Annotated in this window: 54 protein-coding genes and 2 tRNA genes (1 of these 56 running past the window's edge); 36 read left to right on the top strand and 20 right to left on the bottom strand. The window is 61.8% G+C overall.

All coding sequences use genetic code 11. The features are described from left to right. The first annotated feature begins 120 nt into the window (after positions 1-120). The 11 genes from CKW40_RS01865 to CKW40_RS01915 all read left to right on the top strand — a co-directional run bounded on the left by CKW40_RS01865 (position 121) and on the right by CKW40_RS01915 (position 8,694). On the top strand, positions 121-306 hold the full coding sequence (locus CKW40_RS01865) for a Flp family type IVb pilin (protein WP_095198493.1): 186 nt from the start codon (positions 121-123) through the stop codon (positions 304-306). A 119-nt stretch (positions 307-425) separates the two neighbouring features. Beyond that, positions 426-611 (top strand): Flp family type IVb pilin, encoded by a 186-nt coding sequence (locus CKW40_RS01870; RefSeq protein ID WP_095198494.1) that lies wholly within the window; start codon positions 426-428, stop codon positions 609-611. A gap of 139 nt (positions 612-750) precedes the next feature. Beyond that, positions 751-1,827, top strand: coding sequence for a Flp pilus assembly protein CpaB (gene cpaB / locus CKW40_RS01875; protein WP_095198233.1), 1,077 nt, complete (start codon positions 751-753; stop codon positions 1,825-1,827). A 75-nt stretch (positions 1,828-1,902) separates the two neighbouring features. Beyond that, complete coding sequence (locus CKW40_RS01880; RefSeq protein WP_095198234.1) at positions 1,903-3,348, top strand: secretin GspD/PilQ domain-containing protein; 1,446 nt, start codon at positions 1,903-1,905, stop codon at positions 3,346-3,348. A 4-nt stretch (positions 3,349-3,352) separates the two neighbouring features. Beyond that, positions 3,353-3,643 (top strand): hypothetical protein, encoded by a 291-nt coding sequence (locus CKW40_RS01885; RefSeq protein WP_244571051.1) that lies wholly within the window; start codon positions 3,353-3,355, stop codon positions 3,641-3,643. Positions 3,644-3,720: 77 nt separating this feature from the next. Then, positions 3,721-5,223, top strand: a complete 1,503-nt coding sequence (locus CKW40_RS01890; protein WP_095198236.1) for a TadE/TadG family type IV pilus assembly protein — start codon at positions 3,721-3,723, stop codon at positions 5,221-5,223. Positions 5,224-5,228: 5 nt separating this feature from the next. Then, positions 5,229-5,750, top strand: a complete 522-nt coding sequence (locus CKW40_RS01895) for a TadE/TadG family type IV pilus assembly protein (protein WP_095198237.1) — start codon at positions 5,229-5,231, stop codon at positions 5,748-5,750. After that, positions 5,750-6,388, top strand: coding sequence for a TadE/TadG family type IV pilus assembly protein (locus CKW40_RS01900; protein ID WP_244571053.1), 639 nt, complete (start codon positions 5,750-5,752; stop codon positions 6,386-6,388). The genes CKW40_RS01895 and CKW40_RS01900 overlap by 1 nt, the downstream gene beginning before the upstream one ends. After that, entirely contained in the window at positions 6,385-7,548 is a 1,164-nt protein-coding gene (locus tag CKW40_RS01905) for a CpaE/TadZ family protein (RefSeq protein ID WP_095198238.1), read from the top strand. Before CKW40_RS01900 ends, CKW40_RS01905 begins: the two co-directional genes overlap by 4 nt. Continuing rightward, a complete protein-coding gene (locus CKW40_RS01910; RefSeq protein WP_095198239.1) occupies positions 7,532-8,122 on the top strand; it encodes a L,D-transpeptidase in 591 nt (196 codons plus the stop codon). The genes CKW40_RS01905 and CKW40_RS01910 overlap by 17 nt, the downstream gene beginning before the upstream one ends. Next, positions 8,119-8,694, top strand: a complete 576-nt coding sequence (locus tag CKW40_RS01915; protein WP_095198240.1) for a hypothetical protein — start codon at positions 8,119-8,121, stop codon at positions 8,692-8,694. Before CKW40_RS01910 ends, CKW40_RS01915 begins: the two co-directional genes overlap by 4 nt. Before the next feature lie 62 nt (positions 8,695-8,756). Here the strand turns inward: CKW40_RS01915 and CKW40_RS01920 are convergent, their stop codons facing one another. Continuing rightward, positions 8,757-9,293: a hypothetical protein gene (locus CKW40_RS01920; RefSeq protein WP_095198241.1), complete on the bottom strand. Its 537-nt coding sequence runs from the start codon at positions 9,291-9,293 to the stop codon at positions 8,757-8,759. Positions 9,294-9,738: 445 nt separating this feature from the next. Here CKW40_RS01920 and CKW40_RS01925 point away from each other — a divergent pair, with 445 nt between their 5' ends. The 4 genes from CKW40_RS01925 to CKW40_RS01940 are packed head-to-tail and all read left to right on the top strand — an operon-like array spanning position 9,739 to position 15,326. Beyond that, complete coding sequence (locus CKW40_RS01925) at positions 9,739-11,187, top strand: TolC family protein (RefSeq protein ID WP_095198242.1); 1,449 nt, start codon at positions 9,739-9,741, stop codon at positions 11,185-11,187. Between the two features lie 40 nt (positions 11,188-11,227). Next, the gene (locus CKW40_RS01930) at positions 11,228-13,360 is read left to right on the top strand and encodes a type I secretion system permease/ATPase (RefSeq protein WP_095198243.1); all 2,133 of its coding nucleotides are present in this window, start codon (positions 11,228-11,230) and stop codon (positions 13,358-13,360) included. A 45-nt stretch (positions 13,361-13,405) separates the two neighbouring features. Next, positions 13,406-14,695 (top strand): HlyD family type I secretion periplasmic adaptor subunit, encoded by a 1,290-nt coding sequence (locus tag CKW40_RS01935; protein WP_095198244.1) that lies wholly within the window; start codon positions 13,406-13,408, stop codon positions 14,693-14,695. After that, entirely contained in the window at positions 14,685-15,326 is a 642-nt protein-coding gene (locus CKW40_RS01940; protein ID WP_095198245.1) for a ribbon-helix-helix domain-containing protein, read from the top strand. Before CKW40_RS01935 ends, CKW40_RS01940 begins: the two co-directional genes overlap by 11 nt. A gap of 183 nt (positions 15,327-15,509) precedes the next feature. Here the strand turns inward: CKW40_RS01940 and CKW40_RS01945 are convergent, their stop codons facing one another. After that, a complete protein-coding gene (locus CKW40_RS01945) occupies positions 15,510-16,454 on the bottom strand; it encodes a transglutaminase-like cysteine peptidase (RefSeq protein WP_095198246.1) in 945 nt (314 codons plus the stop codon). Between the two features lie 322 nt (positions 16,455-16,776). Between CKW40_RS01945 and CKW40_RS01950 the strand changes: the two genes are divergently transcribed. The 6 genes from CKW40_RS01950 (at position 16,777) to CKW40_RS01970 (ending at position 26,306) form a co-directional block, all read left to right on the top strand. Then, positions 16,777-22,836 (top strand): beta strand repeat-containing protein, encoded by a 6,060-nt coding sequence (locus CKW40_RS01950; RefSeq protein ID WP_095198247.1) that lies wholly within the window; start codon positions 16,777-16,779, stop codon positions 22,834-22,836. Between the two features lie 26 nt (positions 22,837-22,862). Further along, on the top strand, positions 22,863-23,231 hold the full coding sequence (locus CKW40_RS01955) for a hypothetical protein (protein ID WP_095198248.1): 369 nt from the start codon (positions 22,863-22,865) through the stop codon (positions 23,229-23,231). A gap of 48 nt (positions 23,232-23,279) precedes the next feature. Further along, on the top strand, positions 23,280-23,417 hold the full coding sequence (locus CKW40_RS43635; protein ID WP_179297795.1) for a hypothetical protein: 138 nt from the start codon (positions 23,280-23,282) through the stop codon (positions 23,415-23,417). 55 nt (positions 23,418-23,472) lie between these two features. Then, entirely contained in the window at positions 23,473-24,672 is a 1,200-nt protein-coding gene (locus tag CKW40_RS01960; RefSeq protein ID WP_095198249.1) for a type 1 periplasmic-binding domain-containing protein, read from the top strand. Between the two features lie 42 nt (positions 24,673-24,714). Further along, positions 24,715-25,413 carry a thermonuclease family protein gene (locus tag CKW40_RS01965; protein ID WP_095198250.1) on the top strand — a complete coding sequence of 233 codons (699 nt, stop codon included), beginning with the start codon at positions 24,715-24,717 and terminating at the stop codon, positions 25,411-25,413. Positions 25,414-25,553: 140 nt separating this feature from the next. Beyond that, a complete protein-coding gene (locus CKW40_RS01970; protein WP_244571054.1) occupies positions 25,554-26,306 on the top strand; it encodes a GGDEF domain-containing protein in 753 nt (250 codons plus the stop codon). 786 nt (positions 26,307-27,092) lie between these two features. On the opposite strand, the gene CKW40_RS01980 is transcribed toward CKW40_RS01970, so the two are convergent. After that, a tRNA-Thr gene (locus CKW40_RS01980) sits at positions 27,093-27,167 on the bottom strand. 162 nt (positions 27,168-27,329) lie between these two features. On the opposite strand from CKW40_RS01980, the gene CKW40_RS01985 reads away from it, so the two are divergent. The 9 genes from CKW40_RS01985 (at position 27,330) to yacG (ending at position 32,927) form a co-directional block, all read left to right on the top strand. Next, positions 27,330-27,506 carry a hypothetical protein gene (locus tag CKW40_RS01985; protein WP_095198496.1) on the top strand — a complete coding sequence of 59 codons (177 nt, stop codon included), beginning with the start codon at positions 27,330-27,332 and terminating at the stop codon, positions 27,504-27,506. A 129-nt stretch (positions 27,507-27,635) separates the two neighbouring features. Next, positions 27,636-28,928, top strand: a complete 1,293-nt coding sequence (gene murA, locus CKW40_RS01990) for a UDP-N-acetylglucosamine 1-carboxyvinyltransferase (RefSeq protein WP_095198253.1) — start codon at positions 27,636-27,638, stop codon at positions 28,926-28,928. Between the two features lie 168 nt (positions 28,929-29,096). Beyond that, a complete protein-coding gene (locus CKW40_RS01995; RefSeq protein WP_095198254.1) occupies positions 29,097-29,528 on the top strand; it encodes a DUF2948 family protein in 432 nt (143 codons plus the stop codon). A gap of 6 nt (positions 29,529-29,534) precedes the next feature. After that, positions 29,535-30,827, top strand: a complete 1,293-nt coding sequence (hisD, locus tag CKW40_RS02000; protein ID WP_095198255.1) for a histidinol dehydrogenase — start codon at positions 29,535-29,537, stop codon at positions 30,825-30,827. A 6-nt stretch (positions 30,828-30,833) separates the two neighbouring features. After that, positions 30,834-31,319 carry a UPF0262 family protein gene (locus CKW40_RS02005; RefSeq protein ID WP_095198256.1) on the top strand — a complete coding sequence of 162 codons (486 nt, stop codon included), beginning with the start codon at positions 30,834-30,836 and terminating at the stop codon, positions 31,317-31,319. Continuing rightward, positions 31,307-31,777, top strand: coding sequence for an arsenate-mycothiol transferase ArsC (locus tag CKW40_RS02010; RefSeq protein WP_095198257.1), 471 nt, complete (start codon positions 31,307-31,309; stop codon positions 31,775-31,777). Before CKW40_RS02005 ends, CKW40_RS02010 begins: the two co-directional genes overlap by 13 nt. Before the next feature lie 87 nt (positions 31,778-31,864). Continuing rightward, positions 31,865-32,083 (top strand): translation initiation factor IF-1, encoded by a 219-nt coding sequence (gene infA / locus CKW40_RS02015; protein ID WP_006200926.1) that lies wholly within the window; start codon positions 31,865-31,867, stop codon positions 32,081-32,083. A gap of 23 nt (positions 32,084-32,106) precedes the next feature. Then, a complete protein-coding gene (locus CKW40_RS02020; protein WP_095198258.1) occupies positions 32,107-32,733 on the top strand; it encodes a Maf-like protein in 627 nt (208 codons plus the stop codon). Continuing rightward, positions 32,730-32,927, top strand: a complete 198-nt coding sequence (gene yacG, locus CKW40_RS02025) for a DNA gyrase inhibitor YacG (RefSeq protein ID WP_095198259.1) — start codon at positions 32,730-32,732, stop codon at positions 32,925-32,927. The genes CKW40_RS02020 and yacG overlap by 4 nt, the downstream gene beginning before the upstream one ends. Positions 32,928-32,942: 15 nt before the next feature. Here the strand turns inward: yacG and CKW40_RS02030 are convergent, their stop codons facing one another. The 6 genes from CKW40_RS02030 to CKW40_RS02055 all read right to left on the bottom strand — a co-directional run bounded on the left by CKW40_RS02030 (position 32,943) and on the right by CKW40_RS02055 (position 41,930). Next, a complete protein-coding gene (locus CKW40_RS02030; protein WP_095198260.1) occupies positions 32,943-34,313 on the bottom strand; it encodes an alpha-glucosidase/alpha-galactosidase in 1,371 nt (456 codons plus the stop codon). 20 nt (positions 34,314-34,333) lie between these two features. Then, positions 34,334-36,001, bottom strand: coding sequence for an ABC transporter ATP-binding protein (locus tag CKW40_RS02035; protein WP_095198497.1), 1,668 nt, complete (start codon positions 35,999-36,001; stop codon positions 34,334-34,336). Positions 36,002-36,011: 10 nt separating this feature from the next. Then, a complete protein-coding gene (locus CKW40_RS02040) occupies positions 36,012-37,151 on the bottom strand; it encodes an ABC transporter permease (RefSeq protein ID WP_095198261.1) in 1,140 nt (379 codons plus the stop codon). Beyond that, entirely contained in the window at positions 37,152-38,159 is a 1,008-nt protein-coding gene (locus CKW40_RS02045; RefSeq protein ID WP_095198262.1) for an ABC transporter permease, read from the bottom strand. It abuts the gene before it with no gap. Positions 38,160-38,274: 115 nt separating this feature from the next. Beyond that, on the bottom strand, positions 38,275-40,356 hold the full coding sequence (locus tag CKW40_RS02050; RefSeq protein WP_095198263.1) for an ABC transporter substrate-binding protein: 2,082 nt from the start codon (positions 40,354-40,356) through the stop codon (positions 38,275-38,277). A gap of 107 nt (positions 40,357-40,463) precedes the next feature. After that, positions 40,464-41,930 carry an alpha-glucosidase/alpha-galactosidase gene (locus tag CKW40_RS02055; protein WP_095198264.1) on the bottom strand — a complete coding sequence of 489 codons (1,467 nt, stop codon included), beginning with the start codon at positions 41,928-41,930 and terminating at the stop codon, positions 40,464-40,466. A 213-nt stretch (positions 41,931-42,143) separates the two neighbouring features. Between CKW40_RS02055 and CKW40_RS02060 the strand changes: the two genes are divergently transcribed. Further along, positions 42,144-43,052: an AraC family transcriptional regulator gene (locus tag CKW40_RS02060; protein ID WP_244571056.1), complete on the top strand. Its 909-nt coding sequence runs from the start codon at positions 42,144-42,146 to the stop codon at positions 43,050-43,052. 22 nt (positions 43,053-43,074) lie between these two features. On the opposite strand, the gene CKW40_RS02065 is transcribed toward CKW40_RS02060, so the two are convergent. From CKW40_RS02065 to CKW40_RS02085, 5 genes are all read right to left on the bottom strand, one after another. Then, a complete protein-coding gene (locus CKW40_RS02065) occupies positions 43,075-45,102 on the bottom strand; it encodes an aldo/keto reductase (RefSeq protein WP_095198265.1) in 2,028 nt (675 codons plus the stop codon). Between the two features lie 33 nt (positions 45,103-45,135). Further along, entirely contained in the window at positions 45,136-46,215 is a 1,080-nt protein-coding gene (locus CKW40_RS02070) for an ABC transporter ATP-binding protein (protein WP_095198266.1), read from the bottom strand. An 8-nt stretch (positions 46,216-46,223) separates the two neighbouring features. After that, positions 46,224-47,060, bottom strand: coding sequence for a carbohydrate ABC transporter permease (locus tag CKW40_RS02075; RefSeq protein ID WP_095198267.1), 837 nt, complete (start codon positions 47,058-47,060; stop codon positions 46,224-46,226). Then, positions 47,057-47,917 carry a carbohydrate ABC transporter permease gene (locus CKW40_RS02080; protein WP_095198268.1) on the bottom strand — a complete coding sequence of 287 codons (861 nt, stop codon included), beginning with the start codon at positions 47,915-47,917 and terminating at the stop codon, positions 47,057-47,059. The genes CKW40_RS02075 and CKW40_RS02080 overlap by 4 nt, the downstream gene beginning before the upstream one ends. A 288-nt stretch (positions 47,918-48,205) precedes the next feature. Then, complete coding sequence (locus CKW40_RS02085) at positions 48,206-49,474, bottom strand: ABC transporter substrate-binding protein (protein ID WP_095198269.1); 1,269 nt, start codon at positions 49,472-49,474, stop codon at positions 48,206-48,208. 104 nt (positions 49,475-49,578) lie between these two features. On the opposite strand from CKW40_RS02085, the gene CKW40_RS02090 reads away from it, so the two are divergent. Both CKW40_RS02090 and CKW40_RS02095 read left to right on the top strand, forming a co-directional pair. After that, the gene (locus CKW40_RS02090) at positions 49,579-50,454 is read left to right on the top strand and encodes a helix-turn-helix domain-containing protein (RefSeq protein ID WP_095198499.1); all 876 of its coding nucleotides are present in this window, start codon (positions 49,579-49,581) and stop codon (positions 50,452-50,454) included. A 315-nt stretch (positions 50,455-50,769) separates the two neighbouring features. Further along, positions 50,770-50,845 (top strand) — tRNA-Phe (locus tag CKW40_RS02095). A gap of 94 nt (positions 50,846-50,939) precedes the next feature. Here CKW40_RS02095 and CKW40_RS02100 read toward each other — a convergent pair. From CKW40_RS02100 to CKW40_RS02115, 3 genes are all read right to left on the bottom strand, one after another. After that, positions 50,940-51,557 carry a lysozyme family protein gene (locus CKW40_RS02100; protein ID WP_095198500.1) on the bottom strand — a complete coding sequence of 206 codons (618 nt, stop codon included), beginning with the start codon at positions 51,555-51,557 and terminating at the stop codon, positions 50,940-50,942. A gap of 104 nt (positions 51,558-51,661) precedes the next feature. Beyond that, positions 51,662-52,318: an acyl-homoserine-lactone synthase gene (locus CKW40_RS02105; protein WP_095198270.1), complete on the bottom strand. Its 657-nt coding sequence runs from the start codon at positions 52,316-52,318 to the stop codon at positions 51,662-51,664. Between the two features lie 186 nt (positions 52,319-52,504). Beyond that, positions 52,505-53,227, bottom strand: coding sequence for a LuxR family transcriptional regulator (locus CKW40_RS02115; protein ID WP_095198271.1), 723 nt, complete (start codon positions 53,225-53,227; stop codon positions 52,505-52,507). A gap of 351 nt (positions 53,228-53,578) precedes the next feature. Here CKW40_RS02115 and CKW40_RS02120 point away from each other — a divergent pair, with 351 nt between their 5' ends. Then, entirely contained in the window at positions 53,579-54,019 is a 441-nt protein-coding gene (locus tag CKW40_RS02120) for a hypothetical protein (RefSeq protein WP_095198272.1), read from the top strand. A gap of 153 nt (positions 54,020-54,172) precedes the next feature. On the opposite strand, the gene CKW40_RS02125 is transcribed toward CKW40_RS02120, so the two are convergent. Further along, positions 54,173-54,862, bottom strand: a complete 690-nt coding sequence (locus CKW40_RS02125) for a sulfotransferase family protein (protein WP_095198273.1) — start codon at positions 54,860-54,862, stop codon at positions 54,173-54,175. Between the two features lie 354 nt (positions 54,863-55,216). Here CKW40_RS02125 and CKW40_RS02130 point away from each other — a divergent pair, with 354 nt between their 5' ends. After that, complete coding sequence (locus CKW40_RS02130; RefSeq protein ID WP_095198274.1) at positions 55,217-56,326, top strand: DUF4432 family protein; 1,110 nt, start codon at positions 55,217-55,219, stop codon at positions 56,324-56,326. On the opposite strand, the gene CKW40_RS02135 is transcribed toward CKW40_RS02130, so the two are convergent. Continuing rightward, a complete protein-coding gene (locus tag CKW40_RS02135) occupies positions 56,323-56,487 on the bottom strand; it encodes a hypothetical protein (RefSeq protein ID WP_439330946.1) in 165 nt (54 codons plus the stop codon). The genes CKW40_RS02130 and CKW40_RS02135 overlap by 4 nt on opposite strands. Before the next feature lie 236 nt (positions 56,488-56,723). Between CKW40_RS02135 and CKW40_RS02140 the strand changes: the two genes are divergently transcribed. Then, positions 56,724-57,143, top strand: a complete 420-nt coding sequence (locus CKW40_RS02140) for a hypothetical protein (protein WP_179297796.1) — start codon at positions 56,724-56,726, stop codon at positions 57,141-57,143. Between the two features lie 21 nt (positions 57,144-57,164). Here CKW40_RS02140 and CKW40_RS02145 read toward each other — a convergent pair whose 3' ends face one another. Next, positions 57,165-57,392: the 3' end of an alpha/beta hydrolase gene (locus tag CKW40_RS02145; RefSeq protein ID WP_095198276.1), read on the bottom strand. Its footprint extends 672 nt past the window's final position; 228 of the gene's 900 nt are visible here — the last part of the coding sequence; the start codon falls outside the window, past its right edge; the stop codon is at positions 57,165-57,167.

The following is a 57,392-nucleotide window of genomic DNA, read 5'->3' on the forward strand; positions in this document are numbered from 1 at the left end:
ATCCCGTTTGACTCCGCATTTTCCCGGGACCTAGGATCGAGATGACGGGGGATGCTTGGGTATGGGGTACATCCTTGGCTCTGTCTCGTCGGGTTCAAACCTCCAAAGGGAGAAATTGACATGAAGAAGCTCATGACGATGACCCGGCAGTTCCGCGACGACGAAAACGGCGCTGCTATGGTCGAATACACCATCTTGCTCGGCATCATTACAGTAGCTGTGATCGCTACCATCATTACTGTCGGTACCTGGGTAGCCGGGAGGTGGACTACGCTTAGCACGCAGCTCGCCGCCGCTACGGCGTAACTTTGGCCACCGCGAAGTGGCCCAAGCGACTATGGCTTGGGCCACTTCAGGCGGGATGCTTGGAATGGATTTATTCTTGGCTCATCTCGCGGTGGTCACTCCAGAGGGAGAAAATTGGCATGAAGAAGTTTATGACAATGACCCGGCAGTTCCGCGACGATGAAAACGGCGCGGCCATGGTCGAATACACCATCCTGCTCGGCATCATTACGGTAGCTGTGATTGCTACTATCATTACTGTTGGCACCTGGGTCAGTGGCCAGTGGACGGTGCTTAGCACATCGCTTGCGGCCGCAACTGCGTAGTTTGAACTGCGGAGAAGGCTGCGGGCGGCGCTGGCGAAACGTCGTAATCGCCTTCGTCGACGCCGGGACGATATCCGGCGTCGACAGACTAGGGAAAAGGTAGGCGGAGTTAGATTAACGCTGTCAGGTGGGGGCAAAAGTGCGTGCAAATACTGTCATTATGATCGTCCTCGCTGGCGTCTTCGGCGTGCTCGCGGTGGTTCTCGCAAATATCTGGCTGGCGAACCAGCGCAGCGCTATGGCGCGAACGGATGAAGTGCAGCGCGACACAGTCGTCGTGGCCGCGGTGGCGCTGAAGTTCGGCGACACGCTGTCCGCCGACAAATTGCGCGAAGTCGCATGGCCGGCGGGCGCGGTTCCGGCCGGCGCTTTCAAGACGACGGAAGAACTCCTGACCAAGGACCTTCCCGTTGGCGGAGGTACCAAGCAGGCGTTGCAGTCGATCGGCGTCAACGAACCCGTACTCGCCACCAAGATCACCGGTCCTGGCCAGCGCGCGACGCTTTCGGCGGTGCTCGGCGAAGGCATGAAGGCCGTGTCCATACGCGTCAACGACGTGCTTGGTGTTGCTGGTTTCGTCTTCCCAGGAGACCGGGTCGATGTGCTGCTGACGCGCACCGTGCGAAGCGCCGATGGCACGGATCAAAGTTTTGTCGATGTGCTGCTGCAGGGCATGAAGGTGCTCGCCGTCGACCAGGTGGCCGACGAAAGCAAGGACAGCCCGACCGTCGTCAAGTCGGTGACAGTTGAGGCCAGCACCAAGGATGCGCAGAAACTGACCCTGGCCGCGGGTGCCGGCCAGTTGTCACTGGCGCTTCGCCAGGCCGCCGCCAGCAAGGGTGAGGTGACCGAGCGGGTGACGCTTTCCGACCTGACCGGCGAGATGCCGGCCGACATCGCCAAAAAGCAAGCGGAACTCGCCAGGCAGGCAGCAGCCGATGCTGCGGCCGCAGCCGAACGTCAGAGCGCGGAAGACGCACGCAAGCGGGCGGACGAGAAGATCGCGGGACTGGCCCAGGCCGTGGACCGCGTGGGAACCAAGCTCGATCAGCTGAGCAAGGTCAAGCCGCCGGCTCCGATCGTGGTATCAGCCCCGGCGCCGGAGGTCACGAAGGAAGTGGTCAAATACGTCCAGCCGGAGCCGCCGGCGCGGGCAACTGTCGGCGTCTATCGGGGGATAACGCTCGAATCTTATGAAGTGCCGCGACAAAAATAATAAGCTAGAATGTCGCGAAGCATGGCTGCCGTTGGCGGAAGCAAGGCTGCCGGTGGCGGAAGTAGGGAGATGGGGATGCGGGGGGTTTGGGTGAGATTGGTCGGTGCCGCGCTATCCTGTATGGCGACTCTGTTGACGTGGAGTCTGGCGGCCGATGCAGCCGACCGCTTCATCGACGTGTCCAATCCGAGTGTCCACCGTATTTTCCTGCCCGCGTCGCAATCGGTGACGATCCAGGTGAGTGCCAATCTCGGCGATATCGTCGTCGGCGACCAAAAGATCGCTGATGCCCAGCCGATGACCGACCGCACCCTCTATGTCATCGGCAAGAGCGCCGGCACCACCACCGTCAATCTCTTCTCGCCCGACAAGCGCTCGCTCGGCGTCATCCAGATCGAGGTCGGCGTCGACGTCAGCGACATGGCGCAGGCGATCCGTCAGGTGGCGCCGAAGTCACGCATCGAAATCGGCTCGATCAACGGCAGGGTCAGGCTCGGCGGTCATGTCAAGGACGGCGCCACGCTGGCAGCCATCCTGGAAGTGGTGAAGCAATATGGCCCCGACGACATCATCAATTCCGTCACGGTCGACGACAGCCAGCAGGTCAATCTGGAAGTGCGCGTGCTGGAAGCCAAGCGCAACGCCGGCCGCGACCTTGGTGTCTCGATCAGGAGCACGAACAGCAGGGGGACGACCCGAACCGGGACGGGCGTTGCGGCTGTCGACCGTGACAATGTGGTTCTCGGACCGGGCGATCTGCTCTCCGGCCTGCTCTCAAACAGCAACCCGTTTGCAGCACTGATCACCCGCGTCATCGACAACAACATCAAGGTCGATCTGATCATCGAGGCGCTTGAGGCCAAGGGCGCGGTGCGCACGCTTGCCAATCCCAATCTCACCACGCTCTCCGGCGAGCAGGCAAGCTTCAACGCCGGTGGTGAAGTCCCTATCCGAACTCTCGACAAGAATGGCGAGATAAGCATCGTCTACAAGCAATTTGGCGTCAATCTTCTGTTCACGCCGGTCGTACTCGACGACGGCAAGATCCACATGAACCTGGCGCCGGAAGTGAGCGACCTGAACGGCTTCACCACCGCCGGCGACCCGATCTTCACTAACCGCAAACTGTCCACCGTCGTCGAATTGCGCGACGGCCAGAGCTTTGCGGTCGGCGGACTGCTGTCCAGCAGGACCACCAAGCTGCAGAACCAGGTGCCATGGCTTGGTCAGGTGCCGGTCATCGGGACGCTGTTCCGTAATTCGAGCAACCAGAAGGAAGAAACCGAGCTGGTGGTCATCGTCACGCCGCATATCGTGCGGCCGGTGAAACCCGGCGAACAGCTTGAGACGCCGTTTGACAAGACGCGGCCCGCCAATGATCCGGAATTCTTCGTGCTCGGTCAGCTCGAGGTAAACAAGGACATGATCCGAAAATATGAAACGGGCGACGGTGTCACCGGCCCCTATGGCCATATGTTGAACTTCAAATCGAAGGACAAGATGCTCTATGTCAAGAAATAGCGCCTTGATCCTCATTCTTTGCACCGGCCTGCTGGCGGGCTGCGCTGCGGATTATCTGAATCACTACGATTCGGTGACTTTGGCCGCCGGCGACTCGCAGAAGTTTAATTCGCTGCTGCAGACAGTCGACCCGCTCAATCCGGCCTCGAAGAACACGCGCATAGAAGGTGACGGCCAGCGCGCAGCCGCTGTGGCTCAAAACTACAAATTTCCACCACCGCCGCCGCCACCACCTGCCATCACGGTCAATGTCGGCGGGGCGGGGGCGGGGGTGACAACGAACACAACGCCGTAAACTGAACAGAAGGATGCGGTTTCAGTGCGCCAGGCCAAACGAGGGAACCTGGCGTCAGGGGAGCTAAGAGTAAGGCCATGCTGCGGACCATTCGCGCGTTCTGGCACGATCAGAGGGGAATAGCGCTGATCCTCGTCAGCGTCATGCTGCCGGCGATCATCGGTTTTTCCCTGCTCGCCATCGACATGAGTCGGGTCAACAATTTGCACAACGACCTGCAGAAGGGGGCTGACGCGATGGCCCTGGCGGCGGCGGCCGAACTGGATGGCCATTCGGACTCGATCGTCCGTGCCGACCGGGCATTGTCGACCCTGGTGAGCAACAAATACACCTTCTCCACTGCTGGCGCTCCGCAGACGTTGGCCGCAGCCGGGGTGACCAGAACCTATCTCCGGTCCCTTCCGGCATCCGACAGTTCGCCGATAGCAGCCGCCAACATCATAACCGATGAGGTGACGGATGCACCAAACGCCCGATTCATCCGAGTGACGGTGACTCCTGTTGGCTTCGCTGCCATATTTCCTGCGTCATTCTTGACCGGCAATACCGCCAACAACAGCTTTAATGTCGGTGCGGTCTCTGTTGCCGGGTTCACCTCCGGCGTTTGCAACTATACCCCCGTCTTCATCTGCAATCCGTACGAGATGGTCAACGGCACCAACACCGCCGGTGGCGTCACGCTCGAACAGGCAGTGGCAGATTCGTCTATTCGTCGGCGGCAGATCGAACTTCGCACTGTGGGGAATGGTGCTGCTTATGGGCCTGGCAATTTCGGCTTTCTGCAGCCTCCCGACGGTGTCGGCAATGGCGCCCAGGCGCTCGCACAGACCATTGCGACATCGAAGCCGATCGGATGTTACTCCGCACAGGGTGTGAGCACCAAAACAGGCCAAAACAATGGTCCGGTGCAAGATGCCTTCAATGTTCGCTTCGGAATCAACGCAAGTGGCAACGCCTTCAACAGTCCCGAATTCGGCCCCGCCTCAAATGTCCGCAAGGGTGCATCGACCGGTGGAAATGGCAACGGAAATGGCAACGGAAACCAGTGTCCGTCCTACAATCAGCTGACGTTCAACGCTACGGGCAACATGGGCTTGCCCCGCGATGCGACCACACCCTACATGAGCGGGCGGATGGGTGATGGAGACTGGAATTTCTCCAGCTACTGGAGCACGAATTTCGGCTCCACGAGTTATCCCTCTTCTTGGAATACGACAAAGCCGACCCGGTATGAGGTCTACAAATACGAGAGCGCGAACGGTCTGGTTGGGCACGCTTCGACAGGTGGAGAAGTCGGAACACCGCCGAGTTCCTGTCAGCCGCCCGTGACATCTGTCGACCGCCGTTTGCTTTACGGCGCGCTTCTCAACTGCAATGCACTTCAGGCCGCCGGTAACAATCTGAGCGGCAACAGCAGCAATCTACCGGTCGAGGCCTTCGCCAGTTTCTTCATGACGAAGCCCGTTCCAGGCGCGTCCGCAGGCGGATCTGTCTTTGTCGAGCTCGTCGATGTAACGGGGCGCGCCGGGCAAGGAACGCTCGACAGTTTCCTGCGCGACGAAGCGCAGCTTTATCGGTGACGAAAATGCTCAGGCTGATAGCTCGTCACCTTAAGAGATTTCGACGCGACCAACGCGGCGCAGTCCTGGTCGAAATGACCATTGTCGCACCGCTGATGCTCACCCTTTCGGCTGGCGTGTTCGAGTTCGGCAATCTTATCCACGACAAACTCCTGATGGAGGCTGGCCTTTCCGACGGAGCTCGATTCGGCGCCCGCTGTAATAGCCAGATATATACGGATGCCGGGCTGTCTGCGATAAACTGCGCCGACATTGCCACGAATATCGCGGTATTTGGCAACGTGGCCGGCACATCGCCCGCGCGCGTACCCGGTTGGCAGAAAGCCAATGTGACAGTGACAATCGGGACCAGCTGCCATAACGCGGTCGTTTCGGGTGTCACGCAATATCGATCCACGACAGCACAAGTCTGTGTCGTCCAGGCGGACGGTACCTATGCCTACAGCGGCGTGGGAATGCTGTCGTTCATTGGCATCGGTCCGATCACATTGAGTGGGTCATACCAAGAGCGGTTGATGCGGTTCTGATGATGATCAGGCGTTTTGCAACATCGGAAGACGGCGCGGCGATGGTTGAAATGACCATCGTATCAACGCTGCTTTTTGCGCTTACGCTCGGTTTCGTGGATTTCGGCTACGCCTTCTACCAGTGGAACGCGGCAACCAAGGCGGTCCAAGTCGGGGCGCGACTGGCGTCCATATCGGATTCGGTAGCGACAAATCTTGCGACAGCAGCACCGACCGCCAACCCAGGGGCGCCGGTCGTCGCCGGTGTATACGGCCCGTTCGTCTGCAGCTACAGCGGCGCTACGGGGTCGTGCACCAACAGTGGCGGATTCAGCGCCGCGGCTTTTAGCCAGATATTCCGCGGAGACACGGCCGTCACCAACGACGATGCCTGCCCGGCGCTTACCACGGGCCAAAGACCGGGGATGTGCCACTTCTTCCCGGGCCTGCTGCGCAGCAACGTCGTCATCACCTACACGGCCTCGGGCCTGGGCTATCAAACCCGGCTTGGCGGGCCGGTGCCGACCATCACCGTCAGCCTGCAGAACAGGACCTTCCAGTTCTTCTTCCTCCAGGGACTGATGGGGTTCGCCAACATCAACATGCCCTCCATGCTGAGCACGGTTACGGGCGAAGACATCAAGAGCACCTGGCCATGAATGCCATCAACACCAAGGTTCTGCCGACTAAGCGAAAGCAGGTGGCGCTGTTCTCGTCGGATGCGAATTTCAAGCGCGAGGTGGCGACACGGCTCGATGCGCTGGCGATCTATGACGTCCGGATCTCCGAGACGGATGATTTTCTCAAAGGCCCCCCCGCGGATACACGGCCGGGCATCGTCATCCTCGATCTCGGCAATGGCGAACTGCTCGGCAAGCCCGGCATCGTCGAGGCGCGTGCGCGGTGGGCATCGGTGCCACTGATCGCGGTCTCCGGCGAACTGACCTCGGAACAGACACGCGTGCTGGTGCGCATGAACGCCTCGGACTGGCTGCACAAGCCGCTCGACGGCAAGGAGCTGCTCAACGCGGTGACCTTCCACGATACCGGCAGCCAGGGCACGAAAAGCCGCATCATCACCTTCATCAGCGCCAGCGGTGGCGCGGGCGCCACGACGCTCGCTTTGTCGGCGGCCGAATTCCTGGCCTCGAAATCGGCCGAACGCGCGGCTTCGACCTGTCTGGTCGATCTCGATTTCCAAAGCGCCAATTGTGGCGCCTACCTCAATCTGTTCAACCAGTTCGATCTGGCAGGCATCATCGGCCAGCCGGAGAGGCTGGATGTCGAACTGATGGATGTCATCAAGCTTTCGCGCCCGTCCGGCCTCACCCTCTATGCGTTCGAGAGGCCGCAACTGCCGTTCGAGCCGCAAGGCGGCGATTTCGTCTTCCGGCTTCTCGACCTTGTCGCCTACCGCTTCGACGACATCGTCATCGACCTGCCCAATATCGAAACGCCCTGGTACAATTCAGTGCTCTCGACCAGCGACGAGATCTTCATCGTCTTCGAGCTCAACGTCGCGTCGCTGCGGCAAGGTAAGCGGCTCTATACAAAAATCCGCGAGCTGCGCGGCAATGCGGTCAGCATCACGCTCGTCGCCAACAAGTACAAGCGCAAATGGTTCGGGAACCATTTTTCGCGCAGTGAGCTGGAGAAGATATTCAAGGCGCCGCACATCAAATCGGTCGCGCTGGACAACGCCCTTCTGACCGATGCCTTGAACCGGGCGATCCTGCCCTCCGAAGTGGATGGGCGCGCGCGCTTCAACAAGGACCTGAAGCGGATGTTCAAAGAGCGGCTCGATGACGTTGCCCGGTAGACATGGAACCGTCCTCAGGCTGGCCGGGGCCTGCATGCTCAGCCTGGCGCTGGCGATGTCGGTCCAGGACCCCGCCCAGGCACGGTCGGGGCTTTCGGACCGGCCGCCGCTGCCGGCGATGGGGCCAAGCCTGCGCAAGGCGGTTGCCTTCACGACCACGGAGCAGCCGGGAACGATCGTCATCCGCAAGAACGAGAAGGCGCTTTACCTGGTGACCCGCCAGGGCCAGGCGCTGCGCTACCAGATCAGCGTCGGGCGTGACGGATTTGGCTGGACCGGGGTCGTCAAAGTAGGCGCCAAGACGGAATGGCCGCAGTGGCGCCCGCCCCGGGAAATGCGCGCCCGCCAGCCGGAACTGCCGGAACTGGTGCCCGCGGGCCCGTACAACCCGCTCGGCGCGCGGGCGCTGTATCTGCTTCAGGACGGACACGACACGCTCTATCGTATCCATGGCACCAACGATCCCTCGGGCGTGGGATTCGACGGCACATCGGGCTGTTTTCGCCTGACCAACACGGACGTGATCGATCTTTTCAAGCGCGTGCCAATTGGCACCAAGGTGGTGGTTCAATGACGACGATCAGCGACCCGCATGTGCCGACGGTCTCCGCCGAGCCCGTTGAACCGCAACTGCTCGACAGGGATGCGAGCCGGTCGCGGCTGGCCGTCGTGGTCGGCGTCGGGTTGACGCTATTCGCCGTGCTGAACGCGACCGCCGCCATCTATCTCTATCGAGGCATTAGCGACCTGCGCGTCGTGGAGGGACGTCTCGAAGAACTCGGCACGTTCGAGCAGCGGATCGTTGCCCGGCTCGACACGGTCAACAACGGTTTTCAAAGCCGATTTGAAAAGCTGGACAGCCAATTGCAGGGCAGTTTCAACGAAATCAACGGCAACATAGCCCGGTTGGAACAAAGCCCGTCACTGACCGACGGCGCCGGTACCTCGAGCGTGTCGGAACCCGTCGCTGCAACAGGTACCGTGATGGAAGCGTCATCCAATACGGACGTCGCGGCCGAACCCACAATTGTCGATACGCCACGGCCACCCAAAAGAAGGGTTGCCGCCGCGCCCCCTGCCCCTAATCCGGGATACCAGCGAACGGAAACGCCGGACGGCAAAGTCTACTACCGCAAGATCAACTAGAGACGGCGGCGTGGAGGCCGTCGATATTGGCGCGCGCGCTCGAAACGCGGAACGGCGTCCGACTAGAGATCCCGCTGCAAGGCGATGAGACGCACGGCCATTGCTTCTCCACGCTGTCGGGTTTCGCGAAGGAACGCGACATGACAGTAGGCGCAGGCTGCAAAGCCCAGAACCAGCACGAGGCTGTTCTCCCAAGTGAGATCGGCGATCAGCGAAAACGAGAACCCGCTGGGTGCCGTAAATGCGGCAATCGTGCTCGCCGTTTCCGAATGGCTGCCGACAGCGATCATCAGCCCGGCGAAAAGGAGGGCCATGTGATTGGCAAGAAAGAAGGCGGCTGACCTTCTAACATTGCAAGCGCTCCAGCAGGCGATCGCCGCGGCAATGAGGATGACGGCATCCAGAACCATCGACCCGCCCAGATAAAGGTCGACCTGTTGCCAGAACATCGCCGACAAGGGACGCAGTTCAAGCCAGATCCACCACATTGCGGGGCTGGCGGGATAGGTCCCGAGCAGGAACGTTGCGGCTCGCTCGCCTGCCATAGTCATCAGGATGAATGCGGGAAAAGCGAAGAGTAATATCGACTTGCGCTTCATGTTGCCCTCGACAATCTGGCGTCAGCATAGATTGCAGAGATTGCGCGAGGCTTAACGCAAGGGCGCCATTATGGCCGTGCTTGGGAGTTCATCCGGGCAGCCCTCAATTCAGTATCGGCCCTTGATGCCGCGGTCGCATGATCTTGGCCGAACGCCGTCAAATTTTTACGGCTGCCTTCCGGCCCATACAGGCTTCACACGATTCTGCCGGCATTGAGCGGTTTGTGCTTTTCGGCTTTTCCGCACCGAGCCCAGGCCGAAGCAATCCCATTTTGTGCCATTTTTGCTACATTTTCCAACCTTGTGGCCGGAAATCGCAATTAAGCCCACCCTAAATTAATAATCGCTCACATATTTCTTGAAATTGTTGGATAGTTGCCTGAGACAGGCTCAGGCTTGGTTCAGCGCTCGAAAAGGGCGTGGGGGAAACGTTGGGGCGGGCTAAATGAATACGACAAGCATCTCGACTGTGGGCAAGCGCCTTGGTCTTTTGATGGCGGCTACTATGCTGAGCTGCGCAAGTGCAAGTGCACTTACGCTCAAGGAAGCGGTGGCAGTTGCCGTCGAATCCAATCCCGAGATCGGCCAGGCCATAGAAAATCGCGAAGCAATCGAGTTCGAATTGCGGCAGGCCAAGGGCCTCTATCTTCCCAGCGTCGACCTGGAAGCGTCGGCTGGCGCTCGCCGTCTCGACAATTCTTCACGACGGGCGCTCTCCATAGAGGACGACGCACTTTATCCGGCAGAAACCGATCTGACGGTTTCGCAAACGCTCTATGACAGCGGCGCAAGGCGAGCAGAGTTGAATCGCCAGGCCTCGCGCGTCGACGGCGCGTCCTTTCGTGTGCTGGAGCGGTCGGAATTCATCGGGCTCTCGGTCGTCCAGGACTACCTCGAATACATGCTTCAGGCTTCGATCGTGGCCGAGGCAAAGAAGAATTTGGGCTTCCACCAAGCAATCCTCCACGACATCCAGGAAGGCATTGCCGGCGGCGGGTTGAACGAAGCCGACCGGCAACAAGCCGAGGAGCGGCTGTTTGCGGCCAAGGCCCGCATGCAGGAAGCCTCGGAGGAGCTGGAGGCCTCGAGGATACGGTTCTTCAAGACCGTCGGGAAGCCGCTGACCAATGCATCAAGGCCGGCCGATGTTTCCGGCGCGCTGCCAAGGTCGCTGGACGATGCGATTGGCCTTGCGCGGGAGAGCAATCCGCGTGTCCATATGGCCAACAGCGATATCGCCGCGGCGGCCTCGCTGGTGGACGCGGCCCGGGCGAAATACGGCCCCTCGATCGTCGCCGAAGGCGTCGCTCGGGCTGGATATGACATTGACGGCGACAATGGAGACACATCCGACCTTCAGGCACGCCTGGTGCTGCGGTGGAACCTGTACCGGGGTGGCATCGACAAGGCCAATGAGCAGGAGCAGATCCGTCGCACGAGTGAGCAGCGGCTTGCGATGCATCAGGTGCTGCGGGAAATCGAAGAAGCCGTTCGCACGTCGTGGGATCGCCGCTTCCGGCAAGCCGACCTGGCAAAGACCCTGAAGCTGCAAGCCGCTTCCAACGAGAAGCTGGTCGCGTCCTATCGCGAGCAATTCAAGGTCGGTCAGCGTTCACTGCTCGATGTGCTGGATGCGCAGAATACGCGGTTCAACACGGCGACCCTGGCGGACACCGCATCCTACGCCTCCCTCTTTGCCCAATATCGGCTGCTGGCGGCGACCGGGCAGTTGTTGAAGACGATGGATATCCATCCGCCAAAGCAGGCCGCGGCCTACGCGCGAACCGAGTTCGCGGCACCGGAAACGGCCGACACCGAAACCTATGCGCGGACGCCTTCGGAACAGAAGAACGACCTGCCGTTCGACATCCTGGCACCGGTCAGGAAAAAGTAGGCGGAGGTAAGGGTCGATCGAAAGTCCCTGTGGGCGGATCGTGAACCAGCAACCCAACATCCTCTCCCCGAAGGAGGCATTCAAGGCCTGCTTCTCGGCTGTTGCCGGCTATCTCGGCAGGCCGAGCGCGCAAACGGTGCTGTTCGCCGGCGTGCCGCTGTCGGATACGCGTATCGACATCGATGCCATCCGCCATATTGCCGAGCGCATCGGCCTTGAAATCACCGAGTTCAGCCATCGTGACTTTCTTCGGGGGCGCATCGACCTCCCTGCTATCGTGTTTCGCGTCAGCCAATTGCCGGTTGCCCTGCTGGCCGAAACCGAGGACGGCGCATTCACCACCGCTCCCCAGGAAGACGGTCGTATAGCCATCACGAGATCCGAGCTGGCCGCCAGCTACATCAGTGGCGGCGTCTCCTTCTCGATAACCTATGCCAACGCCGCCGAAGGGATGAACGTCGGTTCGGCGCCGAAGATCGAGCGGCGACATTGGCTGACGGGGACGATGGGGCCGTTCTGGCGCACCTATTCGAAGGTCATCCTGGCGGCAATATTCATCAACATGCTGGCCATCGCCTCGCCGATCTTCACCATGAACGTCTACGACAGGATCCTGCCGAACAAGGCGATATCGACGCTCTGGGTGCTGTCGATCGGCATCGGCGCGGTCATCCTGTTCGACCTGCTTCTGAAGACCGCCAGGGCGTCCCTCATCGACTATGCCGGGCGCAAGGCGGATCTGCGCATTTCCTACTTGCTGTTCGAGAAAGTGCTGAATTCGTCCCTGTCGGCACGGCCAGGTTCAACGGGCGAATATGCAAATCGGGTGACGCAGTATGAATTCGTGCGCGAATTCTTCACGTCGAACACCATCAGCGTGTTCATCGACACAGCCTTCGTCTTCATTTTTCTCCTGGTCATCTATGCGATAGGCGGCTGGCTGGTCATCATCCCTGCGCTGGCCTTCGTGGCGTCCGTGATCGTCGGACTGATCACGCAGCGGCGTATCGGCAAGCGTGTCGCGGCCTCGATGAACGAAGCCTCGCAACGGCAGGCCTTGCTGGTCGAATCCATTTCGACGCTGGAGACGATCAAATCGCTGCGGGCCGAGGCGTATCTGTTGCGAAAATGGGGGGAGCATTCCAAGAACGCGTCCAACACGTCCGAGAAGATCAAGCAGCTCTCGGCGGCCGCCGGCAACATAACGCAGGCCATCCAGCAGTTGGTCACCGTCGCCCTGATCGTGGCCGGCGCCTATGCCTTCTCGGAGGGACACGTCTCCACCGGAGCCATCATCGGCACCGTCATGCTGGCCAGCCGGGCGGTCTCTCCACTCGGCCAGATCGCCATCACCTTGTCCAGGCTTCGCCAGGCCATGCTTTCCTTGCGCATGGTGAACTCGATCATGGCGCAGCCGGAGGATCGCCCGGATACGGTGGGTTTCGTCAACCGGCCCATCCGCAATGGCGCCATGATGTTCAGGAATGTCGGCTTTGTTTATCCGGGCTCCGAGAACGAGGTTCTGACCGGTCTGAATTTCTCGGTGAAGCCGGGGGAGCGGATCGGCATCATCGGCCGTATCGGCTCGGGAAAGACAACCATGGGCCGGCTGATTGGCAGGCTCTTCCTGCCGACATCAGGCGAGTTGCTGCTGGACGGGATCGACATCCGCCAATACCACCCCTCGGAGGTTCGCGCCGCGGTCGGGATCGTCGCGCAGGCCAATGATCTGTTTTCGGGCACCATCAAGGAGAACCTCCTGATGGCATGTCCGGAGGCGACCGATGAGCAGATCGTCGAAGCGGCCAAGGCGGCCGGCGTCGACGATTTCGTCTCACGCCACCCGCGTGGCTACGACATGAATGTCGGCGAGCGCGGCACCAATCTCTCGGGCGGCCAGCGGCAGACGATGGCGATTGCCCGGCTTTTGCTGACCAAACCGAAAATCGTCTTCCTGGACGAACCGTCGGGATCGATGGACCTGGCTTCCGAGCGGCAGTTGATCAAGCAGCTCAAAGTGGCTTTCGACCGGAACACGACGCTGATCGTTTCAACGCACCGCTTCAGCATGCTCGAGCTGGCCGACCGTCTTATCGTCATCGAGCAAGGCAGGATCGTTGCCGATGGACCAAAGGATCAAGTGATACAGGCGCTGCAGAAAACAAACGCCTGAAAAACAGACTTATTGAACGCATTCAATGCGTTGGGGTTGTAGGACATGCTTACAAGGGAAGACCGGCCGCCGCTTTTCGCGTCGGCGTCCTTGTTCATCATAGGGGCACTCTTTGTGTCTTCCGTCGCCTGGGCGTCCTTTGCCGAGGTCGACGAAATCGCGCGCGGCGACGGCAAGGTCATACCGGCCTCCAAAACCCAGATCATCCAGTCCAGCGAGCCGGGCGTGGTCCAGGAAATTGCCGTGACGATCGGGCAGGTCGTCAAGAAGAATGATCTCATCATCCGCCTCGACAATACGATGAACACGTCCAGCCTTGGCGAGCAGCAAGCCAAGGCACGGGCGCTTCAGACGCGCATTGCGCGGCTCAAATTCGAACAGGGCGGCAATATTGAAGGCCCATTTCCCTGTCCGCCCGAAATCCAGAAGGTCGCCCCGGAAATCTGCGACAACGAGCAGAAGCTGCTCGTCGCGCGCCGCGACAACTTCCAAGTCAAGCTGTCGGTCCTCAAATCGCGTCTCGATCAGCGCCAGAACGAATTGGACGAAGCCACCGCCAACCTCGATCGCCTCACCAAAAATCTCGAAGTCAGCGACCGGGAAACGGCGCTGGTCGAGTCCATGGTCAAGAAGGGGCTGATGGCCAAGACCGAGCAGATCCGCGTCGAGCGGGAGCAGACCGAACTGCATGGGCAGCTGAACCTCGCCGGTGAAACCATCAAGAAAGCCAAGGCGGCCATCGCCGAAGCCAAGCTTCAAGTCAACGAACTCGGCCTGCAGCTGCAGCAGGAGGCGCTGAGCGACCTGACGCAGGCGCTGGCCGATCTTTCGGTGGTCGATGAGACCATCCGCGGCGCCACCGACAAGGTGGCGCGCACGGACATCCGCTCACCTGTCGACGGGATCGTCAACACGCTTGATATCAACACGGTTGGCGCTTTCGTGCAGCCCGGCGCGGTCGTGGCCGGCATCGTGCCGACGTCCGAGACGCTGCTGGTCGAAGCGCGGGTTTCACCACGCGATGTTGCCTTCATCCGGCCGGATCAGGACGCGCTGATCAAGATAACCGCCTATGATTTCTCGATCTTCGGCGGCATCGAGGGCAAGGTCTCCAACATCACCGCCGACAGCCTGGTCGACCAGAAGACGGGCGAGCCCTACTACCAGGTACGCGTCGCAACGGAGAGGTCGACGCTGACGCGCGATGGCAAGACTTATTCGATCATCCCTGGCATGATCTGTTCGGTCGATATCAAGACCGGACGCAAAACCATCCTCACCTATCTGATGAAGCCGATCAACAAGGCACGGGAGGAGGCAATGAGTGAACGATAGCGCGACCTCCCCTCTTGCCGACCACGAGCGGCTGCTGCCACCCATGGCGACAGAGGATTTCGGCCTGGAATTCCGGGTCGTGGCGCGTGGCGGCACGCGACGTGGCATTCGTCTGGAGCGGGCGTTCTGGACCACGCTGAAGCAGATGGCCGAAAGCCGCAAATGTACGATCGGCATGCTGATCGACGAGATTGCCGAAAGCCATGCCCACACAGGAAACCTGACGTCGGCAATCCGGGTGGCCTGCATGCGCGGACTGGCCGACGAAAACCAGACCTTGCGAAGGTTTGCATCGATCAAGACGATCAACGCCATCCTGGTCGCCTGCCCGTCACCGGCTTTTGCGCTCTCATCATCGAAGAGGATCCTGACCTTCAACGCGCCGTTCCAACAGCTGGTCAGGCGTCAATTGCCGGTCGCGCCAAGCGAAGATGCGCGCCACGACCTGAAGCTTGCCCTGGATCTCAATGTCGCTGACATATTCGCGCGGCTCGAGGCCAATGGCGAAACGCCGGTCGCCACCGGTTTCGTCATCGGTGCGGGCGACCGCCGCTACCGGGGGCAATTGAACGCGGTGCGGGCGCCGGTGCTCGAACCGGAACTGCTGATGGCCTTCGTTTTCGGCGGCTAGAGCGTTTCGCCGTTTCATGGAAACGGCGAAACGCTCTATCTCTTTAAATTCCGGACGGAAAACCGCTCACACTTTTCCTGGAATTGCTCTAATGCACGCCGCCCGAAAGCGATCTCGGCTCCGGGGAGATGACACTGGAGCGAGCGCGTCCCGAACCGGGTGCTTCGCTTTGTCTTGGGAACGCTATGGCTGCAGGCCCTCGCCAGGCGCGACCGTCGCAAGACCGCCCTTGACGTCGGCGACCTGGGCCGCGCCGGGCCTGGTACCGTGGATCCACGCGCGGTCGGTGCTGAACGAATACAATGGCACGTAATCGGGAAGATCGCTGTCGCGCGAGACCACGTTGCTCAGGCTGTCCAGAATGAAGACGCCGCTGCCGGTGCTGACGGACAGCACGGCATGAAAGAAACCGCGCTTGCGGTCCTGCAGAACGACGAGCGACATGCTCTGCGCCGGAATGCCGGCACGCAGCAGCGCCGCCATCTTGAGAATGGCGAAATCCTCGCAGTCGCCCGCCCGTCGCTCGAGAATTTCCGAAGGCTTGGCCCAGTAGTCGAGCTTGCCGTAAACCACGCTGTCCTTCTTGTAGGCGATGGCGTGGTTTATGCTTGAGTTGATGAAGGACAGCTTGTCGATAAACCGCTTGTCCTTGGCAGCATTGACGATCGCGGTGAAGATGCTGTTCTTGCCATCACACCCACTGCCGGCGGAACAGTCGACGATTGCCTTGTAGACGGGTGCCCAACGCGCGGAAACCGGAAAATTATGCATGGACAGCGCAACCGATCCGAACACGCCGGGAATGATCGCCGCCGTCTGGATGGGATCGATCCCGGCATTGCCCAGTGCCGTGGAAGAGTCGGTTTCCTGATCGATGGTGGCAGGACCGTAGCTGCCCGAAACCATGCCGATTCTGTAGGTCGAGGCGGGCTGCCAAGGCTGCGGCCGCAGCAGCGAAATGCCGCCGAGAGTGGGAGGCGTTTCGACCTTCGCCAACAGCGAACCGGCCGAATCGATGCGTGCCGGCAAAGCGCTCGCGGACGATGGCTGCGGCAGGCCCATAATGCCGATTGCCAGCAGCAGCGCTTTGAGCCTGGTTACCCCTAGGGCAGATTTCTCTTTTGTCATAGCGCCCACCTTTGACTGTGGACGCTACCAATCTCGTCTCAAATTATTGGAAAGGAAGGTGGATAAGTTTCCTGTACTTGGTACCTTCTATTTTGTGTAAAATTTTATACAAGTTTATACTTCTGCCTACCAAGCAGCCGGAGCCAACCGCGGTCAGACGGACAGCATATCGGCTCATGTATATCGGGTTATATGTTTCGAGTTTACCACGCATAAAAAATGCCGAAGCCAGCATATCCGAATATATGAAACGGATTGCGGCATAGTTGCAAAGTAGAAGTGGTCCCTGTCTGTTTCCGGGAAATGCCGGAGGGGTTTGGCTATGACCACCAGTAACGAATTGGACACCGTCTCTCATTCCTGGGACGAGCACTCTGAACATAACGGCCTGCCGTCGCAGGCGCAGATCCAGGTCGCGGAAGCCAGCCCGGCGCAAAAGGCCGCCCCTGCCACTGAGCCGGTTCCCGTCGATGTTGGCAGCGGCACGCCCGTCAAACCGGAAGCACCCGCGGAGGCCAAGGCCCCGGCGGCGACCGCGCCGCACGAATATGTGGCCGACGCCAGCAATGTGGTGAAACTCCCAGCCAATGTCTCGATCGACAACATCAAGGTCGACGGCCACAACCTCGTCCTCGAGCAGGCGGACGGTTCGGTAATCGTCATCAAGGACGGCGCCCTCAACGTGCCGACCTTCATCATCGGCGATGTCGAAGTGCCGCGCGTTGCCTTGATCGCGGCGTTGGAAGCAAGCCATGTCGATGTCGCCTTCGGCGCCGATGGCTCGATATCGGCGGGCCCCGGTGGTTCAACCTCGAGCGCGGGCGGAGACTTCTCGGTTCCCCCTGGCGGCATCGGCGACGGGTTCGGCCTGTCGGCGCTGTTGCCGCCGACGGATCTGGCGTTCGGCCAGCCGGAGAACCGCGAACTGTTCCCGTCTCTTCTCAGGCCCAATTCCACGCCGTCGATCGGCGACCTGACGCCTTCCGTCGATGGCGGCGACACTATCGTCAATGAAAAAGGCATACCGGCAAGCTCGGGGTCGGAAGGCTCGGGCGAGGCGGCGGCGCCAGGCGTCGACGGCGACACCTCGGAACACAACACCGGCACCTTCACCATCTCTTCGCCGGACGGCATCGGCTCGCTGACCATCGCCGGCCAGGTGATTTCGGGCGCTGCACTTGCCGACAGCGCATCGACGCCGATCAACATCACCACGCCGCTCGGCAACACGCTGACAGTCAGCGGTTACGACGCCAGCACCGGCCAGGTGAGCTATAGCTACACGCTCGTCCATGGCGTGGTTCACCCGGGTGCGGGCACCGATTCCATCTTCGACAACATGACAGTGACGGTGACCGACACCGACGGCGACACCTCGGCTCCGGGTACGCTGTCCGTCCAGATCATCGACGACGTGCCGACCGCCAATGCTGACATCGGCAACGTGCCGTCCGGCAGCCATGCCGCGATCACTGGCGATGTGTTCGTGAATGACGTGTTCGGCGCCGACGGCAAGGATGCCGCCGGCGGCGTCGTGGGTGTTGCGGCTGGTACCACGGCCGGCGGCGAAGACGCCAATGTCGGCAACCAGATCCAGGGCCTCTACGGCAAGCTGACGCTCAGCGCCGACGGCTCCTACAGCTATACGCGTGATGCCGGCTCGCAGGGCGGCCATGACGACGTCTTCACCTACACCATCAAGGATGGCGACGGCGACCTGTCGCACACCACGCTGACCATCTCGGTCGGCGATGCCACGCCCAGCGACAACATCCCGGCGCCCGGCCTCGCCTCGACCACCGTCTATGAAGCCGGCCTGCCGCCGCATAACGGCCTGCCGGCCGGCTCCGGCGAGATCGCCGACGGCAATCCCAACAACAACTCCAACACCTCCGAGACCACCTCGGGCACCATCGGCTTCACCTCGCCAGACGGCATCCAGACCGTCTCGCTCGGCGGCCATGTCCTGACCGGCGTGCCGCAGACCTTCACCGACGCCACCGGCTCGATGACGGCCAGCTATGTCTATGACGCCAGCACCGGCATCGGCTCGATCAGCTACGCCTACACGCTCACCACCAACACGACGGGCGACAACACCAGCACCGCCTTCGCGGTCGTCGTCACCGACGCCGACGGCGACACCGCTCCGGCCGGCAGCCTGGTCATCAACATCGTCGACGACGTGCCGACAGCCCATGCCGACACCGACAGCCTCGCCGCCAACCAGTTCACCGCCGAGACCGGCAACGTGCTGACCGCGGTCGGCACCACCTCGCCCGTCACCGGTGTCGATGTGCTCGGCGCCGACGGCGCAACCGTCGCCGGCGTCGCGGCCGGCAACACCAATGCCAATCTCGACAGCGCCGCAACGATCGGCTCGGTCATCCACGGCACCTATGGCGATCTGACGCTCGGCGCCAATGGCGACTACAGCTACGTCCGCAACCCCGGCTCGCAAGGCGGCGTCAGCGACGTCTTCACCTACACCATCAAGGATGGCGACGGCGACCTGTCGCACACCACGCTGACCATCTCGGTCGGCGATGCCACGCCCAGCGACAACATCCCGGCGCCCGGCCTCGCCTCGACCACCGTCTATGAAGCCGGCCTGCCGCCGCATAACGGCCTGCCGGCCGGCTCCGGCGAGATCGCCGACGGCAATCCCAACAACAACTCCAACACCTCCGAGACCACCTCGGGCACCATCGGCTTCACCTCGCCAGACGGCATCCAGACCGTCTCGCTCGGCGGCCATGTCCTGACCGGCGTGCCGCAGACCTTCACCGACGCCACCGGCTCGATGACGGCCAGCTATGTCTATGACGCCAACACCGGCATCGGCTCGATCAGCTACGCCTACACGCTCACCACCAACACGACGGGCGACAACACCAGCACCGCCTTCGCGGTCGTCGTCACCGACGCCGACGGCGACACCGCTCCGGCCGGCAGCCTGGTCATCAACATCGTCGACGACGTGCCGACAGCCCATAATGACAGTTGGGCACCGGCAATCACCGCGCCTACGGTGCTGACCGGCCTCCTGGGTAACGATGTCTTCGGCGCCGACGGCGTCGCAACCACCACCCCCGGGGTGATAACAACCACCAACGGCGCTCACGGCACCGTCACCTACAACAACGACGGAACATTCACCTATACGCCAACAGGCATTTATGTCGGATCGGACTCGTTCACCTACACCATCAAGGACGGCGACGGCGACACCTCGACCGCCACTGTGACGGTGAACGTGCAGACCAATACTGTTCCGGGGGGAGGCGGCACTGCATCTTTGACGGTGGACGAAGCCGCTCTCGACACCACCCAAGACGCCACGGACCTCCACGCGGGCGTGGTGACTGGGACCAATCCCACCAGCCCTGGCGAATCGGCGCAAGCGATCAGCGGGATTACCTTCACCACGACGGGCGAGGCGATCACCGTTGCCTTTGCCAACCCAACAGGTGATCCGAACTGGGTAGCGCCGACGGTCTCCGGTCTAGCCGCCGGATATTCGATCAGCTGGGCACTCAGCGGCGGCCAGCTTGTCGGCACGCTGATGCAAGGTGCCACCAACCTCGGACCTGCAATCTACCTGGCGCTGTCGAACACCAGCGCCGGCGCCAACAGCTCGTTGACTCCCGTGGTCACCGCCACGCTGACCGACCAGCTCCAGCATACCGCCGGCTCTGGCAACATCACCATCAATGGTCTTCAGGTGGTGGCAACCGACACCAGCGGTGATCATGTCTCCGGCGCAGTCAACTTGACGGTTCTGGACGACACCCCGCAGCCTTTCGTCGGCGACAGCATCAGTCTGCCGGACTCATTGCACACCGCGCTGACTGAACACCTGAACTTTGCATCGGGCGCAGGGGCAGACGGTGTTGGAAATGTTGTATTCAACGTGACGACGGGTGCCGCCGTTCAAGACGTCAGCGGTGCGAACGTCTACCTCAACGGGGAACAGCTGTTCTATCAAGTCTCCGCGGATGGTCATACGGTCGAGGGAAGATCGTCAGTGGCGAATGGCAGCGATCTCGGATTCACCGCCACACTCGACCCGGCAACCGACACCTGGTCGTTTGTCTTGAATGGTACGATCTTCAACGGATCTCAATTCACGACGGCGGGCGCCACAGCCACAGGCGGCAACAACCAGGTGAATGCCTTCACAGCTCTCACCAGCCCGGATACGCCGAGCGACTTGTTGGTAACGGCAAATGGCTCCAACAACGTCAACACCAGTACTGGAAACTTTGGTGTCGGCAGCGGCCAGAGCATTACAAATGGGGAGACAATCCGTTTCGACTTTGTGACGAACGCATCGACCACCGGAACCATCGCCGGGACCAGCTACACCGACCACTATGAAGTATCGAGTTTCACCCAGGGAATAACCAAAGTGGTCGGCGGCACGGTGGATATCAAGATCCGAGCCTTGAATGTCGATAATGATAATAGTTTTGTTGGTGACCCCTCTGGGGAAACCGTAGCTACCGGGATCACGGTTACCGTTGTGAACGGGTCCGGCGGAGCCGTACCGACAGTGACGTACGACGCGCTGACCGGCACCTTTACACTGCATGGAATGGACCAAGGCGACACTTTCACAGTCACGGCAAGTTCGGATCCGTTCAGTGCGGTCGAGATCTCGGGAGCCTCATCGGGAACCTTCAAGCTAGGTTCGGCCAGTTTCGCGACCGCCAACGCGGTTGACCCGTTCGACATCAAGATCCCGGTGACGGGAACGGATGGCGACAGCGATACGGCGGCCGGCAGCGTGACCGCGCATCTGTACCCGACTGCCTCGACGCTCGAAGGCACCAACGGCGTCGACAATCTCGTCGCGACCGCGACAAAGACCATTTTGCTTGGCCAGGACGGCAACGATCATCTGACCGGCATCAATGGACACGACACGATCCTTTCCGGAGGACAGGGCAACGATACACTGACAGGTCTCGATGGAAAGGATACCCTAATCGGCGGAGCGGGCGCGGACACCATGACAGGTGGAGCCGGCGCCGACACGTTCGTGATTGGGGCTGGCGAATCGACCCCCGTCATAGGCGGATCTGGCAATGCCGGTACGATCTCCGGCTATGACATCATCACCGACTTCGTCGCCGGGACCGACAAACTGACCCTGCCCGGTACGCTGGTGGCTGCCACTGCCGGCCTCGTCGACGGGGCGGGAGATTCCGTCCTGACGATCGGCGGAGACACGGTTGAGTCCCACTCGGTCACCAACGGCATCGCCAGTTTCTTCGGGACCGATGCCGGTACCTCGCCCCTGGCGATCACCACAACGTCGGGCGTGGCGGCGGCGGTCCAGTATCTCATGGGCACGGACATCGGCAATGCCGGGGCGACGCTCGCGTTCACGGCAACGATCTCAGGGGTGAATCACACCTACGTCTATACCCAGACAACTGCCAGCGCCGGCGTTGGAGCGCTGGTCGATCTGCAGGGCGTCACCGTAGCGAACCTGAACACGTTGATCGGTGGATCAGTCGATCCCATCATCCTCGATCTGAACCACAATGGCTTTACCTTCTCCGATGTCAGCCACGGTGTTCAGTTCGACATGAATGGCGACGGCACCAAGGAACAACTGGCCTGGAACACCTCGAACGACGGCATGCTGGCGGTCGACCTCAATCATGACGGCAAGATCGATGACGGCACCGAACTGTTCACGCCGAACTTCAATGGTGGCCATTTCGCCAGCGGCGCGGCGGCACTGGCATCGCTCGACAGCAACCATGACGGTGTCATCGACCACAACGACGCGGCGTTCAGCAGCCTGCTGATCTGGAAGGACGCCAATGCCAATGGCACCAGCGACGCCGGGGAACTGTCGCACCTCGCCGACAACGGCATTACCTCGATCAGCACCACAGCGCATCCGGCTGTCGGCGAAATCGACGGGCAGGCCGTGACCGGCAACGGCACCTTCCAGATGGCCGACGGCACGAGCGGCAACTACATCGAGGTGGAACTCAACACCTCGCTTGTTGCACCGGCGGAGCCGTCGGTCGCCTCCGATGGTACGAAGACATTCGCCATCGGCTCGCTCGAAGTTGCGGACCTGATCGCCGACTTCCACGATGGCGCCAACGGCGACAAGATCGATCTGTCCTCGCTGCTGAAGGGCCTGGCCGGCGTTACCGATCTCGAAGCCGGCGGCTTTGTGGAGATCTCGCAATCCTTGACCAATGCGGCGAATGCCGAAGTCAAGGTCGACACGAATGGCGGTGGCGACAACTACCATACGGTCGCGGTGCTGGAGAACTATACGTTCCACAGCGCTGCCGAAGCGGTGAAAATACTTTACGATGACAGCCACGGCACCAAGACGGACGTGGCCTAAGGGGCGAAAGGGACGAGGTGACGAGCATGAACAGAATTTTGCGTGTGGCTTTCGGGGCCGGGCTGCTGTCGATTGTTGCGACGGGGCTGGAAGCCGCCGACATCATCGAAGGTCCGACGGGCGACTATTGCCGCGTCGTGGGGACGTCCAACCTGGTGTTGAACGACAACATCGTCGATCTCAAGGAGCAGGTGGTGAAGCTGATGGACGAATCGGTTGCCGTCGCCAACAGTCCGGAATGGATCAATTCATCCCGGCCTGCCTTCGTCTGGGCTTCGGAAGCCAAGGTCGCCTGCGGCATGGCCTATGGCTATCTGAAGACGAACTACAAGGACGAAGACACGCTCAACAAATGTGAGTGTTTCCACGACCGCATGGTCGAGTACATGCACTGACCGGATGGGCCGCGCCTGTTGGCCATCATGATATCCGACGGATCAATTTTGAAGGCGATCGCCGAAGCGATCGCCTTGCTCAGTCTTGATCTGCTTGCCGCGCAGCCGGCGCCAACTGGCTGGGCCTTTGCCGATTGTGTGCGCCGCGTGAAAGAACAGCAAGACGGCACCGCAAGTCCGCCGTAACATGAATTGAGGACCAGACCGGGAAATATCCGGCGGCAGACGGGGTGGAGCAATCATGGAAGCTGGCCGACAGGGCCGCAGTCCGCAGATTTGGGCACTCGCCCTGGCGCTCGCCATGACATTGACCGGCTGCCAGTCGAAAGGTGGCGTTTCCGAAGTGCTCGATCCGGCGGCGGTCGCCGCGCCTGCGGGACAGAATGGCGCCGCCGGTGCCGGCCCGGCCCAGGCAAGCCAGTCGCTCGGCACCGGTTCCGCCAAAGTCACGATGCTGCTGCCCTTGTCCGCTCCCGGGACGTCAGGGGAAACCGGCCGGAAGATGCGCGACGGCGCCAAGCTGGCGATGACGGATATCGGCAACGGATTGCTGACGCTGACGATAGAGGACACGAAAGGCGACAGTGCGCAGGCCAGCAAATTGGCGGTGCAAGCCATCACGACGGGATCCAAGGTCGTCATCGGCCCGACCGAACTGCCTTCGGCCCAGCATATCGCCACGCTGTCGGGATCGAAGCGGCCACCGGTTCTGGCGCTTGCCGACAATTTCGCGGGCGGCGCCGGGGTTTATGCCGTGCGCCTCAGCGAAGCCGACAGCGCCGCGGCGGGCGCCGCGGGGCTCGCCGCGAAAGGCAGCAAGAAGTTCGTATTGCTTGTCGCGGAAGGCTCGAACGCCAGCGCCGTGGAGAAGCGGGTGGCGAACGGCCTCAGCATCTATGGGGCGACCCTCGCGGTCACTGTGCCTTATTCGGCCGGCGACAGTGGCGCGAAGGCGGTCGACCAGATGGGCTCACTCGTGGACGCTCCCGACGCGGTCATCATTGCCAGCGGCGATGGCAGCCCCGCGCCTGTCCTTGCCGCCCTCAAATCAAAGGGCATTCCGGGAAAGGCAATCTCTGTCGTCGGAACCGACCGTTGGCTGGAACACCCCATGGATCCGCTATTCGAGGGGGCATACATCGCCACGCTCGATCCCGGCGAAACCGGACCGATCTCCGACCGCTTCAGGACGGCATACAATTACCCGGCCGACGTCAATGTAGCCTATGCCTATGATATGGTTGCCCTGACGGCGGGGATCGCCAGCGCGGTCGGACCTGACGGCTTCAGCAAACAGGTGCTCGAAAACCCGAACGGGTTTCGCGGATCGACCGGTTTGTTCCGTTTTCGCGCTGACGGATCGAGCCAAAGATCGATGCCATTCTATCGGATAGAAAAGGGTGCGCTCAAACTGGTTGCCAAATCGACGTCGGGTTTCTGACCGGCTGCCGGCCCGATCTTGCTCGAACGCCGTGCCGGACTGATGGGCTGGCATGCCCGCCTGGTGATCGCGATCGGGGGCCTCGAGCTCGTGCTCGGAATTGTCCTGATCATGCAGGCCGGAGCCTTGCTTTCTCTCGACCGGCCGGTCCCTGCGCCATCCCTGCAAATTGCCGGCAAGCAAGCGAATCAGGCGGCCGCGGCCATCATCGAGGGACAATCGCGGGAACGCGCACGGCGGATTGCCGAGAGCCTTATAGCCCCGCCGCCGGTTGACGCGTCCGAAATCGAGCGGGTCGAAGCCCGGCCGCCGCTTGGAGAACTCGGCCTCGCCGTCCGCCCCAAAACACCCATGCCGCAGGATTGGCGCGAAACCCTGCTCTACCGTCCGATCGCAACGTCGTCGGCGACCTTCGAATCGATGGGTTGGAAGGTGGCCATCAGCGGGGCTCAGCATATCGGCGCGGACCAGATCTGTTCGTTTCGCGGCGAGGCTTGGCCCTGCGGCGAGCGTGCTCGCGCGGCCTTCAATGCCTGGCTGCGGGGGCGCGCGCTGAACTGTTTCCTGCCGCCGGATGTCGAGCGCTTCGCCATCGCCGCACCGTGCCGGCTGGGCAAGCAGGATGTCGGCGCCTGGCTCGTCGCCAATGGCTGGGCGATGGCGCTACCGGGCGGCATCTATGGCAAGGCGGAAGCAATTGCCAGGAATGCCGGGATGGGTATCTTCGGACCGCCGCAATAGGCTGGCGCCGGCAAACCGGCTTCTTTCTGGGCATGTCGAAGATGCCATTCAGCCTTTTTTGCATCAAATTGTACAGTTCGGCGAAACCGAAATTACGGCAGGCAGGCCTTATATCAGCCGACCTGACAGGAGATTGGCCAATGACGAGACCAATGGCGACGACCACTGCCCAGCCCTGGAAGCAGGTGGCATGGCTGACATTGCTGGGGACCGCCGGGGCCATCGGCCTTTCCCTTGGCCTCAACTACCTGCTGCTGTTCAGCGACGCGCTGACGCCGTTCGCCCGCAGCATGATCACCGCGGGATTGCTGCCGGTGATCATCGGCCTGCCGCTTTTCGCGCTGATCGGCTGGAATCGGGTCGAAATCCGCCGCTACCGGCAGGAACTCAACAGGTCCGGGACTTATGATAGTTTGACGGGCTGCCTGAACGGGCCAGTTTTCACGTCGATGGTTGAACGACGCGCAGCCAGGCGATCGGGGCCAGGACCACGCTCGGGCGCCTTCCTGATCATTCACCCAGAACATCTACGGTCCATCAACATGCGCTTTGGCCTTGAATGGGGCGACGAGGCCTTGCGGCTCATCGTCTCGACCATACAGTCGTCGGTGCGCGAGGAGGATCTGATCGGGCGCATCGGCGCCTCGATGTTCGGGGTTTTCCTCTCGGGTGCGACCGAAGCGGAGGCTAAGGAAATCGGCGAGCGTATCCGCACGCGTATCGCGCAAGTCTACTTCGCGCCAAAAGGGACCCAGGATGTCCTCGCCATCAAGGTCGGCGGCGTGATGCTGGAGAACGAGATGGAATTCTCGGACATGTTCCGCTCCGCCGAACAGCACCTGTCCGACACGCAGGATGAAGCCGGGTTCGAATTGACGCATCTCCACAGCTGACAGCCCGCTGGGGCACTTTGGGGGCGGCTGCTCGATTTCATAATCCCGCCCATCCATGCCCTGCTGGCGTCGGCGACCATCCCACTGTGGATCGGCACTACGGGTGCTGAGTTTGATCCTCCACGGGCAGCCTTGAGGCAATATACTTCGTGGCACGAAGTAAGCGCTCTCGCTGCCACACTGCGCGGTGAATTCGTCCGTCGCCTGAGGCCATCCCCTAATAAAGTGGTATTGTGAGCGGGCGGACATCGAGCCCCCGCCGCATGAGCCCGCTCTCTGCGTTCAACAATTATAACACCATGAAACAATACTGGCGCTACCGCCATTCAGGGGTATAATCAGCCGTTGTTTAGCTCAGGCTCGGCAACAGGTAGGAGGAGTAGGCCTACCGCACCCCCCAGTGCAGGCCTGTCCGTCGCCTCCCCCTCCGCGACGCTCCTCCTACTGGCCCTCCGAGCCGGGCCTTGAGGACAGGGGGGCCGTCCTCAACCAAGGTTGCGGAGGACTGGGCGATGTCCGTTACCGACCAAGCGCTAAAATACGGCATCCTAAGTGCCAAGGAGTTGGCTCTATTGAGTCGTGCGTTCGACACGGCATGTCGTCAACGCCTGGTAGACGACCATTCGTTGGAGGCGGAAATCATAGCGGAGGAAATCGTTGCCGCATACCGACATGGGGTGAGGAGCGAGGACGAATTGATCAAGGCCGCTGGAACCTCATCACACATCGGATAGATCACGCCGCGGTGAGGAGTTTGAAGGTCAGCCGCGCTCGCGCGGGATAGACTGGTGCTGCGAGAGAGGATTGAACTCTCGACCTCTCCCTTACCAAGGGAGTGCTCTACCACTGAGCTACCGCAGCCGCTGATGGCGGGGCTTCTGCCATATCGAACCGGCAAGCGCAAGGCCAAGAACAACGCTTCTGTGAAAGCCTTTGCCGGATAGCTTTCAATGACATGGCGGCGCCACAATGTTGGCTATCCCTGAACGGCAGGTTTGGCCGGTCGCCGGCCGGGACGGGACGATGAGCGACAAGACGATATCACCGAAAAAGGGCGGCACGGACCGCAAGGACCGGCTCGCCGAGGAGTTGCGCGCCAATCTGCAGAAACGCAAGGCGCAGTCGCGCTCGCGCCGTACGGGAGAAGCAGACCAAAGACCGGATGGGCTCGGTTCGGCTAAGGAAATGCAGAAAGATTAACTCAAATCAGCCACTCTTGGCCCGGATGCTTGGAAATCCTATTTCTTGAACCAAGCCGGCCAATGGTCTAGACGGGCCGATACTCAAACGATTGAACCGGCCTTTTCTGGCCGAGAGGGACGTTCTTCCATGGATCGCATCAGAATTGTCGGGGGCAACAAGCTCTCCGGAAGCATTCCGATCTCGGGCGCGAAAAACGCCGCTTTGCCCTTGATGATCGCCTCGCTTTTGACCGACGATACGCTGACGCTGGAAAACGTGCCGCATCTGGCGGATGTCGAGCAGCTGATCCGCATCCTCGGCAATCACGGCGTCGACTACTCGGTCAATGGCCGCCGCGAGAAGCAGAATGAGGGCTATTCGCGCACCATCAACTTCTCCGCCCGCAACATTGTCGATACGACGGCGCCTTACGAGCTGGTGTCGAAGATGCGGGCCTCGTTCTGGGTGATCGGGCCGCTGCTGGCCCGCATGGGCGAGGCCAAGGTATCGCTGCCCGGCGGCTGCGCCATCGGCACGCGCCCGGTCGACCTGTTCCTCGAAGGCCTGCAGGCGCTGGGCGCCGATCTCGACGTCGACACCGGCTATGTCATTGCCAAGACCAAGAATGGCCGCCTGGTCGGCAACCGCTTTGTGTTCCCCAAGGTCTCGGTCGGCGCCACCCATGTGCTGATGATGGCGGCTTCGCTGGCCAAGGGCGAGACGGTGCTGGAAAACGCCGCCTGCGAGCCCGAAATCGTCAACCTCGCCGAATGCCTCAACGCCATGGGCGCCAGGATTTCCGGCGCCGGCACGCCGACCATCACCATCGACGGCGTCGAATCGCTGTCGGGTGCGCGCGTTCGCGTCATCCCCGACCGCATCGAGACCGGCACCTATGCCATGGCTGTCGCCATGACCGGCGGCGACGTCGTGCTCGAAGGCGCGCGGCCAGAGCTGTTGCAGACCGCACTCGACGTGATTTCGCAGACAGGTGCCGAGATCACCCAGACCAATTCCGGCATCCGCGTGAAGCGCAACGGCGCCGGCATTTCGCCGGTCGACGTGACGACCGCGCCCTTCCCGGCCTTCCCGACCGATCTGCAGGCGCAGTTCATGGGCCTGATGACCATGGCCAAGGGCAAGTCGCGCATCACCGAGACGATCTTCGAAAACCGCTTCATGCATGTGCAGGAACTCGCCCGGCTCGGCGCCCACATCACGCTTTCAGGCCAGACGGCGATCGTCGACGGCGTGGCGAAGCTGAAAGGCGCGCCGGTCATGGCCACCGATCTGCGCGCTTCCGTCTCGCTGGTCATCGCCGGCCTCGCGGCCGAAGGCGAGACCACGGTCAACCGCGTCTACCATCTCGACCGCGGCTTCGAGCGGCTGGAAGAAAAGCTCTCCAATTGCGGCGCGGTGATCGAGCGGATTTCCGCCTGACGATCGAACGGCGGCAGCCTCGGACGGAGACTGCCCCGTAGGGCCTTTATCCCCCTGCCAATACCGCAAACCCGAGGCGATTGCCTCGGGCGGCGGTCGTGTCGCGGTTGCGCCGGCCGGAAAGACCGCCTAACAGAAGGCTGAACCAACCTTAGGTGCAAATTCCGCATGGCCCTCAAGCTTATCGCGCTCGACGACCAGGACCTGAGCATCGTTTCGGCTCATGTGCAGGACGCCGTCTTGAAAGTCAGCGACCTCGAATACCTGCCTGCGGCCAAGCGTTTCGTGCTGACCATGAACCGTTTCGTCTGGGAGGCAAAGTCGGGCCTGTTTCGCCAGCACAATGAGCGGCGGCAGGCCGTGCTGCATTTCGACCGGGTGCTGGGCGCCAAGACCAATGGCATCGCCCGTAACAAGCCGGCCGAGGTGCTGTCCCTGCTGGCGATCAGCTTCATCGAGATCAGCAAGCCGGCCGGCATCGTCGAGCTGATCTTTTCGGGCGGCGGCACCATCATGCTCGATGTCGAGTGCATCGAGGCCCGCCTTGCCGACATAGGCGGCGCGTGGGAAGCCACTTCACGTCCTGTCCACAAGGCTTGACCGTCGATGGCCATCACGCTTCGCCAGTCTGACGCCGATTTCGAGCAACGTTTTGCCGCCTTCCTCACGACCAAGCGGGAAGTGTCCGCCGATGTCGACGCCGTGGTGCGCGACATTATCGCGCGCGTCCGCGCCGAAGGCGACAAGGCATTGATCGACTACACGCAGAAATTTGGCGGCGGCGACCTCAGCACGCTGGGCATCGCCGTCTCCAGGGACGACATTGCCAGAGCCTATACCGAGGCCGATCCGCGGACAGTCGAAGCGTTGCATTTCGCGCGCGACCGTATTCGCTCGCATCACGAGCGGCAGAAGCCCAGGGATGATCGTTACACGGATGCCGCCGGCGTCGAACTCGGCTGGCGCTGGACGGCGATCGAGGCGGTCGGGCTCTACGTGCCGGGCGGCACGGCGAGCTACCCGAGCTCGGTGTTGATGAACGCCGTGCCGGCCAAGGTCGCCGGCGTCGAGCGCATCGTCATCGTGGTGCCAGCGCCGCAAGGCATTATCAATCCGCTGGTGCTGGTGGCAGCCGATATCGCCGGCGTCTCGGAAATCTACCGCGTCGGCGGCGCGCAGGCGATCGCAGCACTTGCTTACGGCACGGAGACAATAAAGCCGGTCGCCAAGATCGTCGGCCCTGGCAATGCCTATGTCGCGGCGGCCAAGCGGCAGGTGTTCGGCACGGTCGGCATCGACATGATCGCCGGTCCTTCGGAAGTGCTTGTCGTGGCCGACGGCAGCAATGATCCGGACTGGATCGCCGCCGATCTTTTGGCGCAGGCCGAGCATGACGTCTCGTCACAGTCGATCCTGATCACCGACGATCAGGCCTTCGGCAAAGCAGTCGAAGCCGCCGTCGAGCGCCAGTTGCAGAGCCTGCCGCGCGCCGAGACGGCTGCCGCAAGCTGGCGCGATTTCGGCGCGGTGATCCTGGTGCCGGCAATCGAAAAGTCGCTGCCGCTGGTCGACCGCATCGCGGCCGAACATGTCGAGCTGGCCATCGACGATGCCGAGGGCTTCCTGGCGAAAATGCGCAATGCCGGCGCCGTCTTTCTCGGCCGCCATACGCCGGAAGTCATCGGCGACTATGTCGGCGGCTCCAACCATGTGCTGCCGACCGCGCGCTCGGCGCGCTTCTCGTCGGGCCTGTCGGTGCTCGACTTCGTCAAGCGCACCTCGATCCTCAAGCTCGGGCCGGAGCAGCTGCGCGCGCTGGCGCCGGCGGCGATCGCGCTTGCCAAGGCGGAAGGGCTCGACGCGCATGGCCGCTCCGTCGCCATACGGCTGAACATGTAGGCCACTATGTCGGACTACGATCGAACCCGCGCAAGGCTGATCGATGTCGAACTCGACGAATCGATCGGCCGTTCGACGCCAGATGTCGAGCACGAACGCGCGGTGGCGATCTTCGACCTGATCGAGGAGAACAGTTTTCAACCCGTCAATGATGGTGGCGCTGGCCCCTACCGGTTGAAACTGTCACTGGCCGAGCAGCGCCTGGTCTTCGCCGTGGCGCGCGAGGACGGCGCCGCGGTCGTCACCCACATCCTGTCGCTGACGCCGCTCAGGCGCATCGTCAAGGATTACTATATGATCTGCGAAAGCTACTACGACGCCATCCGCTCCTCGACACCGAGCCATATCGAGGCGATCGACATGGGTCGGCGCGGTTTGCACAATGAAGGTTCGCAGACGCTGATGGACCGGCTCTCCGGCAAGATCGACATCGACTTCGACACGGCGCGCCGGCTGTTCACGCTGGTCTGCGTGCTGCACTGGCGGGGCTAGCCCTGGTACCCGGCGCCCTGCCCCGCTCGATCCTGTTCCTGTGCGGCATGAACGCCGTGCGCTCGCCGATGGCCGAGCAACTGGCGCGCCGGATGCTGCCCGCCACCATCTTCGTCGCCTCGGCCGGTGTGCGCGCCGGTGAACGCGACCCGTTCGTCGATGCGGTGCTGGCCGAAGACGGACTCACGCTGGGCGAACGTCATCCCAGGACGCTGGACGACCTCGAGGACGACTATTTCGACCTGATCGTCACGCTGGCGCCGGAGGCGCACCATGCCGCGCTGGAACTCACCCGCTCGCTCGCCGTCGAGGTCGAATACTGGCCGACACAGGACCCGACCAATGCTGGCGGCACGCGCGAGCAGATCATGGCGGCCTACCGCGACGTGCGCGAGCGGCTGAAGTTGCGCATAAGCCGACGTTTTTTGCCTCCGGAAGCAAAAAACGCGACGGATTAAGCGTGTTCACAAGCGGACGATTATCATATAGGTTCCGCCGAAATTCCAGCCGGGGCGCTGGAACTGCCATCCAAGCAAAGGTATCGAATGCCGAAGGAAGAAGTCCTCGAGTTTCCGGGTGTCGTGACGGAATTGTTGCCCAACGCGATGTTCCGGGTGAAGCTCGAAAACGAACACGAGATCATCGCCCATACGGCCGGCCGCATGCGCAAGAACCGCATCCGCGTGCTGACCGGCGACAAGGTTCTGGTCGAGATGACGCCATACGACCTGACCAAGGGCCGCATCACCTACCGCTTCAAGTAAGATCAAGGCTCGACTGGTCCGCGATGAGCATTTTGCAGAAGCTGGTGCTTGCCTCGGGTTCGCCGCGCCGCATCGAACTGTTGCAGCAGGCCGGCATCGAGCCGGACCGTATCTTGCCAGCCGATGTCGACGAAACGCCGCAGCGTGCCGAGCATCCGCGCTCGCTGGCCAAACGGCTGTCGAAGGAAAAGGCCGAGAAGGCGTTCGCGTCGCTGAAGACCGAGACGGACTATGCACCGAGCTTCGTGCTGGCCGCCGACACGGTGGTCGCGGTCGGCCGACGCATCCTGCCCAAGGCCGAGACGCTGGACGATGCCGCCAACTGCCTCGGGCTGTTGTCGGGCCGTTCGCATCGGGTCTATTCCGGCATCTGCCTGATCACGCCGGGCGGCAAGCTGCGCCAGCGGCTGGTCGAGACGCGGGTGCGTTTCAAGCGGCTGCCGCGCGAGGAGATCGACGCCTATGTCGCCTCGGGCGAATGGCGCGGCAAGGCCGGCGGCTATGCCGTCCAGGGCCTAGCCGGCGCCTTTGTCGTCAAGCTCGTCGGCTCCTACACCAACATCGTCGGCTTGCCGCTCTATGAGACGGTGGCGCTGCTGTCGGGCGAAGGCTTCAAGACCCATCAGAGTTGGCTGTCCGCACGGCCATGAATTCCGACTCCAAAGTCACGCCGCTGCGCCCAAAGCGGCCCTGCCCCGAATGCGGAAAGCCGTCGGCGCGCGACAGCTTTCCGTTCTGCTCGACGCGCTGCAAGGACATCGACCTCAACCGCTGGCTGAAGGGCGCCTATGTCATCAAGGCCCGCGACGACGAGGAAGAGCCGGACGCCGACGAGCCGAAATAGGGGCGACGCCGCCGGTCAGGCCGCCTCGGTCTTGCGGCTCGTGCGCGCCCAGGCCGGTAGCCAGTCGCTGTGAGCAGCTAGGAGATCGTCGACCAGTGACCAGATCTGGTCGAGATCGAGTTCGGCCGCCGTGTGCGGGTCCATCATCGCGGCATGATAGATATGCTCTCGGTTCTCGCTCATCAGCGCCCGCACCGTCAGTTCCTGGACATTGATGTTGGTGCGGATCAGCGCCGTCAATTGCGGCGGCAGGTCGCCTATATAGGTCGGCTGGATGCCGGAGGCGTCGACCAGGCAGGGAACCTCGGCGGCGCAATCGCGGGGCAGCGAGGTGATGCAGCCATTGTTGCGGACATTGCCATAGATCACCGACGGCTCGCCGGTCCAAACCGAGTTCATGATCGAGGAGGCATACTCCCTGGACTCCTCAACCTCGATGCGCTGGGCCGAGCGATAGGCCTGCGCCTGATCTTTCCAACGCTCGATCTGCTCGATGCAGCGCTTGGGGTATTCGTCGAGCGGAATGCCATATTTCTCGATCAGATCGGGGCGGCCCTCCTTGATGAAATAGGGCGTGTATTCGGCGAAATGCTCCGAGCTCTCGGTGACGAAATAGCCGAGTCTGGTCAGCATCTCGTAGCGCACCTTGTTGGGGCAGCGCGGATTCCAGCCCGGCTTGGGCGCGCGGCCTTCGCGATAGGCGCGCACGAGATCCGGATAGAGGTCGCGGTAGGAGCCGTCAGGCTGGCGGTGCTCGAATTTCAGGTAGAAGGCCATGTGGTTGATGCCGGCCGACCGGTAGCGGATCTCGTCATAAGGCAGGGAGAGGTCGTGAGCGAGTTCCATCGCCGTGCCCTGCACCGAGTGACAGAGCCCGACCTGCTTGATTTCGGGGTATTTCTCCGAAATCGCCCAGGTGTTGATCGCCATCGGATTGACGTATTGCAGCATGATCGCTTCGGGGCAGACGGCGAGCATGTCCTCGCAGATCTTCCACAGATGCGGCACGGTTCTGAGGCCGCGCATGATGCCGCCGACGCCGAGCGTGTCGGCGATTGTCTGGCGCAGTCCGTATTTCTTCGGCACTTCGAAATCGGTGACGGTGCAGGGCTCATAGCCGCCGATCTGGAAGGCGACGACGACGAAATCGGCCCCGGCAAGTGCCTTGCGCTGGTCGGAATAGGTCTCGGCCTTTGCCTTCACGCCGAGCGTCGCGATCAGCTTGTTGACGACGATGGCGCTCTCTTCCAGCCGCTGCGGATTGATGTCCATGAGCGCGATCGTCGCGCCCGAGAGTGCTGGCCGCTGCAGCACGTCGCCGACGATGTTCTTCATGAACACCGTCGAGCCGGCGCCGATGAACGTGATCCTGGGATTTCTTGCCACTTTAAACCTCCGGCACTTTGCTACGCCACGTCGAATGCGGCCCTGACGAGCCGTTCAGTGTAGGCGGTCTTGGGATTATTGAGGACTTCGTCGACAGGGCCCTGCTCGACGATCTTGCCATTCTGCATGACGATGACGCGGTGGCACAGCGCGCGCACCACTTTGAGGTCATGCGAGATGAAAAGGTAGCTCAGACCGCGCTCATCCTGCAGCTTGCGCAGCAGATCGATGATCTGCGCTTGCACGGAGAGATCCAGCGCCGATGTCGGCTCGTCGAGCAGGATGAATTCGGGTTCCAGCGCGATGGCGCGGGCGATCGCGACGCGCTGCCGCTGGCCACCGGAGAATTCGTGGGGAAAGCGCGACAGTATATCGCCGGGCATGCCGGCGCTGACCAGCGCCTCACGCACCCGGTCGACCCGCTCGGCCCGCGTCGCCCCGATGCTGTTGACGATCAGCCCTTCCTCGATGATCTGGCCGATCGTCATGCGCGGATTGAGCGAGGAGAACGGATCCTGGAAGACGATCTGCATACGCGAGCGAAACGGCCGCATCTCGTTGCGTGAGAGGCCGTGGATCGGCTGGCCGTCGAAGCGGATTTCGCCGCGCTTGGCGTCGGTCAATCTCAGCAGCGCCTGGCCGAAGGTGGTCTTGCCGGAACCGGATTCGCCGACCAGCCCCAGCGTCTCGTGGCGGCAAAGTTTAAGGCCGAGATCGTCGACGGCGACCAGCTCGCGCCAGTCCGGCTTCAGGAAACTGCCGTGGCGCAGCATGAAGCAGACGCGCACATCATTCGCCTCGAGGATGGCGCCGCTGCCCTCAGGAAGCGGTTGCGGACGCCCGCGCGGCTCCGAGGCGAGCAGCCGCTGCGTGTAGGGGTGCTGTGGGTCCGCGAATAGCCGCTCGGTGACGTTGTGCTCGCACATCGCGCCATGCTGCATGACATAGACGTAGTCGGAGAATTTGCGCACCACGGTGAGATCGTGGGTGATGAGAATCACCGCCATCCGCAGCTCTTTCTGCAGGTTGCGGATCAGGTTGAGGATCTGCGCCTGAACGGTGACGTCGAGCGCGGTTGTCGGCTCGTCGGCGATCAAAACGTCGGGATTGTTGGCCAGCGCCATGGCGATCATCACGCGCTGGCGCTGACCGCCCGAGAGCTGGTGCGGGTACTGCTTGAGCCGCGCCTCCGGCTCGGGGATCTGCACATGCCGCAGCAGTTCAAGCGCCCGTGCCCAGGCTTGCCTGCGGCCCACCTTGCGATGCACCCGGATCGCCTCGACGATCTGGCTGCCGACCGTATAGATCGGGTTGAGCGAGCTCATCGGCTCCTGGAAGATCATCGAGATGCGGTTGCCACGCAATTTGCGCCGCTCGCTCTCCGGGAATTTCAGGATGTTCTGGCCGTCGTAACAGATGCTCGATTTCGGCGACACGGTGGCCCGTCTGGACAGCAGCCCCATGACGGCGCGCGCCGTCACCGACTTGCCGGAGCCGGATTCGCCGACGATGGCGATCGTTTCGCCGCGATAGAGCTGGAACGAAATGTCCTTGACCGCTTCGACAACGCCGTGCTCGACCTTGAAAGCGACCTCGATGTTGCGGGCGTCGATGATGGGCTGGTCCTGGCGCCCGTCATGGTCGAGGCGGAAGGCTGGTGCGAAAGGCTCGGCGAGTACGACGGTCATCCCGGCCACCTCAATACGGATCGACGGCGTCGCGCAGGCCATCGCCCAGCGCGTTGAAGGCAAAGACTGTAGCGAGCACGAAACCGACCGGCGACAGGATCCAGGGATAGGTGCCGATGACGGAATAGGTTGCGGTGTCCTGCAGCATCAGGCCCCAGGAGATCAGCGGCGGCTTGACCGCAAAGCCGAGGAACCCGAGGAAGCATTCGAGCAGCACCACGGTCGGGATCGCCAAGGTGACCGCGACGATCACGTGGCTCATCACATTGGGCAAGATGTGCTGCAGGATGATGCGCCGGTCGGTGGCGCCGACCGCCATGGCGGCGCGCACATATTCGATGCGCGCCAGCGCCAACGTCTTGCCGCGCACCTCGCGCGACATCTGCGCCCAGCCCAGCGCCGACATGACGATGATGACGAAGGCGAGGAAGACATTGGTCGGCGCGGTGACGGGGATCAGCGTCGTCAGCGCCAGATAGAGCGGCAGCTGTGGGAAGGCGAGCACCAGTTCGACGAAGCGCTGCGTCCAGATATCGAACCGGCCGCCGAAATAGCCCGAAACCATGCCGACGGTGGTGCCGATGACGGTGATGATGAAGACGACCGTCAGCGCGATCATCAGCGAGACCCGTGAGCCATGTATGGCGCGCGACAGCACATCGCGGCCGAACTTGTCGGTGCCGAGGAAATGCACAGGCTGGCCGTCCATCGAGGCGAAGAAATGCCGGTCCGCCGGGATCAGCCCGAAGAGCTTGTAGGGCGCGCCCTCGACGAAGAAGCCGAGCAGCCTTGGATGGTCATAGTCGGGGCCGACGATGGGCTGGAACGTGACCGGATCGAGGTCGGCCGAATCGGCCAGCGCATAGACCCGCGGCCGCGCGACGAAATTGCCGTCCTTGTCGTGGAAGGAAGGCAGTTGCGGCGGCGCGAAGCCGACATCGGTCGCCTTTGGATCCATCGGCGCCAGGAACTCGGCGAAGACGGCCATCACCAGCAGCAGCACAACGAGCCAAAGCCCGGCCATGCCGGTCCAGGAGCGCTTCAACCGGCGCCAGACGAGCGCGATATAGCTCTCATTGCCGCGCGCCGGTCTGGCGACGATGGGTACTTCGGCCGGCAGCGGCGGGGGCGATGGATCGCGGGCCAGCATCTAGCTCTCTCCGTATTGGCGGATGCGCGGGTCAAGCAGGACGAGCAGCATGTCGGCGATGATGTTGCCGACGATCAGCGTCGCCGCCAGCACCATCATGAAGGTGGCGGTGACATAGACATCGCCGACCGCCATCGAGCCGACAACCGCCGGGCCGACGGTCGGCAGTGCGAAGATGATTGCCGTCTCGATCTCGCCGGTGAGCATGTAGGGCAGCACCACGCCCTGATACATGACGAGGGGATGCAGCGCATTGGGCACGGCATGGCGCATGACGACGGCGCTGCCGGTCAGGCCCTTGGCTCTCGCCGTCTCGACATATTGCGCGTTGAGCGTATCCAGCAAATTGCCGCGCATGACGCGCATATTGTAGGCGAGGCCGCCGAAAGTGGCGATCGCCACCACCGGCCAGACATGCTTGACGAGGTCGACGAACTTGGCCCACGACCACGGCGCGCCGCCATATTGCGGCGAGAAGAAAGAGCCGATCTCCGACACGTTGAACTGGAAGACCAGGAGATAGACAATGATCAGCGCCATCAGGAAGCGCGGCACCGTCATGCCGAGGAAGGAGATGGCCGACAGTGTCGAGTCGATCCAGGTGTATTGCCTTGTCGCCGCCCATATGCCGAAGGTGATGCCCAGCACCGAGGCGAGCAGATGGCAGACCAGCGCCAGGAGCAGCGTGCGCGGCAGCCGCTCGCCGACGACATCGGCCACCGGCTTGTTGTAGTAGAGGCTGTAGCCGAAATCGCCGCGGGTGATGATGCCACCGATCCAGTTGAGATACTGGACGGGCAGCGGCTTATCGAGGCCATGTTCGACACGGTAGGCCTGGGCCTGCGCATCGGCCTCGGCGAAGGAAGCGCCGCCCTGGTTGATCAGCTGCGAGCGGATGTAGTCGGCATAATCGCCAGGCGGCGCCTGGATGATGGCGAAGGTGACGAGGCTCAGGATGGCGAGGACCGGTATTGCCGATGCTATGCGCATAGCCAAGAATCGCAACATGGACGGTCCGCTTCCTCATTTTGCCGCACGATCCCATTGAGGGCCGTTCGGAGGGTTGGTTTCGCCCGGCCGCGCCAGCAGCGCGGCCGGGTCTCTCTTGGTCAGGGAGGTAAACTTACATCGGACCCTTGTCTCCAGGCTTGCCGGGAAGCTCCTGCGGGAACAGTTCGTATTTCGCCTGCTTGTCGGCCTTGACGAAGACGCGTTCGCGGACGATCGAATCCTCGGCCCAGTTGAACATGAAGATCGGCGTGCCCTGCGGAATGTTCGAGAAGCGCTTGTTGACGATCAGCGCGCCGGGATATTCCGTCAGGCCGACATTGTAGACATGTTCGGTCGAGATCTTCTGGAACTCCCTCATCAGACTGGCGCGTTTGTCATTGTCCTCTGACGCGACAAACTTGTTGACGATGTCGACAAGGTCTTTTTCGAAAGGCATCAGGTCGACTTCGCCGCTTTCCGGCGCGCGGTGGTTCCAGCTGGTCTTCGGACCGACGGGTGCGAGCTGCTCGGTGTTCTGCACGACTGAGGTCAGTTCCTGGTCGTTGCGCCGGATCAGCCAGTCGAAACGCCCGGAATATTGCGAGGCATCGCGCTGGGTGCCGTTGAGGCCGTTGAGCACGACTCTAAGGCCAAGCTTTTCCATCTGGGCCACGACGCCTTCTGCGAGGCTCTTGTCCGTGCCGTAGTCGTTGTTGACCAGCATCACGATCTCGACGTTCTTGCCGCCGGCGGTGCCGGCCGGGAAGTTCACGAAGCCGTCGCCGTCGGTATCCTTCAGGCCGGCCTTGGCGAGTTCGGCCTTGGCACCGGCGAGGTCGAACGGATAGTAGACGGTCGATTTGCGGTCATAGAAGCTGGTGCCCGAGGAGAAGCCGCCGGGATAGATGGCGGTGAACGGCCCCTTGACCAGGGAGTCGCCCAGCGCCTTGCGGTCGAGCGCCATGGTGACGGCCTTGCGGAAGTCCTCATTGCGGTTCAGCTCGCGGACGGCCTGGCTGCGCTCGTCCGGATTGCCCCAGCCATTGGCGGAATAGTTCAAGCGCAGATTGTAGCCGATGAGCCGGGGACCGAAGGCGAGCCGCGCCGGTGCGTTCGCTTCAGCGGCGCGCTTCAGCGAGGCGACAAAGTTTTCCGGCTGCTCGAGGTTGGAGAAGTCGCCCGAGCCGGCGACCGCCTGGACGTCGCGGTCAGCCCAGGTCGACAGCTTGTACTGCAGTTCGTTGAGATAGGGCAGCTGGTTGCCCTTTTCGTCGACCTTCCAGTAGTAGGGGTTGCGGCGCATGATGATGATGTCGTCCGGCCGGTATTCGACCGGCACCCAGGCGCCCATCACCGGCATGTTCATATATTCCGGCGGAAAGGCATTCTTGAACTGGTCGTAGGTGTTCTTCGAATATTTCGGATGCTGCGGCTTCAGTATATGCGCGGGGCCGGGGCAGAAGGTGCCGTAGGCCATGGCGTAGAGGTACTGTTTCGGGAAGGTGTCCTTGAAGGTCCACTCGACGGTGTAGTCGTCGATCTTCTTCAGCGTCGTGCCGACGCCGAAGGTTTCCGGCGTCGCGCCATTGAGCGGCGAGACGTTCGGGTCGACCACCTCGTCATCCCAATAGAACATGACATCGTCGGCGTTGAAGGCCACGCCATCGGACCATTTGGCGCCTTCGACAAGATGCATGGTCAGCTTGTGGCCGTCCTTCGACCACTCCCAGCTTTTGGCGAGGTTCGGCAGCGGCTCGGTATCCTTGGCCTCGACCTGGAAAAGCGGCGCGGTGCGCGTCAGGCATTCGGAGAGGCCGATATCGATGCCGCCCCAGCCTTGCGTCTGGCCGGCGCCATAGTTCCAGCCTTCCGGCCGGCCGCCGATGACATGGCGCATCGTATCGCCATAGACACCGATGCCGTCAGGCATGTTGGCTGTCTTGAAGACCAGCGGCTCCTTCGGCAGCCTGTCCTTCACCGGCGGCAGCTTGCCGGTCTTGACGTATTTTTCGGTCACCCAATCAGGCTCGTGATATTCGGGCAGTGCCTTGAACTCCAGAATGGAGTCGCGTGCGACGTATTTGATCTTGCCCTCGGCCGGAAATGTTGCCGGCGTCGGCGGGACCGTCGGCTCGGAAGCGAAGGCGTTGAGTGCCGGAACGGAGACGCTCAGCGCCAGTCCGGCGGCAATGCCAATGCTGCGTAGATTCCTCATTTTCTATCTCCTCCCTCGTGTTCAGACGTTTGCTGCTGCTCGTCTTCTGCCCGGACGGCTCAACGCGGCGGACCTGCCTCCCAAGGTCCGTCGCTGCGCCCGAGATTTCAGCCGGCCTGTTTGAGCGCGGCTTTCTCGGCGCGCAATTCCTCGATCGAGCGCACGTTTCGCCGTGCGGCGCCGGCCCATTCGCGGGTCTTGACCGCGGATTTCGACAGCCGTTCCTTGGCGGCGGGAATCGCATGGGCGTATTGCGGCAGCCAGGCGGCCTGGGCGACGACCATCTCGTCGACCATCTGCCAGACCTCCTCCGGCGTCGACACCGCACCGACCAGCGGGTCATGCAGCACGGCCAGTTTCAAGAGATCGATGTCGCCCGATATCGCGGCATGGACCGACATGCGCTGGACGTTGATCGAGGCCATGCAGGTGGCCGCGCAGGCTTCCGGCAGCGTGATGCCGGCGGCCATGTTGATGCCGAAACGGTCGACGAAACCGGGCGATTCGATGATGGCATCCTGCGGCAAATTGGTGATCACGCCATTGTTCTTGACGTTGAAGTGGCCGCGATAAACGCGGTTGGTCTCCAGCGCTTCGAGGATATGACTGGCGTGTTCGTTGGAGCGTTTTGTGGGATCAATCGGCTTCGATGCTGCTTCGAGGAATTGCGGATATTCCGTCTCGAACCAGTTGCGGGTTTCGGTGGAATAGCGGAGATAGCCGCCGGTCTCGCCATGGATCCAGTCCGACATGTCGATCCAGCGCGTGATCTCGTCCGGCCGCTTGCGGTACCAGGGCAGGTACTCGGAGAGATGTCCGTTGCTTTCGGTCGAATAGACGCCAAAGCGCTTCAACACATCGATGCGCAGCTTCTCCTGCTGCGAATAGACCGGATGCGCCTCGAAGGCGGCGACCAGCTCGTCCTTGCCGATCTTGCGACCGTTCAGCCGCAGATCGATGAACCAGGTCTGGTGATTGATGCCGGAACAGACATAGTCGAGCTCGTTCCTGGACTTCGCGCCGAGCACCTCGGCGATCTGCTCGGCGCCATGCTGGACACCGTGGCAGAGGCCGACCGTGTCGACCTTGCCGTACTCGATCGCCGCCCAGGTGTTCATTGCCATCGGGTTGGCATAGTTGAGGAATTTGGCGCCCGTCGCGGCGACCTCGCGTATGTCCTTGCAGAAGTCGAGGATCACCGGAATGTTGCGCTGGCCATAGAGGATGCCGCCGGCGCAGATCGTGTCGCCGACGCACTGGTCGATGCCATATTTCAGCGGAATCCTGATGTCGTCGGCATAGGCTTCGAGACCGCCGACCCGCACGCAGCTGATGACATAGCGTGCGCCTTCGAGCGCCTTGCGGCGGTCGGTCGTAGCCGTCACCCTGGTGGGCAGTCGGTTCGCCTCGACCACCCTGTCGAGGATCGCCTTGATCATGCCGAGATTGTGTTCGCTGAGGTCGGTCAGCGCGAATTCGACATCCCTAAATTCGGGTACGCACAGTATGTCGGTGAACAGTTTCTTGGTGAATCCGACGCTGCCGGCACCAATGATAGCGATTTTGAAACTCATCAGCCGCACCTCATCTTATTCCAATGACAGGCCGGGAATAACAGGGATGGGTTGCAGCCACATGCAGTGGCATGTGTGCGCGACAAGCCGGATTCCGGCCTGCCAACCTCCCTGTCCGCTCCTCGCCTGCGGATCTCTCTCGCTTTTCGAAGGGGATTATGCCCTTATTCACGGGCGCGACCAGAGAAGGATTATGCTTTCAAGGGTAATTTTGTGCTACGAGATTTGATCACCAACGGACAGTCGATGCGCACGATCTCGCTGCCGCGCGGTCGCCAGCGCCTGCATGCCATGCCGACCAGCACCGGCTACGAGGTGCGCGAGGACGAGACCTACGATTGGGACGGGCGCAAACGCGGCCAGACCCCGTTCACCGTGCTCCAGCACACGATCAGCGGAACCGGCCAGCTACGCTACGAGAACCGCAACTACCGCCTGCAAGAGAACGACACGCTGCTGGTGCTGGTGCCGCACAACCACCGCTACTGGCTGGCCAAGGACGAGCGCTGGGAATATTTCTGGATTTCGATGAACGGCGAGGAGGCGCTACGCATCCACAAGTCGATCCTCAGTGTCTCCGGTCCGGTGTTCCGGCTTAAGCCGGCGACCGTCGACCACCTTGCCGATTGCAGCCTGCGCCTCATCAAGGGGGCGGCCTCACCGGGTGCCGCGTCCGCTATCGCCTACGAGGCGGCGATGGCGCTCTATGACGATGTCTTCGGCTCGCATGCCTTTGCCGAGAAACAGAGCGCCATGCAGCCTGTCATCGACCACATCAACGCCAATCTCGACAAGCCGCTGCCGGTGGCGGAGCTCGTCCAGATCAGCGGCCTCAGCCGCGCCCACTTCTCGCGCTGCTTCGCCGAGAGTGAAGGCCTGCCGCCGGCCGAATTCGTGCTGCAACAGCGCCTGCAGCGGGCGGCGAAGCTGTTGACCAAGGCGGACTTCCTGCCGGTGAAGGAAGTCGCCATCCTGTGCGGCTTCGAGGACGCGAATTATTTTTCGAAGGTCTTCCGCCGCCTCTACGGCACCACGCCCAGCCAGTTCCGCACCACCGGCATGTATGCCAGTCTGCGAACGCCGGCCAGGCGCGGCGTCAAAGTGTCGGACGACGAGAGCTGACGCCGCTTTGAGGCTTGCTCTATCAGGCGGCGTGCAGGCTGCCGCCGTCCAGCCATTCGAGATCGGCCGGCGGCAGCGTGATGTCCAGGGCGCGCAGGCTGTCTTCCAGCTCACCCAGCGTGCGCGGCCCGATCAACGGGACCGATGGGAAGGGCTGGTTGAGCACATAGGCCAGCGCAATGTGGATCGGGCTCTTCCGCAGCCTTTCGGCCAGCTCGATGGCGCGGTCACGACGGCCGAAATTGCGCTCCGAATACCAGACCCGCACCAGTTCCTCGCTGTCGCGCCGGTCGCGCCCGGCGCGCTCGGTGAAGAAGCCGCGCCCCTGGCTCGACCAGGCGAAATTCGGCATCTGCCTGGATGTCAGCCAGGCCTTCCAGTCGTCGGTGGACGAGGTGACGCAACCCGCCCAGATCGGCTCCAGCATTTCGGCCAGCGAAAAATTGTTGGAGAGCGCGCCGGGCTTCTGCTTGCCGGTGCGCTCGGCATAGGCAATCGCCTCGTCCATGCGCTGCATCGTCCAGTTCGAGCCGCCGAACGGGCCACGGATGCGGCCGGCCTTCACCTCACGATCCATGGCATCGACGAACTCGCCGACCGGCACATCGGGATTGTCGCGATGCATGAAATAGATGTCGACATGGTCGGTCTGCAGACGGTCGAGCGACTGGGCAAGCTGCTTGCCGATCACGTCGGGATAGCAGAGCGGCGAATGCGCACCCTTGGCAATGATCACCGACTGCTCGCGCACGCCGCGGTTTTTCAGCCATTCGCCAAGCAGCTTTTCGGTGTAACCGGCGCCATAGACAAAACCGGTGTCGAAGAGATTGCCGCCGGCCTCGAAGAAGGCATCGAGCAGGATCGAACCCGAGGAGAATGTGCGGAAATCCTCGAAGCCGAGCGCCACCACCGATGCCGGTTTCGCCAAGCCCGGAATGGCGCGCTTGCCGATCGCTGTTCCGCCAGAGCGCAGAGGCCGGCCGGAAATGGTGCTGGTGCGCAGCGCGGCCTTTTCGATCCCGTATTCCAGTCCGACCGCAGCGCGCCATCTGTCGAGCACGCGCAAGGTGCCGAGACTGTCGGCCCAATCCATGCCCGGCCAGGCAAATTCCTGCCGCCCAGCAAGGATGGCCGCGCCGGCGCCGTCGACCTCGAAAGAATAGACATGGCGCTTCTCGTCGACGCTGATCGTCTCGCGAGCGCCGTCGGCGCCGATCACGTCGATCCGGCCGAGGCCGACATCGCGATTTCCGCCGGCGAACCAGAAGTCCGGCACTTCGATGCGGCCTTTGGTGCCGAAAATGCGCAGCACATTGTCCTGGTTGAGCGAGATGCTGCAGGAGACCTCGGCGACGATGCCGCCGGGAAAATGCAGCAGTGCCGAGGCCCATTCGTCGACACCGGACTGGCCAAGATGGGCAGTACCCACCACCTTGTCGGGCTCGGCGAAAGGTTGTCCTGCCGCCGCCCCGGCAATCAGCCGCGCCATCGAGACGGTATAGCCGCCGACGTCGAGGATGCCGCCGCCGGCAGACTCGTTGGCATAGAGCCGGTGCTCCGGCATGAAGCGCGGCATGGCGAAGCCGAAGCTCGACTTGATCATCCGGATCTCGCCAATGACGCCCGATTTGATCAAGTCCACCAGCTTCAGTGTCTGCGGGTGCAGCCGGTACATGAAGGCTTCGCCGAGAAAGGTGCCGGCCTTGCGCGCGGCATGCATCATGGCGTCGGCCTCGAAGGCGGTCAGCGCCAGCGGCTTTTCGCACAGCACATGCTTGCCCGCTTCCGCCGCCCGGATCGCCCATTGCGCGTGGCCGGGATGCGGAACCGCGATGTAGATGGCATCGATGTCGGGATCGGCAAGCAGCGCTTCATAACCGTCGACGATGCGGGCGCCGGGGAAGGCCTCGGCGAGGCCCGCCTTGTCGGGATTGCGCGCGCCGATGGCGACCAGTCTTCCGGTGCGCGAAGCGGCCACGCCTCCGGCGAAGGCCTGGGCGATGCTGCCCGGACCGAGAATGCCCCAGCGAATGGGCGTGGTTGCGGTCATTGTCATTCTCCTTGAAGGCTGGGGGGCGGCCGGTCAGCGCAGCCGCAGCCCGTTTTCGTCGAACAGGTAGGATTTGCGGATGGAAACGGTGACCTCGGAGGTGGTGGGAACCTTCGCCGCGTCGCGCTGGATCACCACGTCTTCGCCATGGGCCGTTCGGGCGTAGAGAAAGCTCGTGCCGCCGAGATGCTCGACCACGTCGATGGCGACGATGAGATCGGTGTCGCCTTCTCCGGCATTGCCGAAATGTTCGGGCCGCACACCGACGATGACCTTGCTGCCCGGCTCGGGCGCAGGGCCGGTCAGCGGCTGGGTGAGACGGGTCTTCTCCTGGCCCGCCAATTCGACCACGACGCCACGCGCATCGTGCCCGACGATTTGCGCCTTGATGAAGTTCATTTTCGGCGAGCCGACAAAACCGGCCACGAACAGATTGTCGGGATCGTCATAGAGATCGAGCGGCCGGCCGATCTGCTCGATATGGCCGGCGCGCAGCACGACGATCCGGTCGGCGAGCGTCATCGCCTCGGTCTGGTCGTGCGTGACATAGATCATCGTGGCGCCGAGTTCCTTGTGCAGGCGCGATATCTCGACCCGCATCTGGACGCGCAGTTCGGCGTCGAGATTGGAGAGCGGCTCGTCGAACAGGAACACTTGCGGCTCGCGCACGATGGCGCGGCCGATGGCGACGCGCTGGCGCTGGCCGCCGGATAGTTTCTTCGGGCGCCGGTCCATCAATTCGCTGATGCGCAGGATCTCGGCCGCGCGCTTCACCCGCCGGTCGGTGTCGGCCTTGGGGTTGCCGGTCATGCGCAGGCCGAAGGAGAGGTTCTGCTCGACGCTCATATGCGGATAGAGCGCGTAGGACTGGAAGACCATGGCGATGCCGCGGTCGGCCGGCTCGACATCGTTGACCAGTTTGCCGCCGATGGCGATCTCGCCCCCGCTGATGTCCTCCAGCCCGGCGATCATCCTGAGCAAGGTGGACTTGCCGCAGCCGGAGGGGCCGACGAAAACGACGAACTCGCCGTCCTTGATGTCGATGTTGGCGCCATGGACGACCTCGAAGGCGCCGAAGCGCTTGACCACATTGCTCAGCGTAACGGTTGCCATGCTGCCTCTTACTTGACTGCGCCGGCGGCGATGCCGGCGATGAAATGGCGCTGCAGGAGTACGAAGACGATGAGCATCGGTACGGTCAGCATCACCGCGCCCGCCATGATGCCGCCCCACGACACTTTGGTGAGGCCGATCAGCGTGCCGAGCGCCACCGGCGCCGTCATCGAGCCGGGCTGACTGTTGATCAGAAGCGGCCAGAGGTAATTGTTCCAGGAAGCCAGGAACAGGATGATGGCGAGTGCCGCCAGCATCGGCCGCGCCAGCGGCAGCGCGACGAAGAGGAAAATGCGCCATTCCTTCACGCCTTCGACGCGGGCGGCGTCGAACAAATCGTCGGGCATCATCGAAAAACTCTGACGCATGAACAGCACGCCGAGCGAATTGAACAGCGGCGGCACGATCAGCGCCACCCAGGTGTTGGCGAGCTGGAAGTCGCGCGCCACCATGATGAATTGCGGGATCAGCACCACCGCATAGGGCAGCGTGATGGTGCCGAAGATGATGCCGACGACCCCGCTCTTGCCGACGAACTGGTAGCGGGCCAGCGCCCAGCCGGCCATCGACGTCAACAGCACCGACAGGAAGGTGTAGGTCACCGCCACCGAGACGGAGATGCCGATGGCGCCAACGAAGTTGGTGTCGCGCTGCAGATTGTTGAAATTGTCGACGAAATTACCGTGCGGCAGGAGCTCGATGCCGGGACTGAAGATGCCGTTGTCGGGCATCGTCGAGAACACCACCATCATCCACAGCGGGAACAGCCAGATCAGCGCCAGCGGGGTGAGGAAAAGATGCAGCGCAATGCTGCGTCTCAGCCTGGCCGAAGAGAGCGAGCTCATTGCTTTTCCCTCGTCAGCCACAGTTGCGCCAGCGTGATCGCGATCGCCAGCGCCGCCATGGTGTAGGCGACGGCCGAGGCGTAGCCGAAATTGAGCGACCGGAACCCCTGGCGGTAGAGCAGCAGGCCAAGCGTCTCGGTGCCGCCGCCCGGTCCGCCGCGCTCGGTGATCAGGAAGGGCTCGGTGAACAGCTGCATGGTGCCGATGATCGACAGCACCAGACAGAACACGATGACCGGCTTCAAGAGTGGCAAGGTAATGTAGAAGAACTGCTTGAGCTTGCTGACGCGGTCGAGCGTCGCCGCCTCGTAGACGTCCTCGGGGATGGATTGCATGCCGGCCAGAAGGATGATGGCGTTGTAGCCGGCCCAGCGCCAGGTGACCGCGATCATGATCAGCGCCATGGCCGGCGTGACATTGGAGAACCAGTCGATCTTGGGCAGCCCGATGCTGTTCAGGAGCTTGTTGACGATGCCGAAATCGAGGCTGAACATCAGCCGGAACACCGCCGAATAGGCGACCTCGCCAACGACGACGGGAGCGAAGAAGGCAAAGCGGTAGAGCCCCCTCGCCTTCAGGAGCGGCGAATTCAAAAGCACGGCCATCACCATGGCCAGCGCGATCATCACCGGCACCTGGATGACGAGGATGAGCAGTGTGTTCTTCAGCGCATTGAAAAAGGCCGGATCGCCGATCAGCCGGCCCCAGTTGAAGCCGGGCGCGAAGCGCCAGGGCACGGTGCGTGTCGCCTGGAAGGAGATGATGAACGAAGAGATGATCGGCCACACCCAGAAGACGGAGAAGATCAGGAGATAGGGCGCCAGGAAACGATAGGCCGTGGCGTTGCGGTTGCGCATCTTCCTCCTCCTTCTTCTGCTTATAGGCTTCTGTCTGTCGACGTCGTCGTCGTGCTGATGCCCAGCAAACGCGACGCCGCGATTGTTGTCGGCAGGCCTAAAATGCCGATCTCGGCGCCGCCCCTCATCCGCCTGGTCCTCCTCCGCAGTAGCTGCGGAGGAGGACCGGCACGGTAGCCCTTCGCTGTCGCTCCGGGCGTTCGTCATTCGAAGAGCCAAGCATTTGGCTCTTCGTCCGCTACGCGGACCTCTCCTCACCCCCGTGAAGGGGGAGAAGGGAGCTGGCATTCACTTGACCGGCAACCCGGTCGCCGCCGCGATCTGTTTTGCGGCGTCGTCGAGTGCTGCCTTGGCGTCGGGATAGCCGCCGCCCAGATATTTGGTCTGCACCGCGCGAACGATGATTTCGGCATCGCTCTGGAACTGCGTGCCACGGCTGGGGACGACCTTGGGCAAGGTGCCCAGAATGTCCTTCCATACCGCCTGGCCACCCCAGTAAGGCAGGCCTTGGCTGACGTAAGGATCATTCAGCGCCGAGACCAGCGAGGGAACGAGGCCGAACTCCTTCAGCATGGTGATCTGGCCTTCATTGGTGCCGAGCGTGTATTTCAGGTACTCGTAGGCCGCTTCCTTGTTCTTCGAGGCCGAGGTGATGGCCAGCGACGAGCCGCCGAGATTGGCGGCGCGCGGACCGTCTGATGTGAGGCTCGGCATCAGATAGACGCCCCATTTGCCGTTTTCGCCGGCCGATTCGGTGCGGATGGTGCCTTCATACCAGCCGCCATAGATCTGGGTGGCGACGGCGCCCGCCGTGTTGTTTGTGATCTTGGTGCCCCAGTCGGCGGACGAGACGATGCCGGCGTCCTTCATCTCCTTGACCTTGGTCATGGCGTCGACGCATTTGGGCTGGTTGACCGTGATCGACTGGCCGTCCTCGGCGAAATAGGCGCAGCCCTGCTCGTTGGAGATCATGCGGAAGAATTCGCTGTCGCCGTTGAAATCGGCGTTGGTCATCGAGACGCCCGGATTGGCGGCCTGGATCTTCTTGCCGGCGGCGATGAAATCGTCCCAGGTCTTGATCGATGCCGGGTCGACGCCGGCTTTCTCGTAGTAGTCGCGGCGATAGAAGGCGGCGACCGGGCCTGAATCCCAGGGCATGGCATAGGCCTTGTCGCCGACCTCGAGCTCGGTGCGTTTGAAATCGGGGAATTTCTTCTGGTCTTCCGCCGTGTAGCCCAGCGTGTGCAGGTCGACGAAGCAGTCGGGGAACTGGCTCCAGTAATTCTCGGCCTCGCCATTCTCGATGGTGACGATGTCGGGCAGGCCAACGCCGCCGGCGGCACAGCCGGCGATCGACTTGTCGTAGGTCGGCTGGTTGCCGAGATCCTGGACCGTGACCTTGATGTCGGGATGCAGCTTGTTGAAGCCGGCAACCGTCGCCTTCAGCGAGGAAGCGGCGACGTTCCAGCTCCAGATGGTAATTTCGCCGGACTGCGCAAAGGCCGGGGCTGAGCCCAGGGCAAGCGCGAGCGCGGCGCAGGTCAGTGTGATGCGCATTGAAATCCTCCCATTTCATTTGCTCTCTCTGCGAGCCGGGCTAGACTATGCAGCGCGGAAGGCTTGTCGCCGACAAAGGGAATACGGAATTGGCGGAAAGTAAGATGCCGGAACGGCCGTTTTACCAGCCTGGCGCCAGCAGCGTGGAAGGCCTGCCGCTGCTCCTGCAGATGTTTCACACCGCTCCGCTGGTGATGCTGAAGCCGCATTGGCATGCCCAGGTGGAGGTAAATTTCATCGTCCGCGGCAGCGTGCACTACCGCATGAACGACCACGAAATTTCGCTTTCGGCCGGCGAGATGTGCTTCTTCTGGGGCGGCCTGCCGCATCAGATGGACGATCTCTCTGACGACGCCATCTATGCCGGCGCGCATCTGCCGCTGGTGCATTTCTTCCGCCTGCATCTGCCAGCGGATGTGCGCCACCGGCTGATGACGGGTGCGACCCTGGTGACCGGCGCCACCGATCAATCCGACAACGACAATTTCGCCCGCTGGAACCGCTATGCCCGCTCGGGCGACCCGGCCAAGGCCGAGCACGCCGTCAACGAGCTTCTGCTGCGGCTGGAGCGGGTGCGGTTCGAGCCTTACCGGCTGGTGCCCGAAACGGCGGCCGGGCAGGAAGCCGGCAGTGCCTTCGACCAGCAATCGTCGCGCAATGTCGGGCGCATGTGCGACTTCATCGCCGAGAACTTCCTCTACGACATCGATTGCATGAACATCGCGGCCGCCGCCGATATTCATCCCAAATACGCCATGAGCCTGTTCAAGAAATCGACCGGCATGACGCTCAACGAGTATGTCAACCTGTTGCGGCTGAGCTACGCGCAGGCGCTGTTGATGCATCAGGACGCAAATGTGCTGCGCGTCGCCATGGACTCCGGTTTCGGCTCACTCAGCGCCTTCAACAAATCGTTCCGCAAACTGGCCGGCATGACGCCGTCCGATTTTCGCAAGGGCGTGGCCGGAGGCGCCAGGTAGTGCGACAGCCAGTTGCTGCTTGCCTGTCGGCAATGCGGCATCTCGATCGTCGGCTAAGAACGGACTACGCCAATAGCGGCGCCTATTGGTGGCGCAGATAAAGACGCTGGAGACCAAAGGACCAGCTTGCGCGCGCCATTCCGGCAATGAAGCACTGATAAAGTCAGCCTTTCCACAACCTGTCTTTTCCTGCCGGAAATCGCCACCTAGGCGCTGGACAGGCTAAATTCCCGTGCTATAACCCACGCGCTTTCAAGGGGCGCCCCACGGCGCCTTGATGAAATCCGGTTCACGCGTTTTCGTTTGCCGGAACAGGCCCAGATAGCTCAGTTGGTAGAGCAGCGGACTGAAAATCCGCGTGTCGGTGGTTCGAATCCGCCTCTGGGCACCATTGCCTTACTGTCCAGAGAAACTCATACCTCCAAGCACACAGCCCTTGTCTACCTGCCCTTCAGAGGGCCACGACGTCGGCGATACCGCCGCCTTTACACCGTATAACTTATGCAGGCGTAATATTGTTTTCCGTAGCTTGCGACAAGATCGGCTTTCTCAAGTCCGTTTATGATTTTTCTGGCCTCGCGCCACTGTTCTTTGGCACCAGAAAAGAAATCGCTCAACTTTTTCCCTGTGAAAGAGCCTCTAATCATGCCTTGGAACATGATGTCGGCCGCAGTCGCCATATTCATCGCGAGACTAGGATTCGTGGCTAAGTTGGGATCTGTAAGGGCCGCCATTTTGACGTAGTTGGCCTTATGCGTCAGTTGAACAAGACCCCGTCCGAGCCACGAGATACCTTGAGCGTCCGGCCGCCAATAGGGACTTGACACCCAAGGCAGCTTTCCAGCAGCAAATGCCTTATCGAGAATCTTGATGGCTTGAGCATCAGTGCTCGCAAACGTTTCCCTTACGGGTTGCATTGTTCGGCCGGTTTCGTGATGTGCGGTAGCGAACATATAGGCCAGCCAACGGTCATCTGCTGTAGGCATCTCCTGTCCCCATTTGTCGAGAATCACAGTGATACCACTCACCTGCGAGCTCGACATTTTTCCATCAAAGAGTCCGAGTCGTGCGTGGTCAAAAAAGAATTTTCTATTGATCGTCATGTCCTTGCCCCCCTCCATGGCCTGTCGCTACAGTTTCGATCTTCTGCCCTCGACGTTCTTATGGGATGCCGATTCCTGCTCTCGGCCCTGAAACAAGGGCATCGTCAGGCGACATCCAAGCGGGTCTCAGGCCACTGGATAAAGGGCAACTGCGTGCCGCGCCGAACCAGCAGCGAATAATCAATGCCAAGGATCTTGCGGACACTGGCCAGCGCCGCCTCATTCACATGAATGTAGGCGACGATGTACCACTCGCCGTTCTGTTCCCTAGCCATGCCCATCGGCTCCGCTCGCCACTTCAGCGCGCCGTGATGCGGCATGAAATAGGTTTCCTGGACGCCACCCACCGCGGCAAGGCCTTCGTCGAGCGCGTATTCCATCACCGCGCAACACAACTGCGTCAGTGTCCCCCGCAGCCCGGTCGAACGTTTGTCGGGAACGACGAATGTGCGTGTCCATTCGGCCCAGTCGGGACGTCTGGGCACGCCCGATTTTTCGCACATGTGAGAAAAAACCTCCGAGACCATGTGCGGCTCGCTCGTTGGGATTAGTCGAGCCGAGGTCACCACGCGACCGTCTTCGATACCGAGCAGATACGTCGCCGTATCCGTATCGAACTGGTCCAGCTCGCGACCGTCTGGACTTGGAGGGCGCCAGCGTTTTTGATGCACGAAAAAGTCGTGCCGACGGCGCAGAAACTCGTCGAATTCGTTTTCGTAGAGATGCTTGTTCAGCGCATTGACGACATGGACTTTTATCATTGCGCGATCCCCCGATCGATCTCGGAGGAATAGTTGCAGCCGTTCTAAAGTACGTCACCTGTCCGATCGGACAGTTGACGTGGCTAAAGCGCGTCGCGTTGAGACGGATTCATGCGACGCGCTTTAGGTCTTTGTTTTTATGCATGTCGTTCTCCCAAAACCGAGGTCACTTTTGGGCGACATGCATTAAGGATGGATCAGGCGCCTGCGCACGGCTTCAACGACCGCCTGCGTGGTCGTCGCGACGCCAAAGGCCTCGCGTGCCCTTGTCGAGTGCCATTTGACCGTGCGCTCGGTCAGGCCAAGGATCTGGGACGTTTCAGACGAGGTTTTGCCCGCCGCGGCCCATAGAAGCACTTCCTTCTCCCTATCGGTCAGCGGGCCTTCGTCGCCGTCATCGTTGTTCGACAGGGCCTGGATCGACATGCCGGCATAGACCGCCATGGTGACCAGTTGCACCTGCTGGCGTGGCGACAGGCTGCAGCTCTTTTGCGAAGAGGCGAAGGACAGGACGGACTGCCAATGGTGGACGCTGAGCATCGGCACCGCAAAACCACTCAAGATACCAAATTCCGTCGCTTCGCCCGCAACGCGTCTAGAACCTTCCGTATCAGACCATTTCGCTGGAACATCGGCCCAGAAAAAAGGCTTCAGCGTCTTGGCAGAGTAAATGCAAACGCCGTCGACAGCGGCATGCTCGGCCGCGACATAGCGCTCGAACCAGCCCGCCGGCCAGCCGTTCAGTTCAACCATCGGCGCGAGCTTCTGGCCGCCGAGGGGGACGCCGCTCAGGATAAGGTGCTCGAAGCCAAGATTCCTGACAGTCTCAAGCAGGTCGCCCAGAAGCGGCCCGGTTGCCGTGTGCTTTCTGCAGCGTTCGACAAAGTCGAATACGTCTGAATCGATCATGCCAGAGACCCCCAGCCTCCACGCCGCGATGCAAGTATAAGGCAATTCAGCAATTCTTAATATCCTAATAGAGCGATCGCTGTTTTGCCAACGGGCAAGGAGGGATCGATTGGCGTTTCTTGACGAATTGCGGTGGTTGCAGCCGATCTGCCGGACCAAGATTCCCGAACGCATGCAGGCAGCGGCAAACGAGACGCTGCCGTTCATTTTCCGGACGTTTCCCGCGATGATCGGGAAGTCCGCGCAACCCGGCCGAAATCACTTTGCTCGGATAGGCCTGCATCCGGATTCGATTTGCTTGGCACCCCCTCAACCCTAGGGCAAACTTCCCTTGGGGCTGCAGGAGGTGAGATGAGAGCACGTGCAGCGACGCTCGGGGATCTCGAGGATGTCTTCCATGGCCTGTCCAAGCGGATGTTGGACGAATACGCGGCGGCCGGCAAGGACAGCAAGATCGCCTACGACAATCTGATGATGAATTTGAAGGAAGGCCGGGCGCACGCGCTTGTCGAAGGCGAGAAGGCCGTGGCGATCATCGCCTGGCATGAGAACAGCGATGCCGCCGATACGCTGTTTGCCGCGCAGGAGGATTTCTTCCGAGGCTCGACCGTGCGCTTCTGCAAGCGGCATATCCGCCACATCCAGGCGCTCGCCGGCAATCTTCCCATCCACTCGCGCAGCTGGCTGCAGGGGCCTGACGTCGCCAGATGGTTCGGCGTTATCGGCTATGTCGAGCGCGGCCAGGAGAATGGCGCCAATTTGTTCGAACTGCCGCCGGCTCGCGCTGCCTAGAACCGCGGGTGACCTTTTGGTCCGGCCCGGCATTTGGCTTTGAAGCTGTCGCGGAGGCGTCGAGCACGACGCCCCATCTGCGGTCTTGCGAGTCTAGAGTGTTTCACCGTTTCACGGAAACGGCAAACCGCTCACACTTTTCCTGGAATTGCTCTAGCGCCCGAAGATGGCCTTCATCAGCGGCAGTCTGAAGCGGCCGATCGAGGGGCGCGGCGCGGCTTCTTTGGTAATCGCGCGGCGCTTCTCCTGCGCAATAAGTTCCAGTTCCCGGAACAATCCGGCGTCATAGAACCGAAAGGCCTCGACTTTCCGGAACGCCTTGACACCGGCATTGGCGGTCCATTCCTCGCCGCCTTGCTTGGTGACGGCGACGTGGGTTTCGTTCTTCACAATGCGCGCCAGGCGTTCTTCATCGGGTTTCTCTCCTGGCGCAAAGAACGGGATGACCCTCTTCATGGTCCCTTGCGGATCGGACACAAAATCTTCGTAGCCCACCAACAGACGCTCGAATTTAATCCGGCTGTCCACCCACTTTGCCATAAAGGCAGCCCATCCATCGGTTCGGATGAGTGCGAATTCTTTAAAGCTTTCCTTCGTGTCCGCACCGCCATCGAGGAGATACAGTTCAAAGTCCGATACGGTTCCGGGCATGAACGAGCGATGCTGGACCAGATAAGGAACATCCGGCAGGATCCGCCCCGATAGATCGAAATCGTGGTTCTTCGAGAATTTGACCCCCGGCCTGACGCACGGAAATGTGCGGCAACAGTCAGGATTATCAGTGGGGTAAAACAGGCAGTAATTGAAATCGTTGCCGAAATAGCTCAGGGCGAGCCGATGCATCAGGTGATGTCCACTGCGTGGCCAGCTTATGCCAGCGACGTATCTGATTTTCACTTTGGATGGTCCCCGAGTCTGCCCTCTTTTGATATCGATCTGCCTAGCTGGCGAACCGGGAGAAGTCTACCGACTTTGACGGGTACCGACTGACATTTAGGACCATTGTCCGGTGAAATTCGCCAAGGTCGGACCAACACCCCCAATATTCGAAGAAATTGTCCGGCGATCTCCAAACTGCCGGTCCGCCCGGTCGAGAGCGTCAGCCGGTATGGCGGAGCATACGAGGCTCGCTGCCGTTGATTTCCAGGCGCTTCCTGCGCTATCGGCATGCGCGCTTGCGGCAGATAGAGGTCAACAATGCACTACGAATATTCCGATCATGTCTTCGTCGACCTCGTGCCCGAACAGTTTGGTCCGTTGGAAACCACCGTGGCGCGATATAGCGGGCTTGTCGCCACCGCCTTTCGCTATCGATCTGGCGTTGCCGGTCTTCGCATCAGCAACGCGAAGGGCGAAATCGTCATGCTGCCGTTCCAGGGGCAGCAGATTTGGGACGCAACGTTCCTCAACCGCTCGCTGACCATGCGCTCGATGTTCGACGAGCCGGTTGCGACCCGGGACTATCTCTCCAACTACGGCGCGTTCTTCCTTCACTGTGGCGCCACTGCGATGGGGAATCCGGGTCCGGACGACCGCCATCCGTTGCATGGCGACCTGCCCAATGCGCCCTATGGGGATGTCCAGCTGATCATCGGGGACAATGCCGAAGGGCCGTTCATGGCCCTGACCGGGCGCTGCCGCCAGACTGTCGCCTTCAGCCACGACTATGTGACGCAACCGACCGTGCGGCTGCAGCGCGACGCCACCGGCGTTGCCGTCGACATCGCCATCACCAACCTGAAGCGCTCACCTATGAATTTGATGTATCTGGCGCACATCAATTTCAGACCGGCGGATGACGGTCGTCTGGTCGACAGCGTGGTCGACGATCGTGCCGACATCGTCGTGCGCCAGGTGCTTCCTCCCTTTTTCGCGCCGAGCGAGAGCTACCTTGCCTACCGCGATGCCATCGTCGCCGATCCCTCGCGGCATCGCCTGCTGACCAAGGGCGAGCCGATCGACCCCGAACTCGTGTTGACAATGACGGCAAGGGCGGATGCCGAGGGCTGGGCGCACGCATTGCAGATCCACCCTGACCAGACAGCGGATTTCGTCAGCTTTCGCCCTGATGAACTCAATTATGCCGTGCGCTGGATCACGCGCGGCCGCGACCAGGACGCACTCGGCCTTGTGCTGCCGGCAACCGCCGAACCCGACGGCTATCGCGCGGCGGAGGAAAGAGGCCGCCTCATTCGCGTCGCTCCGGAAGGGATGTTCCGCTGCACCCTTCGCTTTGGCGCGATGGACGCGGACATGGCCGCAAAACAGGAAGGCATGATTTCAAGGATCAAGGCCGCGGGCGCCTAGCGGCCTTTCACCACGAAGGCCGCCTGCACCGCGCGGTTGACCGTCACCGGCAGGATCGACATGTGGTTCTCGCCGGCATGCAGTTCGAAACTCGCGCGGACGCCTCGCAAGGCGTCGAAGCGCTCGGCCATCGCCCGCGCAAATTCGTCGAGGCTGGTCACCTCTTCGGCTCCAAGCGCTTTAACTCGGTGGCCTTGCGAATTGCACACTCGGCCGCCTTATGGACTGCCCCAGCAAGCGGCTTGCGCAGGGCGACGATTGGCGGGATGTTACTGGACGGGCAACCGGGGCCAAACCGGCAGGCCGAGATCGATATGGCTGCTGGAAAATGTCGCGAGCTTGCTTCGCCTTTCTTACCTTTGTTGTCTTGCTGACGCCGGTAGAGGCAAGCGAGCGCATGTCTCATCTGCTTGACCGCTCCAACCTGCCGATCGCCTATTTTCGCGAACCAGATCTTGTGACCGCATACGCGACTGCAATGGCGCGCTTCCGTCTGCAGCTCACAGGGCGTCCCGGCGAAACCAATCTTGCGGTCTCTCTCGAGCCATCGCTTTTGCGGGCGGAATTCCGTGCGCGGACATGGCGCTCGGCGGACGGCAGCTTGTTGCAAGGCTTCGTCGGCAAGGGCGGCTTCCGATTGACTATCGGTAACTGCCTAGCGCGTATCTGCGCTGCCAGCGAATGCAGCGATGCCGGTTGGCCGGTTTACGCCTGCAGCGACGGACGCAAGCGCAAGATGTCCGTCACGGATTTTGTGACGGCAAGCTTCGATGGCGTCTCCTATCGTCGATTGAGCGCCCCCCCTCCACAGGAATGACGGCGCGCGGTGCCGACCGTCTTATCGAGGCAGGCGTTCAAGGGCGGTATTCCTTTCCCTCACCGCGAAGGCAGCCTGCACCGCACGGTTGACCGTCACCGGCAGGATCGACATGTGGTTTTCGCCGGCATGCAGCTCGAAGCTCGCGCGGATCCCAGGCAGAGCGTCGAGGCGCTCGGCCATGTGCCGCGCGAATTCGTCGGTGCATGTCAGCTTCTTCTGCTGCAGTCGCTTTTCCTCGTCCTCCGC

Origin of the sequence: Mesorhizobium carmichaelinearum, assembly GCF_900199455.1 — a bacterium.
GTDB classification, from domain to species: Bacteria; Pseudomonadota; Alphaproteobacteria; order Rhizobiales; family Rhizobiaceae; genus Mesorhizobium; species Mesorhizobium carmichaelinearum.

Excerpts from the sequence above, each read along its gene's own strand:
- CKW40_RS02115 (WP_095198271.1), bottom strand. The coding sequence starts at position 53,227 with ATGATCGATTCAGACGTATTCGACTTTGTCGAACGCTGCAGAAAGCAC.
- CKW40_RS01910 (WP_095198239.1), top strand. The coding sequence starts at position 7,532 with ATGACGTTGCCCGGTAGACATGGAACCGTCCTCAGGCTGGCCGGGGCC.
- CKW40_RS01870 (WP_095198494.1), top strand. The coding sequence starts at position 426 with ATGAAGAAGTTTATGACAATGACCCGGCAGTTCCGCGACGATGAAAAC.
- CKW40_RS02130 (WP_095198274.1), top strand. The coding sequence starts at position 55,217 with ATGCACTACGAATATTCCGATCATGTCTTCGTCGACCTCGTGCCCGAA.
- CKW40_RS02020 (WP_095198258.1), top strand. The coding sequence starts at position 32,107 with ATGAGCATTTTGCAGAAGCTGGTGCTTGCCTCGGGTTCGCCGCGCCGC.
- CKW40_RS01965 (WP_095198250.1), top strand. The coding sequence starts at position 24,715 with ATGGGCTGGCATGCCCGCCTGGTGATCGCGATCGGGGGCCTCGAGCTC.
- CKW40_RS01925 (WP_095198242.1), top strand. The coding sequence starts at position 9,739 with ATGAATACGACAAGCATCTCGACTGTGGGCAAGCGCCTTGGTCTTTTG.
- CKW40_RS02055 (WP_095198264.1), bottom strand. The coding sequence starts at position 41,930 with ATGAGTTTCAAAATCGCTATCATTGGTGCCGGCAGCGTCGGATTCACC.
- CKW40_RS01880 (WP_095198234.1), top strand. The coding sequence starts at position 1,903 with ATGCGGGGGGTTTGGGTGAGATTGGTCGGTGCCGCGCTATCCTGTATG.
- CKW40_RS02120 (WP_095198272.1), top strand. The coding sequence starts at position 53,579 with ATGAGAGCACGTGCAGCGACGCTCGGGGATCTCGAGGATGTCTTCCAT.
- CKW40_RS02090 (WP_095198499.1), top strand. The coding sequence starts at position 49,579 with ATGCCGGAACGGCCGTTTTACCAGCCTGGCGCCAGCAGCGTGGAAGGC.
- CKW40_RS01985 (WP_095198496.1), top strand. The coding sequence starts at position 27,330 with ATGAGCGACAAGACGATATCACCGAAAAAGGGCGGCACGGACCGCAAG.
- CKW40_RS02085 (WP_095198269.1), bottom strand. The coding sequence starts at position 49,474 with ATGCGCATCACACTGACCTGCGCCGCGCTCGCGCTTGCCCTGGGCTCA.
- CKW40_RS01945 (WP_095198246.1), bottom strand. The coding sequence starts at position 16,454 with ATGACAAAAGAGAAATCTGCCCTAGGGGTAACCAGGCTCAAAGCGCTG.
- CKW40_RS02140 (WP_179297796.1), top strand. The coding sequence starts at position 56,724 with ATGTCTCATCTGCTTGACCGCTCCAACCTGCCGATCGCCTATTTTCGC.
- murA (WP_095198253.1), top strand. The coding sequence starts at position 27,636 with ATGGATCGCATCAGAATTGTCGGGGGCAACAAGCTCTCCGGAAGCATT.
- CKW40_RS01890 (WP_095198236.1), top strand. The coding sequence starts at position 3,721 with ATGCTGCGGACCATTCGCGCGTTCTGGCACGATCAGAGGGGAATAGCG.
- CKW40_RS01970 (WP_244571054.1), top strand. The coding sequence starts at position 25,554 with ATGACGAGACCAATGGCGACGACCACTGCCCAGCCCTGGAAGCAGGTG.
- CKW40_RS01950 (WP_095198247.1), top strand. The coding sequence starts at position 16,777 with ATGACCACCAGTAACGAATTGGACACCGTCTCTCATTCCTGGGACGAG.
- CKW40_RS02105 (WP_095198270.1), bottom strand. The coding sequence starts at position 52,318 with ATGATAAAAGTCCATGTCGTCAATGCGCTGAACAAGCATCTCTACGAA.
- infA (WP_006200926.1), top strand. The coding sequence starts at position 31,865 with ATGCCGAAGGAAGAAGTCCTCGAGTTTCCGGGTGTCGTGACGGAATTG.
- CKW40_RS02065 (WP_095198265.1), bottom strand. The coding sequence starts at position 45,102 with ATGACCGCAACCACGCCCATTCGCTGGGGCATTCTCGGTCCGGGCAGC.
- CKW40_RS02080 (WP_095198268.1), bottom strand. The coding sequence starts at position 47,917 with ATGCGCAACCGCAACGCCACGGCCTATCGTTTCCTGGCGCCCTATCTC.
- CKW40_RS01865 (WP_095198493.1), top strand. The coding sequence starts at position 121 with ATGAAGAAGCTCATGACGATGACCCGGCAGTTCCGCGACGACGAAAAC.
- CKW40_RS02040 (WP_095198261.1), bottom strand. The coding sequence starts at position 37,151 with ATGCTGGCCCGCGATCCATCGCCCCCGCCGCTGCCGGCCGAAGTACCC.
- CKW40_RS01920 (WP_095198241.1), bottom strand. The coding sequence starts at position 9,293 with ATGAAGCGCAAGTCGATATTACTCTTCGCTTTTCCCGCATTCATCCTG.
- CKW40_RS01905 (WP_095198238.1), top strand. The coding sequence starts at position 6,385 with ATGAATGCCATCAACACCAAGGTTCTGCCGACTAAGCGAAAGCAGGTG.
- CKW40_RS01900 (WP_244571053.1), top strand. The coding sequence starts at position 5,750 with ATGATGATCAGGCGTTTTGCAACATCGGAAGACGGCGCGGCGATGGTT.
- CKW40_RS02035 (WP_095198497.1), bottom strand. The coding sequence starts at position 36,001 with ATGACCGTCGTACTCGCCGAGCCTTTCGCACCAGCCTTCCGCCTCGAC.
- CKW40_RS01895 (WP_095198237.1), top strand. The coding sequence starts at position 5,229 with ATGCTCAGGCTGATAGCTCGTCACCTTAAGAGATTTCGACGCGACCAA.
- CKW40_RS02100 (WP_095198500.1), bottom strand. The coding sequence starts at position 51,557 with ATGACGATCAATAGAAAATTCTTTTTTGACCACGCACGACTCGGACTC.
- CKW40_RS02005 (WP_095198256.1), top strand. The coding sequence starts at position 30,834 with ATGTCGGACTACGATCGAACCCGCGCAAGGCTGATCGATGTCGAACTC.
- hisD (WP_095198255.1), top strand. The coding sequence starts at position 29,535 with ATGGCCATCACGCTTCGCCAGTCTGACGCCGATTTCGAGCAACGTTTT.
- CKW40_RS01995 (WP_095198254.1), top strand. The coding sequence starts at position 29,097 with ATGGCCCTCAAGCTTATCGCGCTCGACGACCAGGACCTGAGCATCGTT.
- CKW40_RS01915 (WP_095198240.1), top strand. The coding sequence starts at position 8,119 with ATGACGACGATCAGCGACCCGCATGTGCCGACGGTCTCCGCCGAGCCC.
- CKW40_RS01935 (WP_095198244.1), top strand. The coding sequence starts at position 13,406 with ATGCTTACAAGGGAAGACCGGCCGCCGCTTTTCGCGTCGGCGTCCTTG.
- CKW40_RS01960 (WP_095198249.1), top strand. The coding sequence starts at position 23,473 with ATGGAAGCTGGCCGACAGGGCCGCAGTCCGCAGATTTGGGCACTCGCC.
- CKW40_RS02070 (WP_095198266.1), bottom strand. The coding sequence starts at position 46,215 with ATGGCAACCGTTACGCTGAGCAATGTGGTCAAGCGCTTCGGCGCCTTC.
- CKW40_RS02045 (WP_095198262.1), bottom strand. The coding sequence starts at position 38,159 with ATGTTGCGATTCTTGGCTATGCGCATAGCATCGGCAATACCGGTCCTC.
- CKW40_RS02125 (WP_095198273.1), bottom strand. The coding sequence starts at position 54,862 with ATGCATCGGCTCGCCCTGAGCTATTTCGGCAACGATTTCAATTACTGC.
- CKW40_RS02075 (WP_095198267.1), bottom strand. The coding sequence starts at position 47,060 with ATGAGCTCGCTCTCTTCGGCCAGGCTGAGACGCAGCATTGCGCTGCAT.
- CKW40_RS01955 (WP_095198248.1), top strand. The coding sequence starts at position 22,863 with ATGAACAGAATTTTGCGTGTGGCTTTCGGGGCCGGGCTGCTGTCGATT.
- CKW40_RS02050 (WP_095198263.1), bottom strand. The coding sequence starts at position 40,356 with ATGAGGAATCTACGCAGCATTGGCATTGCCGCCGGACTGGCGCTGAGC.
- yacG (WP_095198259.1), top strand. The coding sequence starts at position 32,730 with ATGAATTCCGACTCCAAAGTCACGCCGCTGCGCCCAAAGCGGCCCTGC.